Origin of the sequence: Bacillus sp. CCB-MMP212 (assembly GCF_022748145.1) — a bacterium.
GTDB classification, from domain to species: Bacteria; Bacillota; Bacilli; order Bacillales; family Bacillaceae_G; genus Bacillus_A; species Bacillus_A cereus.
On the sequence record NZ_JALDQE010000006.1, the window covers coordinates 115,344 to 173,014 of the forward strand.

The window sequence follows — 57,671 nt, forward strand, 5'->3', positions numbered from 1 at the left end:
TTGAACCTTCAAAAAGGTGATACGCTATTAGACATCGGTTGCGGGTGGGGTGAGCTCATTACAGCTGCCGCTAAGCAGTACGGTGTGAAAGCGATGGGAGTAACGTTAAGTGAGGAACAATTTGCAAAGACTTCCGAGCGAATTAAACAAGAGGGACTTACGGATTTAGTTGAAGTATCTTTACTTGATTACCGCGATATTAGGAATCGTAAATTTGATAAAATTGTTAGTGTAGGTATGATCGAACATGTAGGAAAAGACAACATTACGCAATACTTTGAAACAGTTAACAAACTACTAAATGATGGCGGGATTTCTCTGCTGCATTGTATTACTTCTCCGGCTAATGGTGGTGCTACGAATGGTTGGATTGAAAAATATATATTCCCTGGTGGGTATGTTCCTGCTGTTAACGAATTAATCACGAACATGACAAACGAACAATTTTTCATTGTTGATGTGGAAAGCTTACGTAGACATTACGGGAATACATTACAACATTGGGCTCAAAATTTTGAAAACGTACTAGAGGAAGTTCGCAAAACGAAAGATGAGCGATTTATCCGCATGTGGCGTTTATATTTAAATGCATGTGCAGCTTCATTCTTTACAGGTAATATTGATTTACATCAATTTGTATTTACAAAAGGGATTAATGATACAATTCCGATGACACGTTCTTATATGTATGAATAAGAGCATGTAACCAAGGAGCTCTCTAGTCATCGAGTGTAAATAAAATGATGATAGGACATAAGTCTATAACGTAAAGTCGAGATGGGGATCAGAAAATGATTTCTATCTCGACTTTTTGATATATAATTTTAAAATCAAAACTATATACTTTTAAAGAAAAAATATATAATAAATGTAGAAACGAAAATTTATGAGCAAGGAAGTTGAAGAACATGACATTAACAATGGGCTTTATTGGATTTGGAAAATCAGCTAACCGTTATCACCTACCTTATCTGAAGACACGTAAAAATATAAAAGTAAAAACGATTTTTGTGCGTCAAATAAATAAAGAATTAGCGGCTCCATATGAGGAAAAAGGTGTTTACTTCACTACTGATTTGGACGAATTGTTGAATGACAAAGAAATTCAAGTAGTGACGATTTGTACGCCAGCACATACGCATTATGAATTAGCAAAAAAAGTTATACTAGCCGGAAAATCAGTTATCGTTGAAAAACCATTTTGCGATACAGTAGAACATGCGAAAGAATTATTAGCTTTAGGACGAGAGAAAGGTGTAGTCGTTATGCCTTATCAAAACCGTCGTTTTGATGGTGATTTTTTAGCTGTAAAGCAAGTAGTTGAACAAGGATTCCTTGGTGATATTATTGAGATTGAATCACATATTGATTATTTCCGTCCTGGTTCAATCACTCATGAAGCTCCAAAAGAAGAAGGTTCATTTTACAGTTTAGGTATTCATACGATGGACCGCATGATTTCACTATTCGGCCGTCCAAATACAGTGACATACGATATTCGTAATAATGAAATGGAAGGTGCGGTTGATAACTATTTCGATGTTGGTCTACATTATGGAAATCAGTTGAAGATTAAGCTGAAAACGAACCATATCGTAGCGAAAGATTATCCACGCTTTATCGTTCATGGAACAAATGGATCATTTATTAAATACGGTGAAGATCAGCAAGAAAATGATTTGAAAGCGGGGATTATGCCTGAGAGTGCAGGGTTTGGTGAAGATTCACCGATGTACTATGGAGTTGCTAAGTATCGTAATGCAAATGGTGACTGGATTGAAAAACAAATTAAAACACCGCTTGGTGATTATGGTCGTTTCTATGATGCAGCTTATGACACAATTGTAAATGGTGCACCAAAACTTGTGAAAGACGAAGAAGCGGTAACGAATATTGAAATCTTGGAAAACGGATTTGCTGCCCCATCACCTTCAGTCTACAAACTTGAGGCTTTACATTTGAATGAATAGAAGCGAGTATGCAGTATAAAGGAGGTATGGAAATGGCAAGCGGATCAACACAAGTAAAATACCTCGGCATTTATCAAAAGATTAAACAGCAAATTTTAGACGGTGAATATAAAATCAATGAAAAAATTCCGAGTAGCCCCGTCCTTGCTGAAGAATTTGATGTTTCAGCACTTACTATTAAAAAAGCGCTGGATCTGTTAGTAAGAGACGGCTACATCATCCGCCGGCGCGGAAGTGGAACAGTGGTGCAAGATTGGCGTCAGCAGGAAAAGGCACGAATGATTCAAACTTTAACAGGTACGAAAGCTGTTTACGGCAGTGAGGTAGAAAGTAAAATTATCGAGTTTGCGATTGTTGGTGCTGATGAAGTAGTTGCTGAGAAATTGGGAGTTTCAATCGGTGATTTCGTCTATAAAATCATTCGCCTCCGCATCATTCACAGCATTCCGACGATTATGGAGCATACATGGATGCCAATTTCGGTTATCCCAGGTGTTAAGGCTTCTGTTTTAGAGGAGTCGATATACTCACATATTCAAAATAAACTTGGTCTTGAAGTAGGGACATCTGTTGTCAGGGTTAAAGGAATTCGCCCAGATGATAGGGAAAAGCAGTTTATGAACTTAACAAATCAGGATTTCCTCATGCGAGTTGAACAAGTAGCTTACTTAACGGATGGACGAACTTTTGAATATTCTTATGCAGATCATCTACCGGAAACCTTTGAGTTTGAAACAGTCATTACGGCAAAAAATTATAAAGAGACATAAAAACTGGTTGAGGCAAGTATTGTCTCAACCTATTTTATGTCTTCTACAGTTATTATTCATCTGCTGTAATCAGCATGGATGTGTTCCCGGTTTTTTCAAGATGAACTTCTCCCCAGGAACAGAGGGAATCGAGTATAGCTCCTAAAGACGAACCGTAATCCGTTAAAGAGTACTCTACTTTTGGTGGTACTTGGTCATATACTTTCCTTTGGATTACACCATCTTCTTCTAGTTCCCGTAATTGTTGGGTTAACATTTTTTGCGTAATACCAGGCATTAAACGTTTTAATTCACTCGTTCTTTTTGTTCCTTTTTTTAAATGACAAAGGATAACAACTTTCCACTTTCCGCCAATAACTTCTAAAGTCGCTTCTACAGGAATATTGTATGTCTTCATAAAAAAACTCCTTTGATGAATTTAGATTACAGTTGTGAGCCTACATCCGTTGCAATACTAAAATTATTTCTTTTTAGTACCTATAACACTTTAAAGTGCGTACTATTTATTGTGCTAAATATCGGTCATAATAACCGATGTAAGAGAGAAATAAGCAGAATGGCACTTGAAAATGCATATGTTACTTTTTAGTACCTATAACACTTTAAAGTACGTACTTTTTATTAGGATGAATATAATCCATAATAGCACTTGTAAGCAAGAAATGCGTGAAATGTGCTTTGAAGGAGCCATCATGCTATGGGGAATTTTACATGAGAATAATTTGTTGTGTTATTAAAATTAATCCAAGACTTAACAGTTGATTAATTGAACTGTAAAGTTTAAAATTACAGTAAGATTTTTAAAAGTGAGTTGTTAACGTCTGTAAAATGTAGCATGAATAATAGAGATAAATGAAACATTGCTGAATAATTAACATTATGTGAATTTGATTCTAAACTGTAATTTTTTTTAATACATTTCAATAAGCGATATTTAAAATGTACGTTTAATAACATTAAAGGAGTGAGTTAAATATGGTAATTCTATATACAACAGCAAGCTGTGCTTCATGCCGAAAAGCGAAAGCATGGCTTGAAGAGCATCAAATTGATTATATTGAAAAAAACATCGTATCAAATTCTATGACAGTTGATGAGCTTAAATCGATTCTTCGTTTAACTGAAGAGGGGGCTACTGAAATTATTTCAACTAGATCCAAAACTTTTCAGGACTTAAATATAAATATTGATGAGCTCTCGCTAAATGAATTTTATACATTAATAATTGAGCATCCACTAATGTTGCGTCGCCCGATTATGTTGGATGAAAAAAGATTGCAAATTGGTTTTAACGAAGAAGAAATTCGCAAATTTTTACCACGTAGTGTCCGAACATTTTTAAACATTGAACTGCAAAAGTTGGCTAATTAATAAGTAATAGTATGAAAGAGAAATTTTTTGAAAGGAGGAAACTGAAGGTGATAGAAGTATGCGTTACAGTTAATTATAAAGACAGAAACTATCAAACAAATGTCATTGTGAACAAAGATACGATTTGGACAAAAATTGAACAGTTGGCAGAAGAACAAGTGAAGAAACAGTGGGGTTTTTAAACTTAATTATTTAAACAAATGAAGTTATATGCTAGAGATTATAACTAAATTCAAAATTTTTCAGGTATTAAATATAAATAAGAAATTTTCTTGAAAGGAGGAAGCAGAAGATGATTGAAGTATGTGTTACAGTTAATTATAATGATAGAAATTATCAAACAAATGTTATTGTGAGTAAAGATACGATTTGGACAAAAATTAAACAACTGGCAGAAGAACAAGTGAAGAAACAGTGGAGTGTTTAATTTTATTTTCAACTTAAAAAGCTAAATGAAGTTATCGGATATAGGTGAGACCGGATAGAATATAAAGGAATTAATTTTTTTATGGTAAGAAGTATTCTATATGTTTTAACGTTCTAACCAATCTGTAATATTTATGGCTACAGTATGTTAATATATGAGAAACAATATTTTTAATCGTAGGAGGAAAATCATGAACAGCGACTTTACCTTGGCCATTCACAGTTTAACTTATTTAGCTTTACAGCCAGACCGGATGTCAACAAGTAATGCTATTTCAGAAAGTGCAGGTGTTCATCCAGTACGCATTCGCAAAGTACTAAGTTTGTTAAAAAAACATAAGTTTATACAATCGAAAGAGGGGACTGGTGGCGGTTTTATTTTCGCTCGCGATTTAGATGAAATTAATCTTTGGCATATTTATCAGATAACCTCTGAAGGTGCTTTGCAGCCGAAGTGTCCAGAATCAAACAATCAGTGTGTTGTAGGTTCGAACATGCGAAAAGTTCTTTTCGCTATTTTCTTAGGTGCTGAAGAGCATCTAGGTGAATACTTAAAGAATTATACAATGAAAGAAGTTGTTGACCTTATCAATCAAGAGCGTTAAGCGGCTTAATTATTATATAGCCGTGAGTTCTTAATACTTAAATGTAATGAAAAATATTACAGTATAATTTGTTTTTATATCTTTTTTATCGTCACAAAAAATATTTATAGGAAGGTGAAACGGTATGATGTCAAATAATAATCATGTTTTAAAAGTAGGAGATTGGGTTCGTGGAATATCAAATGAAGGTGAATTAATAGTTGGTTATATTGTATCACTTGATGATGTAGAGGATATAGTTACAGTTAGTATTGTGAAACGTGACGGCCAGTACACAATAAACGAAGCGATTTTACTCTTTAGTAAACACGTTAACAAACTCCCTGAATCAAAGGTAATAAATAAGGAACAAATCCTTTATCTTATAGATCTTGCATTATTAACAGGGGATGAAGAATGGTTTATCGAGCTTTCTTCAAAATTAAACTCGATAAACGAGCTAGTTAATGGGGGAGTTTAATTTTTTAGCCTATGCCCTAATCAATAATATCCTCTCTTTTGTTGCATCTTAATAAAAGAGAGGATTGATGTTATGAAAATAAGATTAACAATGGTTAGCATCATATGTCTGTTTAGTTTTTTATTACCATGCATTTCTGCTCAAGCAATTGTAGAAAAGGAAAATGATATAAACAGAAATTTTGGCATAGATTTAACCGGTTATGAACTTTATTCGTTTGGAGACTTTAACCAATTAGATTATAAGATAACGCCACTTACTCAGTTGTTTTTAGGGATAGTGCAAACAGAAGGTGAGTGGATTAATGAACCACGATTATATATTAAGGGAAATAAAGGTTATTTTCATCTTTTGAAAGCGGACGGTACGAATGTTCTTTATACCGTTGAAAAGAGCGGGGATTTTTGGAGGATTATAGATGTAAAAAGAAAGAAAATCAACAGAATACCTGTACCCAAAAAACTTTTAAAAGAAGTAGTAATTGAGCTCTTATTGGAGCCGATAAGCAAAGAGGTTGAAAACTATTATAAGGAACCAAAACTTTGGTATCGAGGTTCTGAAAAAATACTTGAAATAAGAAAAGATACAACAAATTATACTTTTTATGTAACTGTTCAAATTCAAACTTTTGAGGGTGCACACAATCCGCCTTATGGAGAGGACACAATTACTTTTCGCATAAAAGGAAATGATCTAAAAACGATTCATTACAAACATAGAGATATCTCTGAAGAAGAGTCGAACAAACTAGAATTAAGATGACATTGAAGTGATTTGTTTGTGAATCCTTGATAACGATAATTATGTAAATGAGCTGTCCATATGGGGCAGTTTTTTTGTTTTTTGCTCAGTGTATTTTTTAAAAAATGTATATGAATTCAATGTTGATAATATATATCCTAAAAATTGGTTTTTGTATTTTGTGAATCTCTTCTTTTTGTCTACATTAATTATTTATTAGAATATCTTTTGTGTTTAAAATAATTTTTTTTGATAAAAGGGGATATAAGTATTTTTAGAATGAGTCACCTAGAAGGACAATATATAATTGTATATTTTTACTAACTAATTCAGCTTTACGCGATAAAAACAATGGCTACATGCTAACTGTAAAATATTATCCATATAAAATTATTCCGCTTTAATATTTCTGAAAATATAAAAATATTAATTTTATAAATATACACGTTATAATGAGGGCGTCGAGAGAAATTTTATTATCTCTGGAGAAAATATAAAAAATGCGATTCTTAGTAAGAAAGGTGTGTGATTAGAGGCGAAATGTATGTAATGTGCTTCAGTGGCTTGTGTAAGCAATATCATCAGTGCTACCGAAGTTATGAAAGTAATGTATAGAATTGAGAAAGAAATGCCTCGCAAATGAAGAGAGGCCGGTTTAGCTAAAATTACTGTTAAAAGTAAAAAAGAGAAACCATTAAAGTAATACACTGTTATTAGAAATGTTGCAACGTATTTATGAAGTCTATTCTATATTGTTCTCTTAAGGGGTCTTTATATAAAGAGCGGATACTTTGAGTAAACTTTTTTGTGAACGCTAACAATTATATTAGGACGCTAACTAGCGAATGTTTCAATTTGGATTCATTATGATGAAGGACATACAATGTGGGGCAACTTGTAAGGAATTCATTTTCCGAAAAGGGAATATTTGTTAGATGCAAAGAGGGATGTAGGAATAGATACAAGGGGGAGTTATTATATGAACGGGAATACTGCAAAGAAAATAGAAGTTCAAGCTGAAAATACCGCACTAAAAAATGAGCAATATGCAGATCCGAAAAAGTGGCATAAGCAGGATACTACATGGGCACTCAGTCTATTTGGAACTGCAATTGGAGCAGGGGTGCTCTTTTTACCGATTAATGCAGGTTCAGGTGGTTTATTATCTTTACTACTAATTACATTGCTTGCATATCCAGTTATGTACTACTCACATAGGGCACTTGCTAAAATGATATACGCTTCTAATTCTGCTGATGAGGGGATCACAGGTACAATTAGAGAGTATTTTGGAAATAAAGCGAGTATCATTTTTAACATCGTATATTTCGGTTCAATTTATACAATCGTACTAATGTATTCGGTTGCGCTTACAAATACTGCAAGTAGTTTTATCGTGCATCAATTGCACATGGCAGAACCTCCAAGGGCTATTTTATCACTTGTATTAGTTCTTGGTCTTATCGCTATACTAAATTTTGGTCAAGATATTACTGTAAAGGTAATGAGTATGTTAGTGTATCCTTTCATAGTTTCTCTACTTTTTATCGCAATATCTTTAATTCCACAGTGGAATACGTCAATGCTTAGTTTTTCAGCTGTTTCAACTGCTTCAACAGGAACAGGCTATTTTGGGACGATATTGATGATTCTACCAATTATCGTATTCTCATTTAATCATTCACCTATGATTTCATCATTTGTTGTGAAACAGAGAGCTACGTATGGAATCGAAGCCACTGATGCTAAATGTGCGCAAATACAAAAGGTTTGTTATATCATGACATTCGCTGTTGTTATGTTCTTCGTTTGGAGTAGCGCATTGAGCTTGACTCCAGATGATATAAAAATGGCAAAAGAACAAAACTTATCAATCCTTTCATATCTTGCTAATGAGCTTAATTCGCCTGTAATCACTATTGCAGCTCCAATTATTGCTTTTGTGGCTATTACAAAGTCTTTCCTTGGCCATTATATAGGAGCATTTGAAGTAATGCGTGACATGATTATTAAGTTCGGTAAATCACGTGGAAAAGATATTGAAGAAAAAACAATTAAGACAATAATCCTTACTTTTGTTGTATTATCATGCTGGTTTGTTGCTTATACAAATCCAAGTATTCTTGGACTTATTGATTCTCTAAGCGGTCCTTTAGTTGCTGCTATCTTATGTCTATTACCGATGTATGCGATTCAAAAAGTACCAGTACTAGCTAAATACAAAGGGAAAATGAGTAACGTATTTGTTATTATTGTAGGTGTACTCACAGTTTTAGCAAGTATTAAGTCATTATTCTAATTCACTACTGTTGGTTTTAGTATCAAAATAGTTGGATCTGAGAAAATAAGGAGCAAGTTTTGAATAGTTTTTTTCAAAACTTGCTCTTAAAATATTCTAAGCAATTAATTTTACAAATAAGTTTATTCATATTAGTCATCTAGCGTTTTGGTCATATACTCATCCAATATTATCAAGACCTAAATCGAAAAATTTTAAATATCAAGCGCCTAACGTATTATATATCCCTAATATGTTAGGCGCTTTTATTTTGGATAATAAATTTTGAACCTAAATTTGAATAGTATATTTCTCTATTTGATGCTTATTTAATATTGTAAAATTTGTATTGAAAATTCGAGGTTTTAAAAGTATCATATACATATTCAAACATTTGAAGATGTATATGATACTTTTTGAAATTGAGGAAAAGTAACGGAGGGATTTCAATGGGAAACGAAATGCAACAATTTAAAGCAGATTTCTTTAAAGCCTTAGCACACCCTTTGCGAATAGGTATCTTAGAATTATTGTCAGAAGGTGAAAAAAGCGTAAACGAAATTCAAGATATTCTAAATAAGGAAGGTTCAGCTGTTTCTCAGCAATTAAGTGTACTACGTTCAAAAAATATTGTTGTTGGTAGGAAAGATGGAAAAAGAGTTTTATATTCTTTACGAGACCCTATTATTGTGGATTTATTGGTGGTTGCACGGAAGATTTTTAACAACCATTTAATCGATACGATTTCAATGTTAGAAGAGCTAGATGAAGCAGAAAGTGAAATGATGTCCAAGGAGGGATAGGTTGAGTATTGAGGTTAAGAAAGAAGATATCATTCAACATGGGATTGAAACATTTCGCTCATTAGGAGCTCATTACGTTTGTGAAGTTTGTATAAAAAGTGGAAATTCTTGTTGTTTTTCATGCCAACATTTACAAGATGGAGTTGGATGTCAAAAAAGAAATACTGCTTGTACAGCTTGGTTATGTGGAATTCAAGGTTTTTTATTTGATCAAATAGGATTACTGGATGAATGGAATCGTTTTTGGAATGAAATTCCAGGACAAATGTTTCGTAGAGATATTACTCCAGATAAGGTAAGGATTAGATCGTTTATTGATACAAAGAAGCTAGATAGTCGAGCCGGAGAACGTCTAGCAGAAAGATTGAAATCCTATGTACAACAAGGTGGAGATATAGGTGAATTGGAGTGTCATTTAAGTAAAACATATAGTAAATATTAGGATGTTTTTTATTTTTGTGAAAAGGACAATTTTCTGTATAAGGACCGAGAAATACATTTGTAATCCAGATCTATTAAAAATAGAAAAGAAGGGTTTGTAATGAGAAAGTTATTTACAGGAAGGTTTGAAGGATATTCATTAGCACATTTTCAAAAGGATCTTCTTTCAGGAATGATTGTTGGAGTTGTTGCGATTCCACTTGCTATGTCTTTTGCTATAGCCTCTGGTGTTAAGCCAGAGTATGGGATTTATACAACCTGTATTGCTGGAATACTCATTTCACTGTTTGGTGGTTCGAAGTATCAAATTGGAGGACCTACAGGTGCTTTTGTTCCGATTCTTTTAGGAGTTGTAATTACCTATGGATACGAAAATTTACTACTCTCGGGTTTGTTAGCTGGAATTATTTTATGTCTTATGGGAATCTTCAAACTAGGCTCTTTAATTAAGTTTATTCCACGTCCTGTAACAATTGGTTTTACTTCAGGTATTGCTGTTATTATCTTTACGGGACAAATTGCTAGTTTTTTAGGTTTAACAGGTATAAAAAAGCATGAGGAATTTCTAGCAAATTTGAAGGAACTCTTCACTCATATCAGTACTACCAATTTTTATAGTGTTATAACTGCTTTGATTTGCTTTTTTGTTATACTCATAACACCAAAGATTTTACCAAAAGTGCCTGGTTCATTAGTAGGTGTTGTTATTTCAACTGTAATTGCAACTGTATTTTTCTCAGGTCATGTACCTACTATTGGTACAGCATATGGCACGATTCCAAATACACTTCCTCAGTTTGATATACCAGAAATCACATTAGAACGTATAAAACAGTTAATTGGTCCTGCATTTGTTATTGCGATGCTCGGTGGAATTGAGTCGCTTTTATCCGCTGTCGTGGCAGATGGTATGACAAATAGTAAACACAACAGTAACAAAGAGCTTGTCGGTCAGGGGATTGCAAATATTGTTACCCCGTTATTTGGCGGGATTCCAGCGACTGGAGCAATTGCTCGTACAGCGACTAATATTAAGAGTGGGGCTGTATCTCCGATGTCGGGTATTATTCATGGGGGATTTGTGTTATTGACACTTTTACTGTTAGCTCCATATGCTTCACATATTCCTCTTGCTAGTATGGCTCCCATTTTAATGGTGGTAGCTTGGAATATGAGCGAACAAAAACATTTTTATCACATACTCAAAATGAAGACAGGAGATTCCCTTGTATTACTAGTAACATTTTTACTTACTGTATTTACTAGTTTAACAACAGCTGTGGAGATCGGTCTTATTTTAGCTGTTATTTTGTTTACAAAACGTATGAGTAATATGCTTGTTATATCTAAAGTGCTTCCTGATCATACAAAAAAGAATGAAAAATTGTTATCGCATGTGGTAAATAAAGCTCATGATTGTCCACAAATTAGTATTTATACAATAGAAGGCCCATTATTCTTTGGGGCTGCTCAAACATTTGAACAAAATATTTTAGCGACTATTCATTATAAACCTAAAGTTTTAATTTTACGTATGGGAAAAGTTCCTTTTATTGATACCACAGGAGAGTCTTATTTTAGGAATATTGTTCAGCACTTCAAAAAACAAGGTGGCGTACTTCTTATTTCTGGAATTCAATCAGAGCTAAAAGCCAATCTAGATAAGAATGGATTGTACGCTGAGATTGGGAAAGAAAACTTTTTTGATCATACCGGGGAAGCAATTAATTGTGCTTTAGGACATCTGAATACAAAAAAATGTATAGGGTGTAAGCATTTTGCTTTTCATGAGTGTACAGGGCTTTCTCAGCAATCGCAGGAAATCAATACAATAAAGAATAAAGTAAATGCATTAGATTTTTAAAAATTTCACTTCACGTACAAAGTTTGTTTGATTTAATCTACTTTTTCATCATTTTATTAAAAAATAGAGAAGAAGAAAGTTTGCTTTGGAGAATGTGGAGAAGATTTTTTACAAGGTGTGAACAAGTAGTTTTTTTTTATACATTCAACAAATAAGTATCAAACAGTAAGAAGAGAATATTTTCCGTATATTTAAACGGAAAAGGGAAATTAAAAATAATATTTATTTAATAGAATACACGAAAACGAGTGGAGGAAATAAAAATATGTCTAATTTACCAAATTGTCCAAAATGTAATTCAGAATACACTTACGAAGATGGGAATCTTTTTGTTTGTCCAGAATGTGCTCATGAGTGGACTTTAGAATTAGAAGCTGAAAATAGTGAAGATACAAAGGTAATTAAAGATGCAAATGGAAATATTTTAAACGATGGTGATTCTGTAACAGTAATTAAAGATCTTAAAGTAAAAGGAACTTCATCAGTTGTAAAAATTGGTACAAAAGTAAAGAGTATCCGATTAGTTGATGGAGATCATGATATTGATTGTAAAATTGATGGTTTTGGAGCTATGAAATTAAAATCTGAATTTGTTAAAAAGGTATAAATACAATTTTGTTACATCAAAATTAGTTTGAAGTTAATGAATATACACTGTTTTTCAGCTGTACCCCGTGCCCAACAACTTAAGAATTTCGAATTACCTTGAAATGATAAAATGAACTTTTGGTTATGATTCAGCAGATTTTTTTGGGGAGTACTATGAAATTTTAGCTTGCTAGCAATATAGTACAGCCGAAATATTTGAAATAGCTATAAGACTATTCTTTCGATGGTATGATGAAAGATATGGAAACGGAATAGGTGTCAATCAGACCTCAATATTAATCTTGACCATTAGCAACAAAAACCACCTCTCATAAAGGTGGTTTTTCAGTATTAATATATTTTAATTAGTCACGTCTAAATGGCCCTTTTGGAGCAATTAGCTCTAAATTAGTACCATCTGGATTACGGAAGTAGGCAACTCCTGTACCAAATCCAGATTTCAAGCCGTTTTCTTGAAAGATAATTGGTTCTCCATATGGGTGCTATCTTATGCCCATCAGGCTAATAAAATGGATTGCCTCTGAAACAAAAAAATGATTTTTATTACTATAAAAAACGTAAAGTATCTGTTTTTAGAAAAAATTAATTTTTATAAATTGATGGAGATATAGCTCAATTCTTTTATATATTTAGTTAAATATGATTGTCAGAATGAACTTAAAGTAATTATGATTTCTAGAAATGCGAACTGATGTTTTGAATTGGTTTAAAGTTGCTAGAACAAAATAAAACCAATTGAGCAAAAAAACTTGCAAAAATAAAAAGAGAGATGTATATTGATTGATGTATCAATAATTGATATATCAATTAATATTTTGACAAGAAAGAAAAGGAACATTTTATGAAGGAAATGTTCGTAAATATCAGTGGAGAAGAACGCAAAATACTTATTCATGTTCTATTACAGATGCAAAAAAATGTAGAGAATATTAAAGAATAGAGAGTGTAGGGGGGCAGAATAGTGTGGAAATAATCGCAGCTATTTTAGTCGGGATCGTAGCATTAGAACATTTGTTTATCATGATCCTTGAAATGTTTTTTATTGATTCAAAAGTAGCGAAACGTGCTTTCAAATTACCGAAGCATTTAGAAGGAGATCGAAACGTAGCCATTATGTTTGCAAACCAAGGTTTATATAATGGATTTTTAGCGGCTGGTCTCATTTGGGGACTTGTACTTGGACTCAATCCAATTGGTTATATGGTCCAATTATTTTTCGTGATTTGTGTGGTGGTAGCAGCTATTTTCGGAGGTTTCACATCTAATAAATCAATTATTGTGAAACAAGGACTTCCAGCTGTTTTAGCACTGGTTGCCCTTTTATGTATGATATAGAATCAAAGTTTCTCAATAAAAGAACTCATTTTTGAAAAGAATACGCTATTCTTTCTTTAAAATTATAGGAAAGGATGGCGTTTTTGTATGTCTATTTCTATAAGTAGTGAATTATAACTATTCCCTCAAGGGACTCAACTGCTTTTCAGCTTTTGGATATATTTTCATCCATCTTTGTTTCCTCCTATTGTTGGATAGTGTAATAATTGATAAAAATTTTGATGAAATTGGATTATAACGATTGATCAAAAAAGTTAGTGATTAAAAATATTATTCTTTAGTACATACATTTTTAAGATGTTAAATATATTTCATAATAGTCTCTGTAAGATAGGGATAAGTAGAATAGTACTTTAAAGTACCTATAGCACTTTAAAGTGCGTACTTTTTATAACTTTGAATATCATTCATAATAGCACCAGTAAGAAGAAAACAAGCTTTACGGTACTACTAGTTACCAACGATGTTACAGCAGTTTATTTGGAATCAGATTGATTGAAAGGTTGTACTATATGGCCTAATAATTTCGAAAAAATGTCGGTGTGGCATAAAACAATTATGGAGGTTAAAGATATGAGTACTTCAAATTTGAATGAAATAAGTAAACAAATTTTAAAAGAGGAGGAAACGCTTCAATTTTCCTCTTTTACAAATGAAGATGCCTTGCAACTAGGTTTATTTATCGTTGAAACAGCAAAGCGAGAGGGGAAATTGATTGCTGTTGATATAACGAAAAATGGTGTGCAATTATTTCATTTCAAGATGACAGGGACAAATGCGGAAAATACGAAATGGATTGAGCGTAAAAAACGAGTCGTTTCCCTGCATGATCGTAGCTCGTATTATATGCAGATACAAAGTGAAATAACTGGAATTTCATATAATGAAAAATATCTTTTAGATACTTCGGAATATGCTGCGTTTGGTGGATGCTTTCCTATCAGGATAAAAAACGTAGGGGTTATTGGAATGATAACAGTTTCAGGATTACCACCAGAAGAAGATCACGAATTGGTAGTAAGAGCAGTTAAAAATCATTTGAACCAATAGTTGTAACTAGTCAATAGATAATTAATTTTAGGGGGCAATACTATGCCATTAATCGAGCTAAATACTTGGCCAACCATGTCAGCAGAAGAAAAGAAGGAATTTATTTATAGTGTAACGGAACTTACAATAAAACTATTAAAAATTGTCCCTGACAAAATTCAAGTGTTGATAAAGGAACTTGAGAAAGAAAACTGGGGGAAAGCTGGGGCTGTAGCAAGTGATGCTACCTTTGCTGAGAAAAGTAGGGTGTCCAATTGGGAGACAAAAGAGTCTTACGATACACCAGGTCGTAACGTTAATGGAATGGCTATTATTAAGATTGATATATGGAATACATTTGATCAAGAGACAAAGGATAAGTGGGTAAACGAACTTACACAAGTAACATCTAAATATACTCATGCACCTTTGGATAAAGTACTAATTCTTATTCGCGAAATGATTCCAGGGAACTGGGGACAAAGTGGTGTAACAGGAGCTAATGCAGATTTCCTTTCCAGAAGTCGTACATTTTAATCGTTAAATAAAAAAGGCAAAAATGAACACATTTCTGTTCGTTTTTGCCTTTTTATTATTTGTCTGTGGTAATGAACATGATCCTTTATATGTTTAAGTAATGTCCTCTAAAGTTGCCTCTACGGGAAAAGTGTATTTCTTCATTTGAAAGTCTTTTTCATGGAATGTAGATTTCAATTTTTGAGCAAAATAAGTTAGGTTATATAAATGTTACTTTTTAGTACCTATAGTACTTTAAAGTACGTACTTTTTATTATGTTAAATATCATTCATAATAGCACATGTGAGAGGGAACAAGCTTTATGGTACTAGTAATTAACTATGTTACTTTTTAGTACCTACAGCACTTTAAAGTGCGTACTATTCATTATGTTAAATATATTTCATAATAGTACATGTAGGAAAGAGACAAGCTTTACGGTACTAAAAAGAGAATGCAACCATTCATAATAGCGTTTGTAGAGATTAAATATGTTTTTTAGAAGATAAAAGGGCCTTTTTATCGCACTATTATGATAGGAATTATAGGGAAGAGGGGGAACTTAATTGAATTCATATACAGCATCGTCTTCAGAAGTTCAGATGAATCGAAGAAGTATATTTGCGTTGTTAGCGTTAGCAATTAGTGCGTTCGGGATTGGGACAACTGAATTTGTTAGTGTTGGTTTATTACCATCTATTTCGGAAGATTTACATGTGTCGGTTACAACGGCTGGTTTAACAGTTTCTTTATATGCGTTAGGCGTAGCGTTTGGGGCTCCAGTATTAACGTCATTAACAGCTAATATGTCACGAAAAACGTTATTAATGTGGATTATGATTATTTTCATTATTGGTAACGGAATCGCAGCGGTAGCAACAAGCTTCACTGTATTACTTATTGCGCGAATTGTTTCTGCACTTTCGCATGGTGTGTTTATGTCAATTGGTTCAACAATTGCTGCGGCACTTGTACCAGAAAATAAACGTGCTAGCGCGATTGCAATTATGTTTACCGGCGTAACAGTTGCGACTATTACAGGGGCACCAATTGGAACATTTATTGGTCAACAATTTGGCTGGAGAACATCATTTTTAGCAATTGTAGTAATTGGAATTATTGCCTTAATCGCAAATAGTATTCTCATTCCATCTAATATGAAAAAAGGTACGTCTGTATCATTCCGCGATCAGTTTAAATTGATTACGAACGGAAGACTGTTACTAGTTTTCATCATTACTGCATTAGGATATGGGGGAACATTCGTAACATTTACGTATTTATCTCCGTTATTACAAGAAGTAACAGGATTTAAAGCTAATACGGTTACTATCATTTTATTAGTGTATGGAATCGCCATTGCGATAGGGAATGTGATTGGCGGAAAATTATCGAATCATAATCCAATTCGAGCGCTATTCTACATGTTCTTTATTCAAGCGATTATATTATTTGTTTTAACATTTACGGCACCATTTAAGGTAGCTGGGTTAATCACTATTATTTTAATGGGGCTATTCGCATTTATGAATGTTCCAGGGTTACAAGTATATGTCGTAATGTTAGCTGAACGATTTGTACCGAGTGCTGTCGATGTTGCATCGGCAATTAATATTGCGGCGTTTAATGCTGGGATTGCCCTTGGTGCTTATTTAGGTGGTATTGTAACGAACTCGTTAGGGTTAATTCATACAGCTTGGGTAGGCGGCATTATGGTAGTAGGTGCTGTTATTTTAACAGCATGGAGCATGACATTAGAAAAAAGAGATCAAGTAAAATAAAAGGAGAGAAAATAAAATGAAAAATTTACAAAGTAAAACAGTATTAAGTAATGGTGTGGAAATGCCTTGGTTTGGTTTAGGTGTATTTAAAGTAGAAGAAGGACCAGAACTTGTAGAAGCGATTAAATCAGCAATTAAAGCAGGATACCGCAGCATCGATACAGCTGCAATTTATGGAAATGAAGCAGCTGTAGGTGAGGGGATTCGTGCCGGTATTGAAACAACTGGTATTTCAAGAGAAGAATTATTTATTACTTCAAAAGTATGGAACGCAGATCAAGGATATGAAGAAACGATTGCTGCATACGAAGAGAGCTTAAAAAAATTAAAGCTAGATTATTTAGATTTATATCTTGTTCACTGGCCTGTAGAAGGGAAATATAAAGATACATGGAGAGCGTTAGAAACACTTTATAAAGAAAAGCGTGTACGTGCAATTGGCGTAAGTAATTTCCAAATTCACCATCTGCAAGATGTAATAAAAGATGCAGAAATTAAGCCGATGATCAATCAAGTAGAATACCATCCTCGTTTAACACAAAAAGAATTACAAGCTTTCTGTAAAGAACAAGGTATTCAAATGGAAGCATGGTCACCACTTATGCAAGGTCAATTATTAGATAATGAAACCTTACAGGCAATTGCTGAGAAACATGGTAAAACAACAGCACAAGTGATTTTACGTTGGGACCTTCAAAATGAAGTGATCACAATTCCAAAATCAACGAAAGAGCACCGCATTATTGCAAATGCAGATGTATTTAACTTTGAATTAACGAAAGAAGATATGGAAAAAATCGATGCATTAAATCAAAATCACCGCGTTGGTCCAGATCCTGATAACTTTGATTTCTAATAGAAATGAGTAAAAAGAGTGCAAAAATTGCACTCTTTTTTTATTGTCTATTCAATAAAATGTTTCTGTTTATATTATGACTTTTAAATTACTTTAGACGAGCTAAAGAACTGATTAACAGTATTAAAGTTTGACATAAAATAATGGATTCTATATTATATATGCTATAGCATGTAAAATGCGATTTATTTAGAGGTGGCATATGGACTTATATGAGTTAACAGGACATCTTGTTCATCATACGGATGTGAAGTTAACAAATTATATAATGTAAGTTTTTAATCACATATTGCTTAGAAAATTTACCTTTTATATGCTATAGCACATAAATGTCACCTCTTAACTTGTAATGGTAAAGATTCAAATAATACAAGATATATTATGAAACGAGGAGATTTTAGTTATGGAAAAATTCATATTAGCGTTTGATAGAGAACTTGTAATTGCAGAAAAAAAAGACTCAACATGGAGCGTCCAATCGCAGTTTGTAGGTGCGAATCCAGTTGCGTTAGCTTCAGATCCATACGATCCAGAAAGAATGTATTGTGGTACTTTTGATAGGGGATTATGGAGAAGTAAAGATGGAGGAAGTTCGTGGGAAGCAATTGGTGCGTTACCTTCATTTGGTGAAGTGTTCCCAGCTAATACTATTCATATGAGAGCTATTACAGCAGTTTCTGTATCTCCAGCGAAGGGGGATGACGGTAACGGGATTGTATATGTAGGAACTGAACCGAGTGCAATGTTCGTATCCAAAAATGGAGGAGACAGTTTTGAGCTGCTAACAGATTATCGACAAATGCCATCATATTCATCATGGTTCTTTCCTCAAAGAACATATACACACCATGTAAAACATATTGAAATTGATGCTAATAATCCAGAAACTATTTATACGACTATTGAGGTAGGCGGATTAATTAAAAGTGTAGATGGAGGTAAGACATGGACTGAGGAAAAAGAGGGGAACTATCCTCAAGATATTCACATTCTTAAATCACATCGCAATGCCCCAAATCGTTTATACGGGGTGTTAGGTGATTCATTCTTGAAAGAACCAGGTCAAGAGTATGCGGAGAGTAATGATGGAGGTAAGACTTGGAACTATATGTGTAGTGGGCTAAAGCATCATTACGCATATCAAATGGCAGTTAACCCAAATGATCCAGAAAATATTATCATCGCGACATCTTCAAATCCACACGTAGCGCATGATTACAATAATGGAAATTGTGAATCATTTATTTATAAGAAAGAAAAAGATCAGCCTTGGGCAGAAATGAATGCAGGTTTACCAACTCCTAAAGGGGCAATCATACCAGTATTAAAGGCAACAAGTGATGGAACGTTTTATCTGTTTAGCAATAAAGGAGTGTATCAGTCAGTAGACGGTGGTTCAAATTGGACATCATTAGAGATTCCTTGGGAGAATAGATTTATGGAACAACATCCTTATGAGATGTTAATTATTAAATAAGTGACGGGTATAGTTTTTACTACTATTCATTGGTAATGTTTAGTTGAATTTAAATTAAAAATGTAAAAAGCCAGGTAATGTGTTATTCATACTACCTGGCTTTTTTGACCAGCAATTTAAGGTTATTTTCATATTTGTGTAAATATGAAACAAGCAGGATACATGAATAGAGAATGGGTAAAATAATACCGAATGATCACTAGATTGTATCAATGATGCTATAAGTGTTTTTTTAGGGAAACTGAAGCAAGAAGCAGTGGTTTAGATTCAGAATGACTAGCAATTGGTGTTATGGTGTTCAATGGTTCAAAAATGAACTCATTTCAACTCATATTATCTTCGCAATGTATCATTTTGAAGAATATTAAAACTTAGGAGGAAATGAATTATGACAAAAGATTTCTATACTGCACTGAAAGAAAGACGTACTTACTATGGAATTAACAAAGAGGTACAAGTATCGGATGAAAAAATTAAAGAAATTGTGGAGTTTGCTGTGAAATATACTCCATCAGCTTTCAATTCTCAAACTGCGCGATTAGTTGTATTATTTGGTGAAGCTCATGATAAATTATGGGATATTACAACTGAAACATTAAGAAAAGTAGTTGGAGATGGAGATTTCTCAGGAACGCAACAAAAAATGGATTCTTTTAAAGCTGGTTATGGAACAGTACTATTCTTTGAAGATGAGGCTATCGTTAAATCGCTTCAAGAAAAATTTGCTGCATATGCTGAAAACTTCCCAATTTGGTCACACCAAGCATCAGGTATGCACCAATTAGTCGTGTGGACAGGTTTAGAAGCAGAGGGATTAGGGGCATCTTTACAACATTATAATCCATTAATTGACGATGAGGTAAAACAAGAATGGAATGTCCCTGCTAATTGGAAACTAATTGCACAAATGCCATTTGGTAATCCAACGGCTGCACCAGGAGAAAAAGAATTCCAACCACTTGAAGAGCGTGTGAAATTTCATAAGTAATATTCAAATGTAATAAAGTGAAACTTTAATTAGTAGCGGTCTTACTGTCCGTAAATAGCGGGGGAAGCTAACTGTATTGTGAAAATAAAACTGTTTAGTTACAAAAAGTTTATTCGTTCTTTTTATTAAGCGAGTATGTATGAATAAAAGGCGTTAGAAACACTATTTTAATTTTTAAAGGAACAAGGTGATCGTTTTGATCACCTTGTTTTATTTCTTACATTTTATTTATTAAAAAACGCTAAGTTTTCATAAATGCTTGAAAAAATAGCGTTTTAATAATAGGTATCTGTAATTTGATTACTTAAAACTATATACGAAAAAGCTTTTATGTTATTCCTCAAGTTCTATCCATTCCTGTGACCATTCTTCTATTCCGCGAATAATAGCTTCTAAAGCAAATCCTTTTTGAGTTAAAGAATATTCTATACGAACTGGTGTCTCAGGAAAGACTTTACGTTCAACAATTCCTTCTAGTTCTAATTCTTTCAATCTTTCTGAAAGTAATCTTCCGCTAACAGGAAGAGAAGATTCAAGCGTACAAAAGCGCTGAGATCCAGAAAAAAGTTGGTAAATAATTAGTGCTGTCCATCGTTGGCTAAAAAATTTCATTCCTTTTTCAAAGCGAGGGCATAATGTAGAATCATTCATTTTCCTTCACCTCCTAAAACAAATTATATAACATCTTACTATTAGTAACAAATGTTTTTATAATTAATTACTTGACGTAAATTAATTACGAATGTATACTCACTTACATAAAGTAACTAAGTTGTTTTATGTAACTAAAACTCTTTTCTTTAAATGGCCAAAGTTGTAATGATACATATTGCATATAAGCTGAGAGAAAAAAGAATAGCATCTGTAAAAACACTTACGTTGTGTAAGTTAAACAATAAAAAATATAACAATGGAAGAGAATTTTTAGAGATTCTCAATACTAGGAGGTACCTAATGGTTACAACAGATACAATTCATATGTTAGAAGATAAAATTCAATTTATACATCAAGATGGAAAGGATATTTATTTAGTAGGACCTATCAAATTGCCAATTAATTTATATGGGGAGACTAAAATTTTCCAATGGTATTCTTGGTTACAATGTAGTGAGGTTACAAATAGTGTAGAAGGAATTATCGAAAAACTCTCATCTATTAATTTAGCTGATATGCAGCAATCTAGTGTGCTTGTATATGGTGATTTTGAGAATTCTGAAGATGCCCTAATTCGTATGCATAGTATTTGTCACACCGGTGATATCTTTGGTAGTAAACGTTGTGACTGTGGATTCCAATTAAAGCAGTCTTTACAAATGATTACAGAACATGGTTCAGGTGCTTTATTTTACTTAGCGAATCATGAAGGAAGAGGAATTGGTTTGTTTAGTAAAGCAATGACGTACCTCTTGCAAGAAAATGGGTTAGATACAGTAGAAGCTAATCTGAACCTAGGCTTTGAAGATGATGTTCGAAACTATGATGATACAATTGAAGTATTAAAAGCGCTACGCTCAAAACCTGTAAAACTTATTACAAATAATCCGAAAAAATTAGAAGCGTTACAAAAAGCTGGATTAAATGTTACGAGTCGTGAACCGTTATGGGGTGATATCTCAGAGTTTAATGAGAAATATTTGCAAACGAAGATTCAGCGTTCTGGACATTTTGAAGGGGGACACTTACATGCTTGAGCATGAATTGTATATGAAGCTAGCACTAGAAAATGCCAAGGCTATGAAGGGACAAACGACTCCAAATCCATTGGTTGGATCTGTAATTGTAAATGATAATCGAATTGTAGGGGTCGGAGCACATATGAAGGCCGGAGAACCACATGCCGAAATACATGCGATACGTATGGCTGGAGAACAGGCACGTGGTGCTACAATCTATGTAACTCTTGAACCTTGTTCTCATTATGGTAGAACAGGGCCTTGTGCTGAAGCAATTGTACAAGCAGGAATTAAGAAGGTAGTAGTTGCTACACTTGATCCAAACCCGCTTGTTTCTGGACGTGGAATTAAAATTCTACAAGATGCAGGTATTGAAGTACTTGTAGGAGTGTGTGAAGAAGAATCTAAAAAAATGAATGAAGTCTTTAATAAATATATTTTGACAAAGCGTCCATTTGTAACGATTAAATCAGGAGTTACATTAGATGGGAAAATCGCTACGTCTTCATCGGATAGTAAGTGGATTACATCTACAGAAGCAAGACAAGAAGTACACCAAATACGAAACGAAAATGCGGCTATTTTAGTAGGAGCGAATACTGTTCAAAAGGATAATCCATCATTGACAACGCGTATTCCAAATGGACGAAATCCAATTCGAATAATATTGGACTCGACATTACGCATACCGATGGAAGCTAACGTTGTTACAGATGGAGAAGCTCCTACCTGGATATTTACAACAAGTAATCATGCAGCGAAAAAAAAGAAAGCATTAGAAAATGCAGGAGTTAAAGTATTTGTTACTAGCGGAGAAAAGCATATAAACTTACATGAAATGCTTGATGTTTTAGGGCAAAAAGGAGTTTCCTCCCTGCTTATTGAAGGTGGTGGAGAGGTAAATGCTTCGTTTATTGAAAATAAATTGATGAATAAACTTATATTATATGTCGCACCAAAAATTATTGGGGGCAGATTGGCGCCTAGCTTTGTAGGGGGGACTGGTATTACAAAAATGCAAGATGCAATTGAATTTAAGGATATATCATTTACCCAGGTTGGAAAAGATTATAGATTTATTGGCTATCCAGAATATCGGAAAATATAAGGAGAATAAAAGCTACTTATATTTTCCGATAAATGGATTGCAGAAAGGAGCGATGAAGAGTGAAGTTTGGATTTGATATCGATGATACATTAATTGATTTAAGGCAGCATGCTTTTCATTTATATAATAAGAAATTAAACAAAAAAATAGGATTGGATGTATTTCATTCTTTAAAAACAATTGAAATTCATGAAGCATTTGGCATGACTTCGGAGGAAGGCAGTCATATGTGGAATAGTTTGCTGGATGAGATTTATTATACTTCTTGTTCACCGTTTCCATATGCAGTAGAGACATTACAAGAATTAGAAAAACAGGGACATGAAATATACTATATAACAGCACGGCCTAAAGAACATGGAGAGCAAACAAAAAAATGGTTAATAGAAAAAGGTTTTCCGGTATATGAAGATCGCTTTTTCTATGGAATGAGGGATGAAGAAAAAATACACTTCATACAAGAAATAAAATTAAACTATTTCTTTGATGATAAGCCGGCAGTCTTAGAAACGTTAATAGGAAAACCGATAAATGTGTATGCAAAAACTACTTCTTACAATCAACATCTCAATATCCCGCGGATTACAAGTTGGACGGAGTTAGGAGATATTATAAAGAAAGAAATGTGAGGATTTAACTGGCAAATCAAATAGAGCTAAGAGTATATTGAGTGTTACAATTTTAGAGGAAAGACATAGGTGTTATGTCTTTCCTTATTTTTTAATACTATCGTTTTTATTAGTGCGATGTGCTAGGAGTACTTCTAATAGAGAGGAAATAGAAAAATGAGCAATAAGAAAAATATTTTTAAGCTAGTCTTGTATAGCAGTGTAATTTATATATCAATGATGGGTTCCCCTGGTGCCACAATATTTTTGGATATTTTGGATGAGAAGTTTAAGAATTAATAGGGTGTGTTCATAATCATGAATTTTTGGAAAACCAAAATTACAATGTTAGGTTATTTTGAATCAGTAGTGGATGATATGCAAAATTGCATATCACAAAATAAACATCGTAATTTTTGGATTCTTAGTATAAAATACATTACTTAAACTATATATTAGAATGGAGAAAGCGAATTGGAATTATTAAGAAACAGTAAGGTTGGTACAAAACTAAACATATTAATAACTATATCAAGTATTGCATGTATAGTATTATCCCTAATAGGGTTTTGGGGATTAGAAAGAGGGAAAAGTACTTCCTCTAATATGTATGAGGATAATTTACTACCAATTGAGTGGATTGGTATTGTAGAATCTAATTTTTATCATGTTAATATGAACTTTATGGAAATTATGGTATCAAAAGATGAAAAAAGAATGAATGAATTAATAAGAGAAATGGACGGAATTCGTCAGGAAAATGATCATCTTTTAAAGCAGTTTGAGGCTAAAGTTATTTCTACTAAAGAAAAAGAATTATATAACACGTTTTATGAAACATTTAATGAATTAAGAACTCAAATGAAGAAAGCGCAAGAATTAGGGAAATCTAATAATGAGGAAGCATATGCATATTACCTAAAAGAGATTGAACCTAATATGCAAAAATCAATAAAATCAATTCGTGAATTGATTTTATATAATAGTAATAATGCAGAGCTTTTACAGAAGGAAAATAATAATAGTGCTCAAAATACAATGATAATGTTTATTAGTATTTCGCTTTTAGCAATTTTGATAATTATATTAATTGGATATATTATTAAATTAACTATCCGAAAACCACTTGTGTTACTACAAAATGATATGGAAAAAGTAGCAGCTGGAGATTTAACAACACGTACTCCTTATAAAGCAAATAATGAATTAGGGCATATTGTTCAGTCTTTTAATAGTATGTTAGATAACCTTCAACAATTAATTGCGAATGTTAAGATGACAACACAAGAGGTTATTTCTACTACGGAGGGCGTATTACAAGATACAAATCGAGCGTCTAGTATTTCAAATGAGGTTGTACAGACTGTTTTAGAAGTAAAAACAAAAATAGAAGGACAGGTAACTAGTATTCAGGAGAGCTCATCCTCAATGGAAGAAATTACAACAGGGGTGCAAACTGTAGCTGAATCTTCAGCAGTAGTCGCTGAGGTAGCAGTAACGACTACAGAACGAATAAATATCGGTAGTGAAGTGATAAATCACTCTATTCTTCAAATGAATAGTGTGCATGATGTTGTCGAGGAAACATCAAAAGTAATAAATAAACTTGTTACACGTACACAACAGATTGATACAGCTCTCGCTGCAATTACTAATATTGCCGAACAAACGAATCTTCTTGCCTTAAATGCCGCTATTGAAGCGGCACGTGCTGGAGAGAATGGGAAAGGATTTGCAGTGGTTGCCGCAGAAGTTCGAGACTTGGCTGAGCAATCTAAAGAATCTGCAAAAGAAGTTAATCATTTAATAAAATCCATTCAAAAAGATACCCAAGATACAGTTAATGTCATGCAAAAAGGACAACAAAAGGCAGTAGAAGGAAAAGAAGCTGCTTACAAAGCGAATCAAACCTTCTTGTCTATTATGAGAGATATTGATAAGATTACAAGTCAAATTCAAGAAGTATCCGCAGCGACAGAAGAGATGTCTGCTGGTACAGAAGAAGTAAATGCTTCTCTTTCGCTAGTTTCTGAAACTGCAACGGATGTGAAAAAGGAGACGCTTCAAACAGTAAATTCAATTCAATCACAGGCCGTATCAATTGAACAAATATCAATCCAATCCAACAAAATGAAAGAAAAGGTGGAAGAATTAACGGAACTGGTTTCAAAATTTAATATTACAGAACAAAAAGGATGAGTAAATCATAAAAGTTTACGTATGGCTATCAGCCTAAAAATAATTGATTTTTCGCGATTAAAAAGATTTAAGTAATTAATTCAATCACAAGTTTAATAACATGTATAAAAAAACATGAAGACTTAAGAGTCTTCGTGTTTTTTTTTGAATAATGTCTGAAAAAATATTGATAATTATAGGATACTTTGGGAATTGTCATTAAGTATTCGTATATGCAAAATTACATACATTTAATGATTGATAATCACGAGTTAATGTAACTATAATAATTACACTGATAAGTAACTTACTGACGACAGTTATAAGTGAAGAAGGAGGGTTTTATTGTATTTTGTATATAAAAAATAGAAAAGGAGATATGCAAATGAAAAGATTACTTGTTATAGGCATCATGTATACAATGTTTTTCCACATAGGAAATATACATTTACATGCTGATGAACGAACAAATGTAAAAGAAATTACAAGTTTAGAAGAGCCTACTTGGATATTTCAGGCGGGCATAAGTAAGGGTAAATATCACGATCGACAAGATTTAGGATTTATTTTGCAGAGAAATACACCATTAAAGGTAAGACAAACGAATCCTAATTTTAAAGACAAATTAACATTACGTTTATTGTCTAATGACTCTAAAAATGAAAAATCCATACAAGTAGGAAATGAATGGATTACCATTCAAGGTGATACGCCTTTAGTTCCTTTCATAGATACTCCGTATGGTGAAGAGCATGCTGTACTTGAGTACCAAGTAGGGAATGAAAGTGCTACTAAACCTCTTCCCATTTATAAACAACAAGGAAGTGTATCTCAATTTTTTAGTACATGGGATCAATTTGATGGAGAGTATGCGTTACTTCAAGGGGAGAGTTTTCAATTATTTATACCTAAAAAAGATAAAGAAATAGTAAGGTCTTTAAAAGATTTTCAATCATTGGATGAGTTAATTGCGTATTATGAAGATATTTTTGCGATGTATGATTCAATTATTGGTTTAGATGGTTCAGCGGTTGAAAATAAAAAAAGTCAAAATCGTTATTTTTTAAAAGCAGATATATCTGGTGCTGGCGGTGCCTATTATGGCACAAATTGGACAGCGAATAGTTCAGATAGTACAAAAATGTGGTTAGATAAACTGAGTTGGGGAACTTTACATGAAATCGCTCACGGATACCAAGCTGGTTTTGATAATCAAGGAATATTTACAGGAGAAGTTTCTAATAATCTATTCGGTGTTCAATATCAATATAGTAAATATGGAAAAAAAGCAGATCAAGTTGGTTGGTTGTTTAATTTCGGGAAAAAGGAACAAGTAGAACGGAATTTATATAATGCTTTAATGAAAGAAAATAAAAATTATGATGATTTAGATTTACGACAAAAACTTATTCTTTTAACGATGGCGAAACAAAAAGCTGGTGATGAAGCTTTTGCAAAAATGTATCAAGGTTATCGAAAACTAGCTAGCAATGCTGCTTTCAAAAAGGATGATCATTCTTTACCGGATTTAATGAATCAGTATTATAGTGAGAATGGACAAGTTGATTTTACACCCGTGTTTGAAAGATGGGGCTTTAAGCTTAATAATAAACAAGTAGAGATAAATAGGGCGAAAGGTTATCCGGCTGTTACGTCTTTAGCCTATATAGTGCCTGAATCACAATTAGCTAAAGCGAGAGCTCTAGTTGATTCTGATATTACGATAAACTCCAACTTTGAAATAGTTACAAATCAGCAAATTGCTTCACTTGGGCTAAAAGGGAATTTGCATATCCATTTAAATACAAATGAAATAGATACATTGAAAGGAGGAAAAATTAAATTAAAAGAAGGGAATACAGTTGTTCAAGAGAAAACAATTGAAACAACAGATATCAATTTACAAGACGTACCAAATGGAGTTTATACAGTTGAAATTTCAGGTGGGAAAACGGATAGTATGTACCATTTTAGTTCGTATTATGCCTATGTAAAAGAAAAAGATAATAGTCTAACGATTGATGTTAACGAAATGAAAGTGAGTAAGTTGGTAAATCAAACAATTCAATTCCTAGGATTAGGAGATGACCAGTTTGCCGAATTAAATACAGACTTAGAGCAAAAGCAAGCTGTTTTTACGGTTACTACTAAAACTCCTCATAGCTATTATACAGATGAAAAATACGCATCAATAGAGGTGTTTAATGATAAGGGAGAAAAAATTTATACGAAGGAAATGGAAGGAACAAATGTAACGATAGTAAACGATAGCATTTCACTAAAAGAAGGATATAGAATTAAAATCTATCATGATGAAATAAAAAAACGATTAACTAGTAGAGCTACTATTATTAATCCTATGAATAAAACGAATGAATTTATAATGACAAAATGGGGATTGAAAAATACTTATTTGAAAAATAATCCAGAAGAAAATCTTATGCAAAGAATTGATGAAGAAATGGAAGAAATTATAGGTAATCCAGTTTTAAAAGAGATACCAATGCAAAAATTAGAAATGAAAAAGAATGTGTGGATGGCGATAAATATGTTATCAGAACCACAAAAAATAACGTATATAAATAAATATAAAGATAGCTTATATAATGAGTAATTTTTGAGAAATGAAATGAATCTAAAAGTAACGACGCAATCTATCTATATTATGAGGAATCACAATTCATAGTAGATAAACATAGATAGCTTGAAATATCTATGTTTCCAATTTCGAAAAAACATTCGTTTAACTTAATAATAAGATTATAAAGGAGTAAGAATATGAATAATTTCGTAAAGGTAGGTTTAACTACAGGAGTCGTGTTATCGGCGATTATGCCCTATGGAGGAGTGCATGCGGAAACAGAAGATTTAAAAGTGGAAACAAAGGAAGATACGTTCCGAACAGGTAATTTAACAGCACCTTCTCAAAATTCGGCAGAAAATGTAGCAAAGGATGCACTAAAAGGAAAAACAGAACAAGCATTATCAGCAAAGCAAGTTAATACGGAATCCAAAGTTAATTATAATGTTACGCAAAGTCGTAAATCTTATGATGGTACTACATTGGTACGTCTTCAACAAACGTATGAAGGACGTGATGTATACGGATATCAACTAACAGCACATATTAATGATGATGGTGTACTTACGAGCGTTTCGGGGGATAGTGCCCAAGATCTACAACAACAGGAAGATTTGAAACAACCTATTACTTTATCAGAAGAGGATGCAAAGAAACAGCTTTTCAACATCTATGGAAATGATCTCACATTTATTGAAGAACCAGAAATTAAACAAGTGGTATATGTAGATGAAAATACAAATAAAGCTACAAACGCATATCAAATTACTTTTAGTGCATCTACACCTGAATATGTATCTGGTACAGTATTAATTGATGCTTTTGGTGGTAATCTATTAAAAGAACTCGTTCAAAAATTGGGTATACAAGTAGATAGTAGTATTGTCCAATCTGCGACAGCAAATAAATCACAAGATCCTTCAAAATTAACAGGTACAGGAAAAGATGACTTAGGCATTAATCGTACGTTTGGAATTACACAGCGAAGTGATGGAACGTACATGCTTGCAGATTATTCTCGTGGTAAGGGAATTGAAACATATACTGCTAATTATAAAGATTATAATAATTATAGAAGAAATGTATGGGGGTATCTCGATGATTTAGTAACAAGTAATTCTACAAATTTTACAGATCCTAAAGCAGTTAGTGCCCATTATTTAGCAACAAAAGTATATGATTTTTATCAAGAAAAATATGGCCGTAACAGCTTTGATAATAATGGGCAAAAAGTAATTTCTGTCGTTCATGGTTGGAACACAAATGGTACGAATAAAGGAAATCCTAAGCAGTGGTTCAATGCATTTAGTAATGGAGCTATGCTAGTATACGGAGATCCAATTGTTAGAGCATTTGATGTGGCAGGACATGAATTTACACACGCGGTTACAAGAAATGAGTCTGGACTTGAGTATGCAGGAGAAGCTGGTGCAATTAATGAGGCTCTATCTGATATTTTAGGAGTAGCAGTTGAAAAGTATGCCAATAACGGAAAGTTCAATTGGACAATGGGAGAACAATCAGGTCGTATTTTTAGAGATATGAAAAACCCATCATCTATCTCTTCTAGATATCCGGAGGACTATAGACATTATAATAACTTACCTATTGATGCTGACCACGATCATGGTGGTGTACACACGAACTCTAGCATTATTAATAAAGTAGCTTACTTGATTGCTAGTGGTGGAAACCATAATGGAGTAAACGTACATGGCATTGGAGAAGATAAAATGTTTGATATTTTCTATTATGCAAATACGGATGAATTAAATATGACTTCTAACTTTAAAGAATTAAAAGAAGCTTGTATTCGTGTAGCAACGAACTTATATGGTAAAGACTCATTAGAAGTACAAGCTGTCCAACAAGCCTTTAAAGCAGCTTATATTTAATATTATTTTGATGAATTATAAACCCTTTTATTTTAATATAGTGATTAATTTGTGTGTATAGGCAAAAACCTTGTAGAATTTTTCTGCAAGGTTTTTTTAGAATTTTATTTTACAAATGTGTTATATGGTTTTTAGTTAATTAGAATAAAAATAATCTTATAACTGTATGTAAGAATGTGTGATTTTACAACCTTTTCTATGATAGAAAAGGATACTACGTTAGTAAATGTAAAGGGTTAGAAATTATGGTTTATGGGTTACTTTTTTGTTCCTATGGAACTTTAAAGTGCGTAATTTTCTTTATCGTTAATATATATCATAATGGTATTTATTAGTTGGTTTTAGCGTTACTCTGTTGTTGATGTGATTTTTTAACATTACAATGATTAGAATCAGAATTATCGAGTAGATCTAAATGATGATAATTTCGATTTTTAATTCAGTACAGAGTCCAATAGCTACATAATTTTCGTTTATCCCGCTATTTGCCGGGCGGTAAGACCCCCACTGATTAAAGTTTCACTTTATACTCTTTCGAAAAAAGGGTGGATCTGCTTATTTTCTGTTAAAGATAAGAGAAGTGAACCACAATATAAACGTAATTATTTATTCCAACGTAAGTCAATCATTTAGTACATGAATTTGGAGGAATCTATATGCATATGCAATTAAAAGGAAAAACAGCACTGGTTACTGGATCTACGGCAGGGATTGGAAAAGCAATTGCCACTTCATTAGTAGCGGAAGGAGCTACTGTACTTATTAATGGACGCCGTGAAGAAAATGTTAATCAAACGATAAACGAAATTCAAGCGCAGTATCCGGATGCTATCCTTCAACCCGTAGTAGCTGATTTAGGAACAGAAAAAGGGTGCCAAAATGTGATTGAAAAGTACCCTGAAGTAGACATTCTTATTAATAACTTAGGAATTTTTGAACCTGTAGAATATTTTGATATTCCTGATGAAGATTGGTTTAAATTGTTTGAAGTCAATATTATGAGTGGTGTTCGACTTACTCGCTCGTATTTAAAACAAATGATTGAAAGAAAAGAAGGAAGAGTCATCTTTATTGCTAGCGAAGCAGCTATTATGCCATCTCAAGAAATGGCTCACTATAGTGCGACTAAAACGATGCAACTCTCACTTTCTCGCAGTTTAGCTGAGCTGACGACAGGAACGAATGTGACTGTTAATACTATAATGCCTGGTTCGACTTTAACGGAAGGAGTGGAGACTATGTTAAATAGTCTTTATCCTAATGAGCAATTGACAATAGAAGAAGCTGAGAAGCGATTTATGAAAGAGAATCGACCAACCTCTATTATTCAAAGACTTATTCGACCAGAAGAAATTGCCAATCTTGTCACTTTCTTAAGCAGCCCACTTTCTTCAGCAATTAATGGTTCCGCGTTGCGAATAGACGGGGGATTAGTACGTAGTGTGTTTTAAAAAATTAAAAACAACATAATATTCTGTTGAAGGTAAAGATGGTAAGGCAAATGAGTTGTATTTTATCTATTAATGGAAATATACAAAAAGTAAATTGCGACATGCAAACAGCCGAATTTTCTACTATAAGAAAAATTCGGCTGTTATTTTTTACTTGTTGTAAAGGATGGAAAGCTTTTAAGGTTGTGGCACGCCTCTTAAGACAAAGATAAGGCGAAGCAATCCCGCTGTTATTTGTATTATTTGGTGAAAGTTACCAAACGTTTTTCAACACTATTTTCCCAATTGCTTTATTTGACTCCAAATATTCATGTGCTTGTGCAACTTCATCAAACGTAAAAGGTTTAGAATCTAGCAATGGTCGAAGGTGTCCTTCTTCTACTATTTGCGTTAGTTTAGTTAAAATTTCCCCGCAAGCGTCACGTTTATCTGTATGTAATATTTTTAACGCCATAAAAGTAACGTGCAGAGAGAGTCCTTTTGCGTGTAAAGGAGAGAGGTCATGGGTTGAACGAGCAGCGATTGTTACGACGGTTCCATTGACCGCAGCAGCTTCAAAAGAATGATCAAGATTCTTGCCGCCTACTGTATCAAATATAACTTCAAATCCGTTTCCGTTCGTATGTTTTTGTACATATTCTTGAACAGATTCTTCTTTATAATTAATAGCTATGTCGGCTCCTAGACGATGGGCTATGTCTATTTTGCTTTGCTGAGAAGCGGTTGTAAAAACTTTAGCGCCTGCCCATTTAGCTAGTTGAATGGCTACGTGTCCTACGCCACCAGTAGCTCCATGAATGAGAACATTTTGACCAGGTTTAATATTTGCACGATCAAATAAAGATTCCCAAGCTGTAATTGCAACTAATGGTAGAGCAGCTGCTTCTTCCATTGTTAAATTTTTAGGTTTGTGAGCAATTAATAGCGCATCAGCAAGCATAAATTCTGCAAGTGCACCTCCAGTTTCTTTAAAACCTCCGGCACATCCGTATACTTCATCCCCTGATTTGAATTTCGAAACACCTTCTCCTACTTCAATAACAATACCAGCTACATCGCCGTGTAATATAGCTGGAAACTCAGGAGCGACTGCTGAAACAGCGCCACTACGCATTTTTGTATCGATTGGATTTACACTTGTTGCTTTTACATCGATTAGAACATGACCTGGTAAAAGTTTTGGTTTTGAAACTTCTTCTAATTGAAATACAGATGAATCCCCAAAAGAATGGATAATTTGTGCTTTCATAGTTTATACCTCCTGTTTGTGGTTATAGCATAGCAAAGTGCGAAAAATAAGTATAATATTTTGAATTTGGTTAGTGAGAATTTTATATAAAGAAGAGGAAAGTGCATGAAATGAAATAATGTAACGTACTTCTAAAAACTACTGTAAAGCTTTTTGAAGAAAGGGTAGATGTTATTTTTGCAGCATGATTTATTATTACTCACTTAGTATAGGTACTTAAAAGTGCCTACATCACTTTAAAGTACGTACTGTTATTCATGTTATGGCCGATTTATAATAACACTCGTAGCACAAAGAAAGTTATTACAATTACAATCGGCAACAATGTGGTGTTACAGCATTGTCTATGAAATTTCAAAAGAAATATTAAGAGTAAAGAAAAGTATAGATTTATATGAATGAAGGAAAGTGAGTGAAACACATGGAAAAGTTTGCGAATCATTTTGGATATAATCGTATGTTTGCGAAAGATCAACTTACATTAGGAGTTCACATTCCGATTGAAAATTATCAGTTTCATGCTCCAACGATGGAAAAACAAGTAGAGTTAGTACAAAAAGCGGAACAATACGGTTTTACAGGTGTATGGCTTCGCGATGTATTGCTGCAAGACCCTGACTTTGGTGATCCTGCAACAGGTCAAATTTACGATATGATGATTTATTTGACATATTTAGCAAGCAAAACAGAGAAAATCGCATTTGGAACGTCGGCAACTGTATTGTCACTTCGTCATCCATTGCGTGTGGCGAAAGAAATTGCTACATTGGATCAACTATTTCCAGAAAGAATTATGCTTGGCGTTTCATCCGGTGACAGACGTGCTGATTTCAAGGCGTTAGGTGTTAGTCATGAAACACGAGGTGAAAAGTTTAGAGAAGCGTTTGCTTACTTGGAAGAAATTTTGTATAAAAACTTCCCGTCTATCCAGTCGACACTAGGAGAAGTTCATGGTGCGAATTTAGTTCCAAAACCGTCTAAGCATATTCCAACCTTTATTACAGGTTTTAGTCAGCAAAATATGGACTGGTTCGCTGAACATGGAGATGGATGGATGTATTATCCACGTAGTCCAGTACATCAAGCGGGAGCAATTGGACAATGGAGAGAACTAGTAGAGGATTATCATCCAGATGTATTCAAACCATTTATACAACCGATGCATTTAGATTTATCTGAAGATCCAAATGAACGTCCTACACCGATCCGTTTAGGTTACCGTACAGGGCGTAAGGCACTAATTGAATTACTTGATATATATAAAAGTATTGGTGTGAATCATTTATTCCTTGCTCTATTTGATGGTCAACGTCCAGCTGACGAAGTATTGGATGAGCTAGGAGAAGAAGTACTACCGCATTTCCCAGCCTTGTAAAGGAGTGAAAAGAATGAAAGCAATAGGACTTATGCAATATGGAGATAAAAGTGTACTACAAGAGATTGAAATGCAGACACCGCTATTGGGAGACAACGATGTACTGATTGAAGTATATGCAGCTGGTGTAAATCCTGTGGATTGGAAAATACGTGAGGGTTTACTTCAAGACGTAATTTCTTATGACTTCCCGCTCGTTTTAGGATGGGATGTTGCAGGTGTAGTTGCTGCTATAGGAAAAAACGTAACAGTATGTAAAGTGGGGGATGAAGTATATAGTCGTCCAGATATTGAACGAAATGGTACGTATGCAGAGTACGTGGCAGTAGATGAGAAGTATGTAGCGAAAAAACCGAGAAATCTATCTTTTGAGGAAGCGGCATCAATCCCTCTAGTAGGTTTGACAAGTTGGCAAAGTTTAGTGAAATTCGCTAATGTTCAAAAGGGTAATAAGGTTTTAATTCATGCTGGATCTGGCGGGATTGGTACGTTTGCTATTCAGCTAGCAAAAAGCTTCGGTGCACATGTTGCAACTACGACTAGTACGAAAAACATACAGTTTGTAAAGGATTTAGGCGCTGATACTGTCATTGATTACAAAACAGAAGATTTTTCTTTGCTTTTGCATAATTACAATATTGTATTTGATGTGTTAGGCGAGGATGTACTAAAGGATAGTTATAAAGTACTTGCACCAAATGGAAAGTTAGCGTCTATCTATGGTCCGAAAGGTATGGAAATTCCGCAAACTGAAATAGCAAGAGAGAAAAATATTCAGAGTGACCATATATTTACTGAACCTAACGGATATGAACTTTCTCTTATTACAGAATTAATTGAGGGCGGGAAGATTAAACCTGTTGTAACACATGTGTTGCCTTTACATGTAGAAGGCGTAAAAAAAGCACACCACATAAGTGAGTCAGAACGTGCTCTTGGCAAAATTGTATTGAAGAAACATTAGTAAAGTATGAGGTTTTAGAGACAATATTTTGCTAAGTAGCGAATGAGCTTATATATTCTATTCTAGCAATTGTTTTAAAAGGGAGAGAACAAATGGATTCAATGACATTTCTTTTATTCGGAGCGACAGGGGATTTAGCGAAACGCAAAATTTACCCTGCTTTATATAAACTATTTAGTAATCAAAATATACCACAATCTATTTCGATTATCTGTATTGGCAGAAGGGCAATGTCAGATGTGGAATTTCAAACAAAGGTGGAACAATCCCTTGCTACATTTTCTAGAATATCTTCTGATGACGAATCAGGAGTAGAAGAATTTATTAGCACATTTCGTTATTGTCAATTAGATACAGCGAATATAGTGGGCTATCAAGATTTACTGAGCCTTGTAAAAAAGCGTGAAACAGAATTAAATATTTCTGAAAACCGTATGTTTTATCTATCTGTTGTACCAGAAGTATTTGATGTGATTGCTTTAAATATTAAAGAGAGTGGATTGTGGACTACAAAAGGATTAAACCGTCTTATTATAGAGAAGCCTTTTGATTATAATGTAACGTCTGCTCGCGAGTTTAACCGAAAATTAATTGAAGATTTTGATGAAACTGATATTTATTATATCAATCATTATCTTTGAAAATGAATGGTAACTAGGAATACACTTAGAAAAGTATTACAAAATAAATAGTATTTAATTCAAGACATTTTTATTGACGATAATAATTTATGTGGTTAATATACTAGACATAGGATTACTTAATTACTAAAAGTAATTAGATATAAAATATTTTGTTAAGTTCTATAAATAAGTAAGTTGCAGTAGAAATGCTTTGAATTGCCACTATTAATATTGGGGACAATGAGAGAGCGAAAGGTATAAAAAGAATTGGAATTAGATAACTCTTTGTTTTTTATAAAAACAGGAAGTATAAGAGTATGAGCTTCTGTACAATTCATTTTTAGTATATTGACGAGGATTATACAACAAGAGGGGGACTGAACTTGGAATCAATGACCTTTGTTTTATTTGGAGCGACAGGGGACTTAGCGAAACGCAAAATTTACCCCGCGCTATATAACTTATATAGAGATCAAAAGCTTCCAAAGCAGATATCTGTTATCGGGCTTGGAAGACGTCAAGTATCTCATGAAGATTTTCAAGAAAGAATAAAAGAATCAATAGAGACGTTTTCTCGTCAGAGGGAAGAAGGTACTCCGGAACTCGAAGGTTTTTTAGATAATTTTCGCTATTGTCCATTAGATGTGAGTAAGCCGGAAGACTATGAGAGATTATTACAAGTCGTTCGTGAAAGGGAAGAAGAACTACATATAAAAGGTAATAGAATGTTCTATCTTTCAGTTGCTCCTGAATTTTTCGAGACCATTGCTTTAAATATTAAGGAAAGCGGACTTGATAAAACAGATGGATGGAAACGCCTAATGATTGAGAAACCGTTTGGGCACGACCTTACATCTGCTCGTGAGCTGAATGATAAGCTTAGTCGCACGTTTGAAGAAGACGAGATATACCGTATCGATCATTATTTAGGTAAACCGATGATTCAAAACCTTGAAGCGCTAGAATTTGCAAATCCTGTTCTCCAGTCGATTTGGAATAAAGAACATATAGCGAATGTACAAATTACAGCTAGTGAAACGGTTGGGGTTGAAGAAAGAGCTGGATATTATGATCACGCAGGAGCCATTCGAGATATGGTTCAAAATCATATGTTACAAATATTAATGATGACTGCTATGAATCTGCCGGAAAAGGTTAATGCGTGTGAAATTCGAGAGGAAAAACGAAAAGTAATGGAGACGCTTCGTAAAGTGAAAAAAGAAGACGTTCAAAACCATATCGTTCGCGGTCAATACGCTTCAGGAGAGATAAAAGGCGGGCAAGTTGTAGCATATAAAGAGGAACCAGGAGTAAATCCTTCTTCTAACATAGACACATTTGTTGCTGCTCGCTTGTGGATCGATAATCCGTTTTGGACTGGCGTTCCATTTTATATACGAACAGGAAAACGAATGAAAGAAAAGTCTACTCGTATTGTAATCGAATTTAAAAATACGTTAAAACAGCAATATCAAGATAATAATCCAAATGCAGAACCTAACTTATTAATAATTGAAATTAGCCCAGGTGAGAACGTTTCATTACAGTTAAATAGTAAAAATCCATTGAAAAATGGAGAAATTGAACCGATGCGTATTAACTTTACTTGTGAGCAAGCGGATGTGGGAGTACCTGAAGCGTATGAAAGACTCATTCATGATGCTGTGAGTGGAGACGCTACATTCTTTGCACATTGGAGAGAAGTTGAATTGTCATGGGAATGGGTACAACCAATTCTTGAAGCGTTCGAGGAAAACTTATTACCGCTTCATGAATATGAGTCTGGTTCATATGGTCCAGAAGCGTCTAATGAACTGTTGCAAGAAAGTGGATTTAAATGGTGGTTAGATCAAGAGACGGAAAAATAAGTACTTTCTTTCATGAAAGCATTTAGGGGGACGATTACTATGACACAAAACATAAATCAATTAGCAGTGAATACACTTCGTACGTTATCAATTGATGCTATTAATGCGGCAAACTCAGGTCATCCAGGTCTTCCGATGGGAGCAGCACCAATGGCTTATGCATTATGGACGAATCATTTAAATTACAATCCTAATCACCCAGAATGGTTTAACCGTGATCGTTTCGTTTTATCGGCGGGACATGGATCTAGTCTGTTATATAGCCTGCTTCATTTAGCTGGATATGATGTTTCAATTGATGACTTGAAAAACTTCAGAAAGTTAAATAGTAAAACACCAGGACATCCTGAGTTTGGTCATACTTCTGGAGTCGAAGCGACGACAGGCCCGTTAGGACAAGGGATTGCCAATGCTGTCGGAATGGCAATGGCAGAAGCGCATTTAGCAGCGAAGTTCAATAAGGATGGTCACTCTATTATAGATCACAATACGTACGCTTTAGTCGGAGATGGTGACTTAATGGAGGGTGTCGCTTATGAAGCGATGTCAATGGCAGGACATATGAAACTTGGCAAGTTAATTGTACTGTATGATTCAAATGAAATTTCACTTGATGGTGAATTAGGCATTGCTTTCTCTGAAGATATTCAGAAAAGGGCAGAATCTGTACATTGGCAATATGTAAGAGTTGAAGATGGAAACGATGTCGATGCTATTACAAAAGCTATTCAATCAGCGAAAGAAAATACGGATCAACCTACTCTTATAGAAATTAGAACTATTATAGGTTATGGAAGTCCAAAAGTTGCTGGAACGAACAAAGCACATGGTAATCCGCTTGGAGTAGAAGAGGCAACAGCGACAAAACAAGTGTATGGTTGGGATTATGAGGAAGATTTCTTTGTACCTGAAGAAGTAAAAGCTCATTTTAATGAACTGAAACAAAGAGGTACTGAAAAAGAGAACGAATGGAATGAGCAGTTCAACTTATACAGAGAGTCGAACCCTGCACTAGCAGATGAATTAGAAAAAGCGATTACAGGTGATGTTTTAATTGAAGCGAAAGACATTCTATCCTTTGATATTGAAAAAACGATTTCCACTCGTGTTGCAAGTGGGGAAGCTATTAATCATTATGTGAAATCGATTCCTTCTATTTTCGGTGGAAGTGCAGATCTTTCGCATTCTACGATGACAGATATAAAAGGTGAAGCAGTGTATGCGATAGAATCGTATGCTGGCCGAAATATATACTTTGGTGTACGTGAACATGCAATGGGCGCGGCAGCGAATGGACTGGCTCTTCATGGAGGAGTAAAACCGTTCGTAAGTACATTCTTTGTATTTAATGATTATCTTCGTCCATCCATTCGACTTGCTGCATTGCAAAAGTTACCTGTTACTTACGTATTTACACATGATTCGATCGCTGTAGGAGAAGATGGTCCAACGCATGAACCAATTGAACAATTGGCAGCTCTTCGGGCAATTCCTGGTTTAACAGTTATCCGCCCATCAGATGCAAATGAAACAGCGAGTGCTTGGGCGTATGCTTTACAGCAAACGGATGGTCCAGTCGTTTTAGTACTGAGCCGTCAAAATTTACCGGTGTTTAATGAAACGAAAGCGAACATAGAGAATCTCTCTAAAGGAGCTTACGTATTAACACAAACAAATGAAAATCCGGATGTAATTTTAATTGCGACAGGTTCTGAAGTATCCTTAGCTGCTAGTGCAAAAGCGAAACTAGAAGAAGACAATGTTTCTGTTCGTATTGTTGCAATGCCAAGCTGGGAGCTATTCGATCGCCAATCGAAAGAATATAAAGAATCAGTTCTTGCGTCTTCTGTAACGAAGCGAGTATCTCTTGAGATGGGTGTATCTCTCGGTTGGGAACGTTATGTAGGACAAGAAGGAAAAATATTATCGATTGAAACATTTGGAGCTTCAGGAACTGGAGCTGAAGTCATGAATCTATTTGGATTTACGACAGAAAATGTTGTTCAAATTACAAAAAATGTATTGAATTCTTAAGCTATGACTGTGAATACCTTTCTGTACATACCAACTTATTAGTGCTGAAAGGTATTCCAGATTGTAGTGATATGAATTTTTAATAAAAGATGATCTGAGGAGGAATTATATTATGCAAGTAGGATTAATTGGTTTAGGTAAAATGGGATTAAACTTAGGGAAAAATTTAATGGATCATAAACATGAAGTAGCAGCATTTGATTTAAATTCAAGTGCAGTAGAAGAAATGAAAGAATACGGGGCTACAGGTGTATCTAGCTTAAATGAACTTGTTCAGTCATTACAATCACCAAGAATTCTTTGGGTAATGGTACCACACGCTGTTGTTGATTCTGTTATTGATGAGGTTACACCACTTTTATCAAAAGGAGATATTTTAATTGAAGCTGGTAATTCACATTATAAAGAGTCTATCCGCCGATATGAGCAATTAAAGAAAGATGGCATTCACTTTATGGATGCAGGGACTTCTGGCGGAATGGAAGGCGCTCGTAATGGTGCTTGTTACATGATCGGAGGAGATCAAGAAGCTTGGGACATCGTTGAACCTATCTTCCGCGATACTGCTGTAGAAAATGGATTCTTATATGCAGGAAAAGCTGGTAGTGGTCACTTCTTAAAAATGGTTCACAACGGAATTGAATACGGTATGATGGCTGCTATTGGTGAAGGATTTGAGATTCTAGAGAAAAGTGAATTTGACTACGATTATGAAAAAGTATCAAGAGTATGGAACAACGGTTCAGTCATTCGTTCTTGGTTAATGGAATTAACAGAAAATGCATTTTCTAAAGATGCAAAACTGGATGAAATTAAGGGTGTTATGCATTCTTCTGGTGAAGGAAAATGGACAGTAGAAACAGCATTAGACCTTCAAACAGCAACTCCTGTTATCGCAATGTCTCTATTAATGCGCTACCGCTCATTAGACAATGATACATTTACAGGAAAAGTTGTAGCAGCTCTGCGCAATGAATTTGGCGGACATGCAGTAGAAAAGAAATAAAGTGAAACTTTAATAAGTAGGGGCTTTATTCCATACCAATCGGGCTTTTACGGGATAAGCATATTAAACATGTAAATCATCAACGTTTAAAAACTGGAGGGAATTGATCATGAAATTTTTTATTGATACTGCAAATCTTGAGGACATAAAAAAAGCATATAAACTTGGAGTTTTAGCTGGTGTTACAACTAATCCTTCTTTAGTAGCAAAAGAGGGCGTTAAGTTTGAAGACCGTATCGCAGAAATTTGTCAGGCAGTACCTAAAGTTGAGTCTGTTTCGGCAGAAGTAACGCCAGATGCTGTTACAGCTGAAGAAATGATTGCTCAAGCAGAAGAATTAATTAAAATTAACGGTGGCGATAAAAAAGTCACGATAAAACTTCCAATGACGCTAGCAGGATTAGAAGCTTGTCGCTATCTTACTGAAAAAGGTGTGAAAACGAACGTTACACTTATTTTCACTGTGAACCAAGCACTTTTAGCTGCTCGAGCAGGTGCAACGTATGTTTCTCCATTTTTAGGACGCTTAGATGATATTTCTGAAGATGGTGTACTATTAGTTGCTAAAATTGCTGAATTATTCGATGTTCATCAATTAGATACACAAATTATTGCGGCTTCTGTCAGACATCCAGATCATGTAACTCGTGTAGCGATGGCAGGTGCTCACATTGCAACAATCCCTTATAAAGTAATCGAGCAACTTGCTATGCACCCATTAACAGACCAAGGTATTGAGAAATTTGCTGCGGATTGGGCGAAAGCTCCTAAATTATAATACATGAAAGTGAAGGTGCTTTCCGAAAATTGCTTTTCATGAGAGGACAAATCCTAAGTAACTTCATCGTTTAAACTGGATCCCGAGTTTGTAGTCTTACTACGTGAAAAAAGCAGAGATGAAAGTGTCATTCACTTTTAAAAAAGGAAAAATTGATCGCGCGAAGCGTTTATCACAATAACATTATAATTATGAAAGAGAAATCCCCTTATTAGAGAGATGAGTTATAGTGTATCTCTAATAAGGGAGATTCTTTTTATATAAATCATTATGATGTGAAGATGCTTTTAAACGTATAGCAATATGTAAAGGTATCTTTTACTCAAGTAAGAACTATATAGGTTCTTTTAATTATATAGTAATTATGAAAGGGTTTACATAAAGGGGGATTGAGTATGAATATGTATCTTTTAATTATTACATTATTATCAATTGTAATTGTTATTTTAGGGGTATCGTGGTGGAGATGGCATGCGTTTATTAGTTTAACGGTTGCAAGTTTGTTTTTAGCAATTATGTCTGGAATGCCAATGGATAAAATAGTGAGTGCTTATGAAACGGGAGTCGGAAGTGTTCTCGGGCATTTAGTAGGTATTTTAGTATTAGGTACAATTTTAGGGAAAATGATGGCAGAGTCAGGTGCTGGAATGCAAGTGGCAGAGTTCTTTATTAAATCCTTTGGGATAAAAAACTTACCATGGGCTATGTTAATTGCAGGTTTTATTATTGGAATTCCGGTGTTTTTTGAAGTAGGTATTTTAATATTACTGCCGTTAGTAATTTCAATTCATAAAACAACGAAACAAAATATTTTATTGATAGCATTACCAGCAATTGCTGGGCTATCTGTCGTACACGGCCTTGTTCCTCCGCATCCAGGGGCAATTGTAGCAATTGGTATTTATAAAGCGAATCTTGGGAAGGTACTATTGTATTCACTCATTATTACATTTTTTGCAGCGATTATTGCAGGTCCTATATTTGCGAAATGGATTCACAAACGTGTAATTCCTGAAAATGAGCCAGAATTGATTCGTGTAAATACAAAATCAACGAAATTACCAGGAATAGGAGTTTCATTTTTAGTTATTTTGTTACCTGTTATGTTAATGGTTTTAGCTGCAGCAGCTCCTTATGTGCCTCTTTCTACTACTTTGATGAAGACTGTCACATTAATCGGTAGTCCTATCATTGCACTATTGATTGCATGTTTTGCAGCGTTTTATTTTCTTGGATTTCGCCAAGGTATCGATAAAAAGGCTATTAAGAAGGTAACAGAAGATAGCTTATTACCAATCGGTTCAATTGTTGCGATTATTGGTGCTGGCGGGGGATTTAAGCAAATTCTTATCGATAGTGGCGTAGGGAATGCTATTGCTCAAATGTCTGAGCATTTAGCTCTATCCCCAATTGTATTAGCATTTATAGTAGCAGGATTAATTCGAATTGCGACAGGGTCAGCGACAGTCGCTTTAACAACAGCAGCGGGTATCGTTTCGCCAATCGTTGAAAATACAACAGGTGTGAACTTAGAGTTACTCGTTATTGCAACAGGTGCAGGAGCATTAATGTTTTCACACGTAAACGATGCTGGTTTTTGGATGGTAAAAGAATACCTAGGGTTAACAGTGAAAGAAACATTTAAAACATGGACGGTATTAGAAACGTTACTTTCATTTATCGCTTTTGGAGGAGTTTTACTACTCGATATGTTTGTTTAAGATAAAGATGTTTCTATTTAGATAATTGTGGCATACAACGTTATCAATAGATAAAAGGAATGTATTTTTATGGTGGGATACTGTAACAATTTTTTGTTAGGAGGAAGAAATGGTGAGCTCAAAATATATGATTGGTGTAGACATTGGAACAACTAGTACAAAATCAGTTCTATTTTCTACTGATGGATCTGTTATTGCTAGTCATGGAATTGAATATCCTTTATATTCTCCTACGCCTGAAACAGCGGAACAAGACCCAGAAGAAATTTTTCGTGCAGTAATAAATACGATTAAAGAAACTGTACGATCAAGTAGTGTACAGCCAAGTGATATTCTTTGTGTCTCTTTTAGTTCGGCAATGCATAGTATCATTGCCGTAGATGAAAAGGGAGAGCCGTTAACGAGATGTATCACTTGGGCAGATAATAGAAGTGCAAGCTGGGCGGAGAAAATAAAGAATGATATGAATGGTCATGAAATTTACCTTCGTACTGGGACACCAATTCATCCGATGTCACCACTTTCGAAATTAGTTTGGCTACAGAATGAGCAGGCAGAGTTATTCGCAAAAAGTTATAAATTCATTTCTATTAAAGAATATGTTTTTTACAAGTTATATAAAGAGTATGTAATTGATTATTCTATAGCGTCAGCAACAGGGATGTTTAATTTGAAATCTTTAAAATGGGATGAAGAGGCTTTACATGTTACGGGAATTACAGATGAAAAGCTTTCTAAACTTGTTCCAACAACGCACAGTTTAACAGGATTAGATGAAGAGCTTGCCAAAGAGATGAATGTACTTGTTTCTACGCCTTTTGTAGTAGGAGCGAGTGATGGAGTACTATCTAATTTAGGTGTAAATGCAATAGATCCTGGCGTTGTGGCTGTTACAATTGGTACAAGCGGTGCGATACGTGCTGTAACAAATCGTCCTGTAACAGATCCAAAAGGTAGAATTTTTTGTTATGCGTTAACTGAAGACCATTGGGTAATCGGTGGACCAGTTAATAATGGCGGTATGATTTTCAGATGGGCTCGTGACCAATTGGGTACTTCAGAGATTGAGCTTGCAAAGCGTTTAGGGAAAGATCCATATGAAGTACTTACTGAAATAGCAGCAAAAGTGAATCCTGGATCTGACGGTTTATTGTTTCACCCGTATTTAGCAGGGGAAAGAGCTCCTTTATGGAATGCAAATGCACGAGGATCTTTCTTTGGACTCGGATTGCATCATAAGAAAGAACATCTTATCCGTGCTGTTTTAGAAGGAGTAATTTATAACTTGTATACCGTTCTTCTCGCTTTAAAAGAGTTAATTGGCGAACCGAAAAAAATTCAAGCGACAGGCGGCTTTGCAAGGTCGGAACTTTGGAGACAGATGATGGCGGACATCTTCCATCAAGACGTATATGTTCCGGAAAGTTTCGAAAGCTCTTGCTTAGGAGCTGCCATCCTCGGTTTATATAGTTTAGGTGAAATAGATACATTATCTGTAGTTTCTGAAATGGTAGGTGCAGATTTCCATCATGAGCCAAACATGGAAAGTGTGGAAAAATATAAAGATTTAACGCCAATCTATATCCGTCTGTCCCGTCAATTGGAAGAAGAATATGAAAGTATAGCAGCGTATCAAAAAAAGTGGGTTTAAAAGCTATTTACCAAGAAAATATGGTAACGTATAAAGAGGTACTCCGATTTTTTAGGATACTCTTTCAACATAAAATATTTTAAGAAGCATGATGAACGAAAAATATAGGGAGAGAGGGTTATGAAAATGAAGGATAACAAAGAGTTTATTGGATATGTTGGAACTTACACGAAAGAAAATAGCGAAGGAATATATAAGTTTACTTTAGACACAGAAGCAAAAAAAATTAGTAATGTAACACTTGCCGCTAAGCTTGATAACCCTACATATGTAACGATTAACCGAAAGAATGAATATCTCTATTCTGTTGTTAAGGAAGGCGAATCTGGCGGTGTAGCTGCGTATTCCATTGATAGTCATACTGGAGAACTAAAAGCGAAAAATAGACAAGTAGTAGAAGGTGCTTCTCCTTGTCATATTAGTGTTGATAGTGGAAATCATACAGTAGTTACAGCGAATTACCATAAAGGAACGATTGAGTCTTTTGAAATAAATGAAGAAAATGGAACTGTAAATCCTGCTTCATCTATTATGGCACATGAAGGTTCAGGTCCGAATAAAGAAAGACAAGAAAAACCACATGCACATTACGCGGGGTACACTCCTGATGAAAAATATGTAGTGGGCGTTGATTTAGGGATAGATAAAATAATTACGTATGAAGTAAAAGATAGTACATTAACAGAAGTGAATCGTTTATCTGTAAATCCAGGAAGTGGTCCAAGACATATTACTTTTCATCCGAATGGAAAGTATGCGTATGTGATGACGGAGCTTAGTTCAGAGGTTATTGTGTTAACATATAATCCTGCAGAAGGATCCTTTACAGAATTACAGTATATTTCTACTGTTCCAGAAGAGTTTGATGAAAATAATCAAGGAAGTGCGATTCATATTTCTTCTGACGGCCGTTTTGTATATGCAGGTAATCGTGGTCATAATAGTATCGCTGTTTATAGCGTAGATCAAAATTCAGGTCAGCTTACATTTGTTGAACACACATCTACAGAAGGAAATTGGCCAAGAGACTTTGTATTAGATCCTACTGAAAAGTTCCTTGTTGCTACAAATGAAAAGTCACATAATCTTGTGTTATTTTCAAGAGATGAATCTACAGGTAAGTTAACACTTTTACAATCTGATGTTGCTGTGCCAGAGCCTGTTTGTGTGAAGTTTGTAAATGTTTAAGTTGTGTTCGATATAATTTCATAAACTTAGAAAATAATAAAAAGCAAAGCGATATCGCTTTGCTTTTTATTATTTCTTTTTCGGTCTACGTACTAATTCGCCGCCGCAGTTTGGACAAACGTTATGTCTTTCTTCTGTACATGGTGCGCAAAATGTACATTCATATACACAAATGTATGCTTCAGAATCTTGTTCGAGCGATTGATCGCAAATTTGACAGTTTGTTTTCATTTCTAGTGCCATAATAAGTCTCCTTTTAGTTTGAAAATTTATAATTTAATTATAATTCATTGAATAGAAATAGTCCTTTTCAATTGAAAGGAAATCGAATGATAAAGTTATGAATTGAAATGAAAGATGCTAGTTTATTTTAAAATTGATTATTTATTACAGTTGGAATATTATGAAATAGTCAAAAGACAACAGGGGGTATAGATTTTGACTAATCATAACGATCATTTAAAAGCAAACTGCGAAACATGCTTCGGTCTATGTTGCGTTGCATTACCGTTTGCAGCATCGGTAGATTTTGCAGTGAATAAAGATGGTGGTAAACCATGTTCCAACTTACAATCAGATTTTAAATGTAGTATACATAAAAATCTTAGAGGAAAAGGTTATAAAGGTTGTACAGTATTTGAATGTTTCGGTGCTGGGCAGAAGATTTCTCAGGGTACGTTTAAAGGGATTGATTGGAGGAAAGATGCAAAGCATGCAAGAAAAATGTACGATGCTTTTCCGGTTATGCATCAACTTCATGAAATACTTTGGTATTTGAATGAAGCGATTCTTTTAAAGGCAACACAGCCAATTCATAAAGAGCTGGAGACCGCAATTGAGGAGACAGAGCGACTTTCGAATTTAAATCCAGATGAGTTAATGAAAATAAATGTTCCAATGCATAGGGCAGAGGTGAACATTCTTCTTTTAGAAACGAGCGAATTAGTATGGAAGGAAATGAATACTGCGCGTAAGAAACGAATCATTCACCGCGGAGCAGACCTTATGGGAGCGAATCTGAAAAAGAAAAATTTACAAGGTGCAAATTTAAGAGGAGCTTACTTAATTGCGGCTAACTTAAATGGTGCAGATTTAAGAGGAGCAGATCTCATTGGAGCAGATTTGCGAGATGCAGATATTCGCGGGGCTGATTTTACTAATAGTATTTTTCTGACGCAAGTTCAAGTTAATGCTGCTAGAGGGGACAAACATACGAAATTACCGAAATTATTGTCTCGTCCATCGCATTGGAGTGCGTAAAGAGTGAGGAGTATTTAGTGTGGATATATTTCAGTATTTAGAAGAGATGCAAGAGGATGTCTTTTCGTTAGCAGTAGAGCAAATAGAAGCGAAGTATTATGATATTTGTTGCATGTTGGCGTCTACAGAATATGCAGAACGAATTAAAGTAATTGATGTAGAGTCATATAAGGTAAGTATTCGAGTAGGTTTGGATGCAGCTGTAGAAATGGCTACTAATGAAGAAGCAAAAGCGATTTATTTTGAGTATGACCTTGATAACGAGTGGACTAGTCAGTTTTATATTTGTGAGGAGTATGCTCCACTTGAAGAAGAGGATGATGATTGGGCTTCTGAATGGACATATGATGTTGAGGGACCGGAGTCTGTAGAATTAGCGGATATGTATAATGAAAATGGCTTTGACACAAGTGAAAAAGCAATCGGTATCACTTTATATTTAATTGCTAAAACGCTGTGTAGTTTTATAAGTGTACGTAGTGAAGTGCAAAATAATATACCGATTTGTATTGGTTTTCACGACCAAGATCCAATAATGCGAACAGGCAGAGACTAAGAATCTCTGCCTGCTTTTTATTTCTTTTCAAAAGTAGTAATTAAAACGCTACATATAATAAGAATACCACCAATAAAAAAGTTACTATTTAATGTTTCATTTAAGAGCAACCAACCAAGTAACGATCCAACGATAGGTTGGAAGAAGAAAAATAAGGAACCTATGCTTGCATCCAGTAATTCTAATCCTTTATTCCAAAGGAAAAAGGCACCTGCTGTTGAGACGATTCCTAAGTATAATACGCCTAATATTACGTACGTATTTACTGTTCCGATAGAGGCCGCTTGTAGCTCCCATATCATAAAAGGTGTAATAAAAAAGAGTGAAAAGAAAATTGCGTACGTTGTAATAACTAAGGATGAAAATTGGATTGAAGCGATTTTTACATAAATAGATAGTAAAGCCCACGTAATAGCGGCTCCAACTAAAATGATTGTTCCGATAAAATAGGAGCCAATTTCAATATCCCATCCGATTACGATAATGACACCGATTGTCGCTATTATAGTAGATAAAAGTCTACGAGCAGTTAGTTTTTCTTTCAAAATGAGCGCTGCAAATATAACCATAAATGCAGGTGTAGCTGATGTAACTAACGAGCCTGTATGAGCGTCGGATAATTTTGTTCCGATAAATTGGCATGTGATCGAAATGAAATAGCCGATAAATCCAATCCAAGCGAATAGGAGCCAATCTTTTTTGCGAATGGTTACTTTTTTCTTTTGCTTTTTCTCAGCTAGTTTCAAAATGCCATATAAAACAACAAAAGCGATAATAAAGCGTAGCCAAACGAGTGTTAGTGGTGGGATAAAATCGAGTACGTATTTGCTAACAACATACATACCGCCCCATATACTTGCTGCTAGTGATAAGTATATAGCTCCTAAAATTGTTTGTTTCATTTGAAATACCTCCGTCTATTTTTAGGGTAATATGAGCTCCCTAAGACGAGGCATAGTGTATGTGCTAAATGAATGCCCGTCTTAGTTTATAGACGGCCTACAGGTTGATCGTTTTCGAATGAAGTGTTGTAGTACATGAGTGCATTCCTCCTTCATAATTTTATAATGATATTATAACTTAATTTTCAGTTTATTGGAGGTTCTTATGAAATATATCGTTATAAAATCACATGTTAGCAATTATCCTAATCCAATTCGCTTAGAAGAGAGGGGTGTAGTGAAAATGATAGAGAGTTACGTTGGTCCAGAAGACTGGGAAAACTGGATGTTTTATCACGAAGAGAAGTATAACTGGAAAGGATGGGTTTGGTGAGAAGAAACAGATGATGAGAAGGGCTGGACACCAAAGGAAAACTTACAAAAATATTAGTAATACTATTTGTTTAATAATTAGGACACATATTTTTTGTTTGTGAGTATATTGGTTGTAGAGTAAAAAGTAGATTAATAGAGAAAGAGGAGGAGATTGTAATAACTAGAACCGTTATTTCTCATTTTTATAACGAAGAGTATTTACTACCATGGTGGCTTATGCATCACACGAAACTGTTTGATCATGGTATTTTAATTAATAAAGGTTCAACAGATCGTTCCGTTGAGATTTGTAAAAAATTCGCACCGCATTGGGAAGTGCGAGATTCTGTAAATCCAAAGTTTGATGCATATGCGACAGATCATGAAGTGATGAGGATAGAACAAGAAGTACAAGGATGGAAAATGGTTTTAAATACGACTGAGTTTCTTTGCATGCAAGATAAAAATCAGTTTTGGAAATCACTAAATGAATTGGGAGGGAGGATGTATTGGCTGGACGGGCTTATTATGGTTGATGATCCTAACTACAACTATCCGGACCTTAACTTTGGAATACCTTTAATGAAACAGCGATTTCATGGTTATTTACCAGAAGATTGGCCGTCATGGAGAAGAGGTAGATTTATTCATAATCATGAACATGGAAGTTATACGGTTGGAAGACATCTATCCGCGCATGAATCTATGATTTATCCGCCCCTTGCTTGTATATTATGGTTTGGATTTAGTCCGTGGAACGATGTGATGAGAAAGAGAAAGTTACAAATTGGTCCGACTCTTTCTGAAGCTAGTAAGCATGGGGGAATGGGGACGCACCATATTATTACGCCGGAAAGATTAGAAGAATGGTATAAGGAATTAGCGAGAGGAACAAAGGATTTACGTTTTAGTGATGCATATCGTTATGTTTTTGTATAAATGATTTCCACCATAAAATTGTTTCTTCTATTCCTGTATTTAAATCGTATGTTGGTTTCCAGTTTACTTCAGTTTTTAAACGTTCTACACTAACGCCGACAAATAAAGGTTCATCCTTAGAGAAAGGAATCGCGTCTAGTTTAATTAAATGTTCTTTTCCTATTTTTTTAGCGATGATAGAAGCTAGTTCTTTAATTTGTACAGATTGACCTGAAGCGATATTGATGGTGCCTGTAACGCCATGTTCTAATATTGTTACGAGAGCGTCAGCGACGTCACTCACATGGAGGAAATCTCTCGATTGTTTTCCATGTGTACATAGTGCTTCCTCATTTTTTAATAAGGAAGTGATAATGTTAGAAACGAGCCGATTACCTTGTTCGTAAGGTCCATACATATGAAAAATGCGGCTCCAACACATGCTGAGGCCTGTTTGTTGTGCATACGTTTCTAACCAGGAGTGCAGTGTGTTTTTACATAATGAATACGGGGTTTTATAAGAAAGAAGCGGCGAATCTTCAAATAATACGCCGTTAAACCATTCATATTCTGCGCCAGTACCTGCAACGACAACACGCTTTCCGCCGTATGTTGTGAAGTATTGAATCAATGAAATACTAGACTTTAGCCAATAGTAATTATTAATAGATACATAGCATGCTGGTGGCACTGCTTCCCAAGCAAGGTGAATGAGATGGCTAGGCTGAACGTCGGAAATGAATTGTTTTACTACGTCATCGCGAAGCAAGTTTACTTTATGCCAATGGCAAGGGAGGTGAGAGGATTTATTTTTATTATACGTGGCGTGCACTTCATATCCCTTTTGTATAAGTGAATGTACAACATATTTACCTATCCAGCCACTACCACCTGTTACAACAACCTTCTTCATGGCTCGATCACCTCAACTTCTGGAACCGTCACTAAAAATTTACCGCCCCATTCACGAATGAAAGAGCATTCTTTCATAATTTCGTCTTTCAAATTCCAAGGAAGTATGAAAATGTAATCCGGTTTTGTACGTTTAATTTCTGCTGGAGATTTTATTGGAATACGAGTTCCTGGTAAAAGGAGATTTTGTTTGTGAGGATTTTTATCTACTGTATAAGCTAGAAATTCTTTACCTATCCCGCAATAATTCAAAAGGGTGTTTCCTTTAGCTGGAGCACCGTAACCGATAATTTGTTTGTTTAAAGCTTTCGCTTCAATAAAAAACTTTAAAATATTTATTTTCAATTGTTCGATGCGTTTAGAAAAACGGAGATAGCAATCTAAAGTATCTAACCCGTGGTCGACTTCTTTTTGAATTAATTTTGTAACATTGGAATGGATAGTTGATTGGGCACTTAGATGGTTTACAAAAATCCGTAAGGAACCACCATGCGTTGAAAGTTCTTCTACATCAACAATTTGTAAATGATGATAACTTAAAACTTTTTGAAGGCTTATAAGTGAGAAGTAGGAAAAGTGCTCATGGTAGATAGTATCGAACTGTTTAAAGGATATGAGGTTTAATAAGTGTGGGAATTCAATTGTTATCGTGCCATCTTGTTTTAATAACGTTTTTAAACCGGCAACAAAATCATGCAAGTTTGGAACGTGTGCTAATACGTTATTTGCGACGATTAAATCAGCTTGTGGTAATTTTTTTGCTAAGTCATTACTGAAAAAATTCACATGAGTAGGAATTCCTTTTTTGATAGCGATGTCTGCTACGTTTTTTGCTGGTTCAATTCCCAACGTCTCGATATTTTCTTTTTGAAAGTATTGTAATAAGTACCCATCGTTACTTGCGATTTCAATCACTTTTGAATGTTTCGTTAAGTTGAAACGCTTAATCGCCATTTCTACATATTGTTTAGCGTGTAGTAGCCAACTTGAGGAGTAAGAGCTGAAGTATAAATAGTTATGAAAAATATTTTGTGGGGATTCAAATTCATCTAGCTGTACGAGTAAACAAGAGTTACAAACAAATGTGTGCAGCGGATAAAAAGGTTCCATTTTATATGAGCTTTCAGGAGCTATAAATGAATTAGCAAGAGGGGAAATGCCTAAATTTAAAAAAGTGTTGGTTAGTAATGAGTGGCAAAAACGGCATTTTTTCTGTTCCATTTTATAGCCCCCTTATAAATTTTTGAATGCATCGATTTGTTGTCGCGTGAAAGATTCTATATTTTCACCGGATGCATATTTTTTATACCAATCAACAGTCCAAGCGATAGAATCATCTGTTGATAACTTAGGAGTCCAGTCGAGTTTGTTTACTGCTTTTGTACTGTTGAGTGTTAAAATTGGTGATTCATAAGGAGTTTTCGTAGAGGGAGAATGGATTGTGAGTCGTTTATTCCATAATTTCATTACGGATTGAATGACATCATTTACGGTTCTGCTAGATTCATTAATCGGTCCGAAATTCCATGCTTCTGCATATTTAGCATCATTCCAAAGTTTTTCAGCTAAAAGGATATAGCCATGTAGAGGATCTAAAACATGTTGCCACGGACGGATGGCATATTTGTTTCGAATACACAAAGTATGATTGTGCAAATATGCCCGAATGATATCAGGGAATAATCGATCTTCTGCCCAATCACCACCACCAATAACGTTACCTGCTCTTACAGAAGCAAGCGAAGTAGTATTCGTGTGAAAAAAAGATTGGTGATAAGATGTTGTAACTAATTCAGCACAAGCTTTACTAGCGCTATAAGGGTCGAAACCTCCTAGTCGGTCATTTTCCACGAACGCTCGGTCGCCACTACCGTCATTCTCATAACATTTATCGCTTGTCACATTAATAATGGCACGTACGCTTTCGAAGGACTTTGCTGCTTCTAGCACGTGGACAGTACCTAAAACATTCGTTTTGAATGTATCGATAGGATTTTTGTATGAAGCGGTTACGATTGGCTGAGCTGCTAAATGAAATATTATGTCGGGTTTATGCTGCTTCATGGAATGAAATAAAGAATGGTAATCTGTAATATCGCCTTTCATTGTCGTGCACTCTTTTGCTACGTTACCTTGTTCAAAAAGGTTAGGAATGGATGGGGGATGAGAAGAAAAGCCTACTACTTCTGCACCTAAAGAAGTTAAGAAAAGGGTGAGCCATGAGCCTTTAAATCCAGTATGTCCCGTAATAAATACTTTTTTCTTATTCCAAAAAGATGATGAAGCCATATTACCAAACCTTCCATGGAGCGTTATTACTTTCCCATAGCTCGACTAATTTATTTTTATCGCGCAATGTATCCATCGGATGCCAAAAACCAGAATGTTGATATGCGGCCAATTCATTTTTGTTTACTAACTGAACTAAAGTGTCTGTTTCAAAAACAGACTTATCTCCACTAATGTAATTGAAAACTTCAGGATTTAAAACGAAAAATCCACCGTTAACCCATCCGCCATCACCTAATGGTTTTTCTTGAAAAGATGTTACAGACTGTTTATCTAATATGAGAGAACCAAATCTACCAGGAGGTTGTACGGCAGTAACAGTAGCCATTTTCCCATGTTTTTTATGGAATGTAATAAGTTCTTTTATATTTACATTACTTAATCCATCACCATAAGTGAGGCAGAAAGGTTCGTCTCCGACATAATTTTGAATCTTTTTCACTCGGCCACCCGTTTCGGTATTTACACCAGTATCGATTAGTGTAACTTTCCATGGTTCTACACGATGAGAATGGCTAGTAATTGTATTATCGTTTAACTGTATTGTGAAATCAGACATGTGTAAGTTGTAATTTAGAAAGAACTCTTTAATTGCATATCCTTTATAGCCTAAGCAAATAATAAACTCAGTAATCCCGTAATGACTATACAAACTCATAATGTGCCATAGAATGGGCTTTGTTCCAATTTCAATCATAGGTTTCGGTTTTAAATGTGTTTCTTCCCCAATTCTTGTACCGTACCCACCAGCAAGAATAACAGCTTTCATTTTTTCCTCCTAAAATAAAAATTTATTATTTATACAGTATTCATGTTTTATGCAAATGAGATTGTTTTTGATTAAGCGAATGAAAATGTTTGAGGTGATGACGATGCAGAAAATATTACGGTTTGAATTTTGGGAATAATTCTTGATATTCAGGGTTATGACGGAGGTCTTGTGTTAGGTTACTAAGCTCTAAAAAACGTATGTCCAGTACTTCAGGAGATTGACCGTAATGTGTTTGAAGCCCCATTTGAATACCCCTTTTTGAAAGGGTAGGTGTAATTTGTAATTTTCTTGCTTTTGATTGTTCATTCCAAGGGCTAAAATAGAATTTTAAAATAAATGAAGGATAGTCATAAATTATATATCCGTGCCGTGAATGATGTCTACCAGGTAAATATGCACCGTCTAGATGATTGTGAATAAATCTCCAAGCACATCCGAGATTTGGGTTATAAGGGAAGACACCGTGGTATCGCTGTTCTACTAAGGGGATAGAATATCTAGGCTTTGAATAATTATAATTATGATTATCTATCATTAAAATCATTCTAATCGCATACATGTTTTGGCCTAGTGTATGAAGAGATGAAAAAAATTCTTCAGTATTATTACAACAAAAGAATTCAGTAGTATTTAAAACGATTTTCCAACCTGAAACTTCTCTTTCAATTTCCATCACTTCAATATCAGTATTAGTTGGATCAAACTCAAGAAATCTTGAATTTCGTACTTCCCAGTGGGGTGCTAATAGTTTACAAATCTCTACGGAACGATCTGTAGACCCTCTATTAATTAAAATGCCGTGATCGAATATTTTCGTGTGATGCATAAGCCACCATGGAAGTAGGTATTCTTCATTATAAAAATGAGAAATGATTGTCTTTTTCATGTTAATTCCCTCCTATACAAGCAATCGTTATTAGTAGGATATGCTTTTAAATAAGAAAGGTTAAAAAGGGCAGACAATGTAGTGATTAGGTAATAGTTTAGTGATTTTATTGCATAAGTGTAGATTACTCGTATTGAATAATCATAGGATGAGATTGAAATTTTGTATAAATTGTGAATAATAAACCGTCACGTTTGACTGTACAGTTTATGTGTTGTATGATGTAAGTAATATAAACAGGGGGGGAAGATCGTTGGGAAGGTGTATCGAATCGGACAGTTGGCTCTCATGGCTCACGTGTCGAAACGAACGATTGATTATTATACGAATCTAGGTATCTTAAAAGCGGAGCGATCTCAATCTAATTATCGCTATTACGACGAAACAGCATTTGAGACATTACAATTTATTGAGAAGTGCAAAGAAATGCATATGCCGCTTTGTGAGATTAAAGAGAAAATCGAGGAGAAGAAGAAGCTGCTCGGTATCAATGAACACGTTTCGAAACAAGTGAATGAAGTGACAGACCATATTCATCGATTAGAAGTGGAGCTTACTGAGTTAAAACCGCTTTTAGATGAATTGACTGATTCACAACGTGAAAAAATATCGAAATCTTTATCAGGTCAAACGACAGCTTTAATACAGACACTTGCTCTATTATTATAGAATAAGTGAAATCCGACCTCTTTAATTTTTGTATCGGGCTATGTTTTCTAACAAACAAATAAGAAAACATTATAGTATACAGGAGGTGGACACCTTAGTTTTTTAACTAAGGGGATTCATTGGAAATATTTAATTTAGTCATGGTTGCGATTTTAATCGCATTTACTGGATTTTTCGTAGCAGCAGAGTTTGCGATTGTAAAGATACGTTCAAGCCGTATCGATCAGCTTGTTGCAGAAGGAAAACGCGGTGCTTTAGCAGCGAAAAAGGTAACAACAAATTTAGATGAATATTTATCTGCTTGTCAATTAGGTATTACAGTTACAGCTATGGGATTAGGTTGGTTAGGTGAACCGACAATTGAAAAGTTATTACACCCGTTATTTGAGAAATGGAACTTAAATCCTTCTATTTCATCAGTATTAACATTTGGTCTTGCTTTTATGATTATGACGTATTTACACGTTGTAGTAGGAGAATTAGCTCCAAAAACGATGGCAATTCAAAAGGCTGAAAGGGTAACGTTATTATTGGCAGGTCCATTAATGATGTTCTATAAAGTAATGTATCCATTTATTTGGGTATTGAACGGTTCAGCTCGTGTGATAACTGGTTTATTTGGTTTAAAGCCAGCTTCAGAACATGAAGTAGCTCATACAGAAGAAGAATTACGTCTTATCCTTTCAGATAGCTATGAAAGTGGCGAAATTAATCAAGCTGAATACAAGTATGTAAATAACATTTTTGAATTTGATAATCGTATTGCAAAAGAGATTATGGTACCGCGAACAGAAATCGTTGGTTTCTACCTGGAAGATTCAGTAGAAGAACACATGAAAGTAATCCAAAATGAGCGATACACACGTTATCCGATTTTTGGAGAAGATAAAGATGATATTATCGGTATGGTCAACGTAAAAGATTTCTTTATTCGATATATGACCGAGGATCAAAAAGATTTATCATCTATTCGCTCGTATATGCGTCCGATTATTGAAGTGATGGAAACGACTCCAATTCACGATTTATTACTTCAAATGCAGAAGAAGCGAATTCCGATGGCTGTTTTATATGATGAGTACGGAGGAACAGCCGGAATTGTAACGCTTGAAGATATCTTGGAGGAAATCGTCGGCGAAATTCGTGACGAATATGATGAAGATGAAGCACCGCCAATTCAACATGTGAACGAGCAACATATCATTGTTGATGGAAAAGTGCTTATCTCAGAAGTGAAAGATTTATTTGGATTACACATCGAAGAAGATGATGTGGATACAATCGGTGGATGGATTATGATGCAAAATCATGAAATCGAAGAAGGACAACACGTTGAGGCAGAAGGTTATGAATTTAAAGTGTTAGAAAAAGACGCTTACCAAATTAAACGTGTTGAAATTCGTAAGATGGAACAAGAACAAGAAGAAGAGAAAGCAGCAACTGTGTAAGTTGCTGCTTTTCTTCTAAAGTACAAAAAATGAGAACTTAGGAGCGGATATTTTGATTCAAGAAGCCTTACGTGTATATCGATTACAATTGTATGTGATCTTTAGTGGTTTACTACTTATGTGGACGATTACTCCGTTTGGAAAACAAGTGACAGGGTTCGGTATTGGATTAGCAGTAAGCGCCTATTGTCTTTGGTTATTAGCTCGTAGAGTGGAAAAACTCGGGAAAAGTATCGTAATGAAGGAAAAGGCTCCTGGATTAGGAGTTTTAAACCGATTTGCAGCTGCTATTTTAGGAGCTATCATCATGTATGAAATTGAGCATGAAATGGAAATGTGGGCATTCGGTACAGGTATTTTAGGTGGTCACTTTTTAATGATTGCAAATTTAGCTTATGCAAATATGCAATTAGTGAAAGAAGAAGAGAAGCA

55 protein-coding genes and 1 pseudogene (2 of these 56 cut by a window edge) are annotated in these 57,671 nt (G+C 34.5%); 45 read left to right on the forward strand and 11 right to left on the reverse strand.

Annotated features, from left to right (window positions below; genetic code table 11):
• The 3 genes from MRP26_RS18065 to MRP26_RS18075 form a co-directional block, all read left to right on the forward strand.
• On the forward strand, positions 1–696 hold the 3' portion of the coding sequence (locus MRP26_RS18065; protein ID WP_000229035.1) for a cyclopropane-fatty-acyl-phospholipid synthase. Its footprint begins 477 nt before the window's first position; only the last 696 of its 1,173 coding nucleotides appear in the window; its start codon lies beyond the left edge, outside the window; the stop codon is at positions 694–696.
• Between the two features lie 212 nt (positions 697–908).
• Entirely contained in the window at positions 909–1,970 is a 1,062-nt protein-coding gene (locus MRP26_RS18070) for an oxidoreductase (protein ID WP_000176598.1), read from the forward strand.
• A gap of 32 nt (positions 1,971–2,002) precedes the next feature.
• The gene (locus MRP26_RS18075) at positions 2,003–2,740 is read left to right on the forward strand and encodes a GntR family transcriptional regulator (RefSeq protein WP_000146276.1); all 738 of its coding nucleotides are present in this window, start codon (positions 2,003–2,005) and stop codon (positions 2,738–2,740) included.
• Positions 2,741–2,792: 52 nt separating this feature from the next.
• On the opposite strand, the gene MRP26_RS18080 is transcribed toward MRP26_RS18075, so the two are convergent.
• Positions 2,793–3,137 carry a winged helix-turn-helix transcriptional regulator gene (locus tag MRP26_RS18080; protein WP_000860831.1) on the reverse strand — a complete coding sequence of 115 codons (345 nt, stop codon included), beginning with the start codon at positions 3,135–3,137 and terminating at the stop codon, positions 2,793–2,795.
• Between the two features lie 578 nt (positions 3,138–3,715).
• Here MRP26_RS18080 and spxA point away from each other — a divergent pair.
• The 11 genes from spxA to MRP26_RS18135 all read left to right on the forward strand — a co-directional run bounded on the left by spxA (position 3,716) and on the right by MRP26_RS18135 (position 12,336).
• Positions 3,716–4,111, forward strand: a complete 396-nt coding sequence (gene spxA, locus MRP26_RS18085) for a transcriptional regulator SpxA (RefSeq protein WP_000236189.1) — start codon at positions 3,716–3,718, stop codon at positions 4,109–4,111.
• A gap of 47 nt (positions 4,112–4,158) precedes the next feature.
• Positions 4,159–4,293, forward strand: a complete 135-nt coding sequence (locus MRP26_RS18090; protein WP_000573515.1) for a BA3454 family stress response protein — start codon at positions 4,159–4,161, stop codon at positions 4,291–4,293.
• Positions 4,294–4,403: 110 nt separating this feature from the next.
• The gene (locus MRP26_RS18095; RefSeq protein ID WP_000573532.1) at positions 4,404–4,538 is read left to right on the forward strand and encodes a BA3454 family stress response protein; all 135 of its coding nucleotides are present in this window, start codon (positions 4,404–4,406) and stop codon (positions 4,536–4,538) included.
• 190 nt (positions 4,539–4,728) lie between these two features.
• A complete protein-coding gene (saiR, locus tag MRP26_RS18100; RefSeq protein WP_001083465.1) occupies positions 4,729–5,142 on the forward strand; it encodes an Rrf2-family transcriptional regulator SaiR in 414 nt (137 codons plus the stop codon).
• Positions 5,143–5,266: 124 nt separating this feature from the next.
• Positions 5,267–5,602, forward strand: a complete 336-nt coding sequence (locus tag MRP26_RS18105; protein WP_000987464.1) for an IDEAL domain-containing protein — start codon at positions 5,267–5,269, stop codon at positions 5,600–5,602.
• A gap of 72 nt (positions 5,603–5,674) precedes the next feature.
• Positions 5,675–6,364 carry a DUF3888 domain-containing protein gene (locus tag MRP26_RS18110; RefSeq protein WP_000702350.1) on the forward strand — a complete coding sequence of 230 codons (690 nt, stop codon included), beginning with the start codon at positions 5,675–5,677 and terminating at the stop codon, positions 6,362–6,364.
• Between the two features lie 958 nt (positions 6,365–7,322).
• Positions 7,323–8,642, forward strand: a complete 1,320-nt coding sequence (locus tag MRP26_RS18115; protein WP_001014163.1) for an aromatic amino acid transport family protein — start codon at positions 7,323–7,325, stop codon at positions 8,640–8,642.
• A gap of 428 nt (positions 8,643–9,070) precedes the next feature.
• Positions 9,071–9,424, forward strand: coding sequence for an ArsR/SmtB family transcription factor (locus MRP26_RS18120; protein WP_000526188.1), 354 nt, complete (start codon positions 9,071–9,073; stop codon positions 9,422–9,424).
• Between the two features lies 1 nt (position 9,425).
• Positions 9,426–9,866, forward strand: a complete 441-nt coding sequence (locus MRP26_RS18125) for a hypothetical protein (protein ID WP_000021459.1) — start codon at positions 9,426–9,428, stop codon at positions 9,864–9,866.
• A gap of 99 nt (positions 9,867–9,965) precedes the next feature.
• The gene (locus tag MRP26_RS18130) at positions 9,966–11,729 is read left to right on the forward strand and encodes a SulP family inorganic anion transporter (protein ID WP_001228490.1); all 1,764 of its coding nucleotides are present in this window, start codon (positions 9,966–9,968) and stop codon (positions 11,727–11,729) included.
• A gap of 265 nt (positions 11,730–11,994) precedes the next feature.
• Positions 11,995–12,336, forward strand: a complete 342-nt coding sequence (locus MRP26_RS18135; RefSeq protein ID WP_000067658.1) for a zinc ribbon domain-containing protein YjdM — start codon at positions 11,995–11,997, stop codon at positions 12,334–12,336.
• A gap of 346 nt (positions 12,337–12,682) precedes the next feature.
• Here the strand turns inward: MRP26_RS18135 and MRP26_RS18140 are convergent.
• Positions 12,683–12,817, reverse strand: a pseudogene (locus MRP26_RS18140) (VOC family protein); the annotation flags it as partial.
• Between the two features lie 484 nt (positions 12,818–13,301).
• Between MRP26_RS18140 and MRP26_RS18145 the strand changes: the two are divergent.
• The 7 genes from MRP26_RS18145 to MRP26_RS18175 all read left to right on the forward strand — a co-directional run bounded on the left by MRP26_RS18145 (position 13,302) and on the right by MRP26_RS18175 (position 20,321).
• Positions 13,302–13,673 carry a DUF1304 domain-containing protein gene (locus MRP26_RS18145; protein ID WP_000402473.1) on the forward strand — a complete coding sequence of 124 codons (372 nt, stop codon included), beginning with the start codon at positions 13,302–13,304 and terminating at the stop codon, positions 13,671–13,673.
• A gap of 534 nt (positions 13,674–14,207) precedes the next feature.
• The gene (locus MRP26_RS18150) at positions 14,208–14,723 is read left to right on the forward strand and encodes a heme-degrading domain-containing protein (RefSeq protein ID WP_105559683.1); all 516 of its coding nucleotides are present in this window, start codon (positions 14,208–14,210) and stop codon (positions 14,721–14,723) included.
• 42 nt (positions 14,724–14,765) lie between these two features.
• On the forward strand, positions 14,766–15,239 hold the full coding sequence (locus MRP26_RS18155) for a tautomerase family protein (RefSeq protein ID WP_242806512.1): 474 nt from the start codon (positions 14,766–14,768) through the stop codon (positions 15,237–15,239).
• Positions 15,240–15,821: 582 nt separating this feature from the next.
• Positions 15,822–17,000: an MFS transporter gene (locus MRP26_RS18160; protein ID WP_242806696.1), complete on the forward strand. Its 1,179-nt coding sequence runs from the start codon at positions 15,822–15,824 to the stop codon at positions 16,998–17,000.
• A 16-nt stretch (positions 17,001–17,016) separates the two neighbouring features.
• The gene (locus MRP26_RS18165; protein WP_000793565.1) at positions 17,017–17,856 is read left to right on the forward strand and encodes an aldo/keto reductase; all 840 of its coding nucleotides are present in this window, start codon (positions 17,017–17,019) and stop codon (positions 17,854–17,856) included.
• A 403-nt stretch (positions 17,857–18,259) separates the two neighbouring features.
• A complete protein-coding gene (locus MRP26_RS18170; protein WP_000410436.1) occupies positions 18,260–19,333 on the forward strand; it encodes a WD40/YVTN/BNR-like repeat-containing protein in 1,074 nt (357 codons plus the stop codon).
• 388 nt (positions 19,334–19,721) lie between these two features.
• Positions 19,722–20,321 carry a nitroreductase family protein gene (locus MRP26_RS18175; protein ID WP_000158938.1) on the forward strand — a complete coding sequence of 200 codons (600 nt, stop codon included), beginning with the start codon at positions 19,722–19,724 and terminating at the stop codon, positions 20,319–20,321.
• A gap of 333 nt (positions 20,322–20,654) precedes the next feature.
• On the opposite strand, the gene MRP26_RS18180 is transcribed toward MRP26_RS18175, so the two are convergent.
• Positions 20,655–20,972, reverse strand: a complete 318-nt coding sequence (locus MRP26_RS18180; RefSeq protein WP_001000104.1) for a winged helix-turn-helix transcriptional regulator — start codon at positions 20,970–20,972, stop codon at positions 20,655–20,657.
• A 303-nt stretch (positions 20,973–21,275) separates the two neighbouring features.
• Between MRP26_RS18180 and MRP26_RS18185 the strand changes: the two genes are divergently transcribed.
• From MRP26_RS18185 to MRP26_RS18215, 7 genes are all read left to right on the forward strand, one after another.
• Entirely contained in the window at positions 21,276–22,013 is a 738-nt protein-coding gene (locus tag MRP26_RS18185) for a GTP cyclohydrolase II (protein WP_000258857.1), read from the forward strand.
• Positions 22,006–23,103: a bifunctional diaminohydroxyphosphoribosylaminopyrimidine deaminase/5-amino-6-(5-phosphoribosylamino)uracil reductase RibD gene (gene ribD / locus MRP26_RS18190; RefSeq protein WP_098679733.1), complete on the forward strand. Its 1,098-nt coding sequence runs from the start codon at positions 22,006–22,008 to the stop codon at positions 23,101–23,103. The genes MRP26_RS18185 and ribD overlap by 8 nt, the downstream gene beginning before the upstream one ends.
• A gap of 59 nt (positions 23,104–23,162) precedes the next feature.
• Complete coding sequence (locus tag MRP26_RS18195; protein ID WP_197241917.1) at positions 23,163–23,732, forward strand: 5' nucleotidase, NT5C type; 570 nt, start codon at positions 23,163–23,165, stop codon at positions 23,730–23,732.
• Positions 23,733–24,185: 453 nt separating this feature from the next.
• The gene (locus MRP26_RS18200; protein WP_000422012.1) at positions 24,186–25,910 is read left to right on the forward strand and encodes a methyl-accepting chemotaxis protein; all 1,725 of its coding nucleotides are present in this window, start codon (positions 24,186–24,188) and stop codon (positions 25,908–25,910) included.
• 364 nt (positions 25,911–26,274) lie between these two features.
• Positions 26,275–28,503, forward strand: coding sequence for a putative mucin/carbohydrate-binding domain-containing protein (locus MRP26_RS18205; RefSeq protein ID WP_014482088.1), 2,229 nt, complete (start codon positions 26,275–26,277; stop codon positions 28,501–28,503).
• A gap of 164 nt (positions 28,504–28,667) precedes the next feature.
• Complete coding sequence (locus MRP26_RS18210; protein ID WP_001058944.1) at positions 28,668–30,365, forward strand: M4 family metallopeptidase; 1,698 nt, start codon at positions 28,668–28,670, stop codon at positions 30,363–30,365.
• Positions 30,366–31,021: 656 nt separating this feature from the next.
• Positions 31,022–31,816, forward strand: coding sequence for an SDR family NAD(P)-dependent oxidoreductase (locus MRP26_RS18215; RefSeq protein WP_000551091.1), 795 nt, complete (start codon positions 31,022–31,024; stop codon positions 31,814–31,816).
• A gap of 253 nt (positions 31,817–32,069) precedes the next feature.
• On the opposite strand, the gene MRP26_RS18220 is transcribed toward MRP26_RS18215, so the two are convergent.
• On the reverse strand, positions 32,070–33,065 hold the full coding sequence (locus MRP26_RS18220; protein WP_242806523.1) for a zinc-dependent alcohol dehydrogenase family protein: 996 nt from the start codon (positions 33,063–33,065) through the stop codon (positions 32,070–32,072).
• Positions 33,066–33,486: 421 nt separating this feature from the next.
• Here MRP26_RS18220 and MRP26_RS18225 point away from each other — a divergent pair, with 421 nt between their 5' ends.
• The 10 genes from MRP26_RS18225 to MRP26_RS18270 all read left to right on the forward strand — a co-directional run bounded on the left by MRP26_RS18225 (position 33,487) and on the right by MRP26_RS18270 (position 46,273).
• The gene (locus MRP26_RS18225; protein WP_000410326.1) at positions 33,487–34,440 is read left to right on the forward strand and encodes an LLM class oxidoreductase; all 954 of its coding nucleotides are present in this window, start codon (positions 33,487–33,489) and stop codon (positions 34,438–34,440) included.
• 13 nt (positions 34,441–34,453) lie between these two features.
• Positions 34,454–35,404 (forward strand): NADP-dependent oxidoreductase, encoded by a 951-nt coding sequence (locus tag MRP26_RS18230; RefSeq protein ID WP_197241914.1) that lies wholly within the window; start codon positions 34,454–34,456, stop codon positions 35,402–35,404.
• A 92-nt stretch (positions 35,405–35,496) separates the two neighbouring features.
• Positions 35,497–36,045 carry a glucose-6-phosphate dehydrogenase gene (locus tag MRP26_RS18235; protein ID WP_197241913.1) on the forward strand — a complete coding sequence of 183 codons (549 nt, stop codon included), beginning with the start codon at positions 35,497–35,499 and terminating at the stop codon, positions 36,043–36,045.
• Positions 36,046–36,410: 365 nt separating this feature from the next.
• Positions 36,411–37,895 carry a glucose-6-phosphate dehydrogenase gene (gene zwf / locus MRP26_RS18240; protein ID WP_071731202.1) on the forward strand — a complete coding sequence of 495 codons (1,485 nt, stop codon included), beginning with the start codon at positions 36,411–36,413 and terminating at the stop codon, positions 37,893–37,895.
• 39 nt (positions 37,896–37,934) lie between these two features.
• On the forward strand, positions 37,935–39,929 hold the full coding sequence (tkt, locus tag MRP26_RS18245; protein WP_197241912.1) for a transketolase: 1,995 nt from the start codon (positions 37,935–37,937) through the stop codon (positions 39,927–39,929).
• A gap of 112 nt (positions 39,930–40,041) precedes the next feature.
• A complete protein-coding gene (gene gnd, locus MRP26_RS18250) occupies positions 40,042–40,935 on the forward strand; it encodes a phosphogluconate dehydrogenase (NAD(+)-dependent, decarboxylating) (RefSeq protein ID WP_001195916.1) in 894 nt (297 codons plus the stop codon).
• A gap of 109 nt (positions 40,936–41,044) precedes the next feature.
• The gene (gene fsa / locus MRP26_RS18255; RefSeq protein ID WP_197241910.1) at positions 41,045–41,713 is read left to right on the forward strand and encodes a fructose-6-phosphate aldolase; all 669 of its coding nucleotides are present in this window, start codon (positions 41,045–41,047) and stop codon (positions 41,711–41,713) included.
• 395 nt (positions 41,714–42,108) lie between these two features.
• On the forward strand, positions 42,109–43,434 hold the full coding sequence (gene gntP / locus MRP26_RS18260) for a gluconate permease GntP (RefSeq protein ID WP_001057601.1): 1,326 nt from the start codon (positions 42,109–42,111) through the stop codon (positions 43,432–43,434).
• Positions 43,435–43,543: 109 nt separating this feature from the next.
• A complete protein-coding gene (gene gntK / locus MRP26_RS18265; protein ID WP_242806525.1) occupies positions 43,544–45,085 on the forward strand; it encodes a gluconokinase in 1,542 nt (513 codons plus the stop codon).
• Positions 45,086–45,205: 120 nt separating this feature from the next.
• The gene (locus MRP26_RS18270) at positions 45,206–46,273 is read left to right on the forward strand and encodes a lactonase family protein (protein WP_000782228.1); all 1,068 of its coding nucleotides are present in this window, start codon (positions 45,206–45,208) and stop codon (positions 46,271–46,273) included.
• Positions 46,274–46,342: 69 nt separating this feature from the next.
• Here MRP26_RS18270 and MRP26_RS18275 read toward each other — a convergent pair whose 3' ends face one another.
• Positions 46,343–46,516, reverse strand: coding sequence for a DUF1272 domain-containing protein (locus tag MRP26_RS18275; RefSeq protein ID WP_001162788.1), 174 nt, complete (start codon positions 46,514–46,516; stop codon positions 46,343–46,345).
• Positions 46,517–46,711: 195 nt separating this feature from the next.
• Between MRP26_RS18275 and MRP26_RS18280 the strand changes: the two genes are divergently transcribed.
• A complete protein-coding gene (locus tag MRP26_RS18280; RefSeq protein WP_197241909.1) occupies positions 46,712–47,533 on the forward strand; it encodes a pentapeptide repeat-containing protein in 822 nt (273 codons plus the stop codon).
• A gap of 19 nt (positions 47,534–47,552) precedes the next feature.
• Positions 47,553–48,089, forward strand: a complete 537-nt coding sequence (locus tag MRP26_RS18285) for a hypothetical protein (protein WP_000350943.1) — start codon at positions 47,553–47,555, stop codon at positions 48,087–48,089.
• A 17-nt stretch (positions 48,090–48,106) separates the two neighbouring features.
• Here MRP26_RS18285 and MRP26_RS18290 read toward each other — a convergent pair whose 3' ends face one another.
• Entirely contained in the window at positions 48,107–48,991 is an 885-nt protein-coding gene (locus tag MRP26_RS18290; RefSeq protein WP_000814762.1) for a DMT family transporter, read from the reverse strand.
• Between the two features lie 205 nt (positions 48,992–49,196).
• On the opposite strand from MRP26_RS18290, the gene MRP26_RS18295 reads away from it, so the two are divergent.
• Together MRP26_RS18295 and MRP26_RS18300 are read left to right on the forward strand one after the other, a co-directional pair.
• Positions 49,197–49,364 carry an SH3 domain-containing protein gene (locus tag MRP26_RS18295; protein WP_000875292.1) on the forward strand — a complete coding sequence of 56 codons (168 nt, stop codon included), beginning with the start codon at positions 49,197–49,199 and terminating at the stop codon, positions 49,362–49,364.
• Between the two features lie 107 nt (positions 49,365–49,471).
• Positions 49,472–50,284, forward strand: a complete 813-nt coding sequence (locus MRP26_RS18300; protein ID WP_078400293.1) for a glycosyltransferase family 2 protein — start codon at positions 49,472–49,474, stop codon at positions 50,282–50,284.
• Here MRP26_RS18300 and MRP26_RS18305 read toward each other — a convergent pair.
• The 5 genes from MRP26_RS18305 to MRP26_RS18325 all read right to left on the reverse strand — a co-directional run bounded on the left by MRP26_RS18305 (position 50,253) and on the right by MRP26_RS18325 (position 55,122).
• Positions 50,253–51,176, reverse strand: a complete 924-nt coding sequence (locus MRP26_RS18305) for an NAD-dependent epimerase/dehydratase family protein (protein WP_000758373.1) — start codon at positions 51,174–51,176, stop codon at positions 50,253–50,255. The genes MRP26_RS18300 and MRP26_RS18305 overlap by 32 nt on opposite strands.
• Entirely contained in the window at positions 51,173–52,396 is a 1,224-nt protein-coding gene (locus MRP26_RS18310) for a class I SAM-dependent methyltransferase (RefSeq protein ID WP_197241908.1), read from the reverse strand. Before MRP26_RS18310 ends, MRP26_RS18305 begins: the two co-directional genes overlap by 4 nt.
• A 12-nt stretch (positions 52,397–52,408) precedes the next feature.
• The gene (gene rfbG / locus MRP26_RS18315) at positions 52,409–53,464 is read right to left on the reverse strand and encodes a CDP-glucose 4,6-dehydratase (protein ID WP_242806527.1); all 1,056 of its coding nucleotides are present in this window, start codon (positions 53,462–53,464) and stop codon (positions 52,409–52,411) included.
• A 1-nt stretch (position 53,465) separates the two neighbouring features.
• The gene (gene rfbF, locus MRP26_RS18320) at positions 53,466–54,233 is read right to left on the reverse strand and encodes a glucose-1-phosphate cytidylyltransferase (RefSeq protein WP_000648807.1); all 768 of its coding nucleotides are present in this window, start codon (positions 54,231–54,233) and stop codon (positions 53,466–53,468) included.
• A 115-nt stretch (positions 54,234–54,348) separates the two neighbouring features.
• On the reverse strand, positions 54,349–55,122 hold the full coding sequence (locus MRP26_RS18325; RefSeq protein WP_000750972.1) for a glycosyltransferase family 2 protein: 774 nt from the start codon (positions 55,120–55,122) through the stop codon (positions 54,349–54,351).
• A gap of 261 nt (positions 55,123–55,383) precedes the next feature.
• Here MRP26_RS18325 and MRP26_RS18330 point away from each other — a divergent pair, with 261 nt between their 5' ends.
• From MRP26_RS18330 to MRP26_RS18340, 3 genes are all read left to right on the forward strand, one after another.
• A complete protein-coding gene (locus MRP26_RS18330; RefSeq protein WP_000285639.1) occupies positions 55,384–55,791 on the forward strand; it encodes a MerR family transcriptional regulator in 408 nt (135 codons plus the stop codon).
• Between the two features lie 119 nt (positions 55,792–55,910).
• On the forward strand, positions 55,911–57,239 hold the full coding sequence (locus MRP26_RS18335) for a hemolysin family protein (RefSeq protein ID WP_000402258.1): 1,329 nt from the start codon (positions 55,911–55,913) through the stop codon (positions 57,237–57,239).
• A gap of 52 nt (positions 57,240–57,291) precedes the next feature.
• A protein-coding gene (locus MRP26_RS18340; RefSeq protein WP_000613876.1) for an ATP synthase subunit I crosses the window boundary here: on the forward strand, positions 57,292–57,671 show its 5' portion. Its footprint extends 34 nt past the window's final position; 380 of the gene's 414 nt are visible here — the first part of the coding sequence; the start codon lies at positions 57,292–57,294; the stop codon falls past the right edge of the window.

Excerpts from the sequence above, each read along its gene's own strand:
- MRP26_RS18070 (WP_000176598.1), top strand. The coding sequence starts at position 909 with ATGACATTAACAATGGGCTTTATTGGATTTGGAAAATCAGCTAACCGT.
- MRP26_RS18075 (WP_000146276.1), top strand. The coding sequence starts at position 2,003 with ATGGCAAGCGGATCAACACAAGTAAAATACCTCGGCATTTATCAAAAG.
- MRP26_RS18080 (WP_000860831.1), bottom strand. The coding sequence starts at position 3,137 with ATGAAGACATACAATATTCCTGTAGAAGCGACTTTAGAAGTTATTGGC.
- spxA (WP_000236189.1), top strand. The coding sequence starts at position 3,716 with ATGGTAATTCTATATACAACAGCAAGCTGTGCTTCATGCCGAAAAGCG.
- MRP26_RS18095 (WP_000573532.1), top strand. The coding sequence starts at position 4,404 with ATGATTGAAGTATGTGTTACAGTTAATTATAATGATAGAAATTATCAA.
- saiR (WP_001083465.1), top strand. The coding sequence starts at position 4,729 with ATGAACAGCGACTTTACCTTGGCCATTCACAGTTTAACTTATTTAGCT.
- MRP26_RS18105 (WP_000987464.1), top strand. The coding sequence starts at position 5,267 with ATGATGTCAAATAATAATCATGTTTTAAAAGTAGGAGATTGGGTTCGT.
- MRP26_RS18110 (WP_000702350.1), top strand. The coding sequence starts at position 5,675 with ATGAAAATAAGATTAACAATGGTTAGCATCATATGTCTGTTTAGTTTT.
- MRP26_RS18115 (WP_001014163.1), top strand. The coding sequence starts at position 7,323 with ATGAACGGGAATACTGCAAAGAAAATAGAAGTTCAAGCTGAAAATACC.
- MRP26_RS18120 (WP_000526188.1), top strand. The coding sequence starts at position 9,071 with ATGGGAAACGAAATGCAACAATTTAAAGCAGATTTCTTTAAAGCCTTA.
- MRP26_RS18130 (WP_001228490.1), top strand. The coding sequence starts at position 9,966 with ATGAGAAAGTTATTTACAGGAAGGTTTGAAGGATATTCATTAGCACAT.
- MRP26_RS18135 (WP_000067658.1), top strand. The coding sequence starts at position 11,995 with ATGTCTAATTTACCAAATTGTCCAAAATGTAATTCAGAATACACTTAC.
- MRP26_RS18150 (WP_105559683.1), top strand. The coding sequence starts at position 14,208 with ATGTCGGTGTGGCATAAAACAATTATGGAGGTTAAAGATATGAGTACT.
- MRP26_RS18155 (WP_242806512.1), top strand. The coding sequence starts at position 14,766 with ATGCCATTAATCGAGCTAAATACTTGGCCAACCATGTCAGCAGAAGAA.
- MRP26_RS18160 (WP_242806696.1), top strand. The coding sequence starts at position 15,822 with ATGAATCGAAGAAGTATATTTGCGTTGTTAGCGTTAGCAATTAGTGCG.
- MRP26_RS18165 (WP_000793565.1), top strand. The coding sequence starts at position 17,017 with ATGAAAAATTTACAAAGTAAAACAGTATTAAGTAATGGTGTGGAAATG.
- MRP26_RS18170 (WP_000410436.1), top strand. The coding sequence starts at position 18,260 with ATGGAAAAATTCATATTAGCGTTTGATAGAGAACTTGTAATTGCAGAA.
- MRP26_RS18175 (WP_000158938.1), top strand. The coding sequence starts at position 19,722 with ATGACAAAAGATTTCTATACTGCACTGAAAGAAAGACGTACTTACTAT.
- MRP26_RS18180 (WP_001000104.1), bottom strand. The coding sequence starts at position 20,972 with ATGAATGATTCTACATTATGCCCTCGCTTTGAAAAAGGAATGAAATTT.
- MRP26_RS18185 (WP_000258857.1), top strand. The coding sequence starts at position 21,276 with ATGGTTACAACAGATACAATTCATATGTTAGAAGATAAAATTCAATTT.
- ribD (WP_098679733.1), top strand. The coding sequence starts at position 22,006 with ATGCTTGAGCATGAATTGTATATGAAGCTAGCACTAGAAAATGCCAAG.
- MRP26_RS18205 (WP_014482088.1), top strand. The coding sequence starts at position 26,275 with ATGAAAAGATTACTTGTTATAGGCATCATGTATACAATGTTTTTCCAC.
- MRP26_RS18210 (WP_001058944.1), top strand. The coding sequence starts at position 28,668 with ATGAATAATTTCGTAAAGGTAGGTTTAACTACAGGAGTCGTGTTATCG.
- MRP26_RS18215 (WP_000551091.1), top strand. The coding sequence starts at position 31,022 with ATGCATATGCAATTAAAAGGAAAAACAGCACTGGTTACTGGATCTACG.
- MRP26_RS18220 (WP_242806523.1), bottom strand. The coding sequence starts at position 33,065 with ATGAAAGCACAAATTATCCATTCTTTTGGGGATTCATCTGTATTTCAA.
- MRP26_RS18225 (WP_000410326.1), top strand. The coding sequence starts at position 33,487 with ATGGAAAAGTTTGCGAATCATTTTGGATATAATCGTATGTTTGCGAAA.
- MRP26_RS18230 (WP_197241914.1), top strand. The coding sequence starts at position 34,454 with ATGAAAGCAATAGGACTTATGCAATATGGAGATAAAAGTGTACTACAA.
- MRP26_RS18235 (WP_197241913.1), top strand. The coding sequence starts at position 35,497 with ATGGATTCAATGACATTTCTTTTATTCGGAGCGACAGGGGATTTAGCG.
- tkt (WP_197241912.1), top strand. The coding sequence starts at position 37,935 with ATGACACAAAACATAAATCAATTAGCAGTGAATACACTTCGTACGTTA.
- gnd (WP_001195916.1), top strand. The coding sequence starts at position 40,042 with ATGCAAGTAGGATTAATTGGTTTAGGTAAAATGGGATTAAACTTAGGG.
- fsa (WP_197241910.1), top strand. The coding sequence starts at position 41,045 with ATGAAATTTTTTATTGATACTGCAAATCTTGAGGACATAAAAAAAGCA.
- gntP (WP_001057601.1), top strand. The coding sequence starts at position 42,109 with ATGAATATGTATCTTTTAATTATTACATTATTATCAATTGTAATTGTT.
- gntK (WP_242806525.1), top strand. The coding sequence starts at position 43,544 with ATGGTGAGCTCAAAATATATGATTGGTGTAGACATTGGAACAACTAGT.
- MRP26_RS18270 (WP_000782228.1), top strand. The coding sequence starts at position 45,206 with ATGAAAATGAAGGATAACAAAGAGTTTATTGGATATGTTGGAACTTAC.
- MRP26_RS18275 (WP_001162788.1), bottom strand. The coding sequence starts at position 46,516 with ATGGCACTAGAAATGAAAACAAACTGTCAAATTTGCGATCAATCGCTC.
- MRP26_RS18290 (WP_000814762.1), bottom strand. The coding sequence starts at position 48,991 with ATGAAACAAACAATTTTAGGAGCTATATACTTATCACTAGCAGCAAGT.
- MRP26_RS18295 (WP_000875292.1), top strand. The coding sequence starts at position 49,197 with ATGAAATATATCGTTATAAAATCACATGTTAGCAATTATCCTAATCCA.
- MRP26_RS18305 (WP_000758373.1), bottom strand. The coding sequence starts at position 51,176 with ATGAAGAAGGTTGTTGTAACAGGTGGTAGTGGCTGGATAGGTAAATAT.
- MRP26_RS18310 (WP_197241908.1), bottom strand. The coding sequence starts at position 52,396 with ATGGAACAGAAAAAATGCCGTTTTTGCCACTCATTACTAACCAACACT.
- rfbG (WP_242806527.1), bottom strand. The coding sequence starts at position 53,464 with ATGGCTTCATCATCTTTTTGGAATAAGAAAAAAGTATTTATTACGGGA.
- rfbF (WP_000648807.1), bottom strand. The coding sequence starts at position 54,233 with ATGAAAGCTGTTATTCTTGCTGGTGGGTACGGTACAAGAATTGGGGAA.
- MRP26_RS18325 (WP_000750972.1), bottom strand. The coding sequence starts at position 55,122 with ATGAAAAAGACAATCATTTCTCATTTTTATAATGAAGAATACCTACTT.